We start from the raw sequence: 55527 nt of genomic DNA, 5'->3' as shown, positions 1-55527 counted from the left end.
TGGTCGCCGGCGTGGTCAGCCTGTTCGCCAGCGCGCACCCGGACGGGCTGGAGTTCGTCGGCGCGAAGCTGGGCTTCGACAGCGCCGCGCGGGACTCGGCCGTCGCGAGCAGCCCGCTGGCCGACTACGGCGTCAGCGGGATCGGCAACGCCCAGGTCTCCGGCGCGCTGGCCGGGATCATCGGGGTGCTGGTGACGATCGCGGTCGGCCTGGCGATCGCCAAGCTGTCCTCGTTGCGGTCGGCCCGCTCCACCGCCGACGCCGACAAGGTGGCCTGACCCGCTCGTGGCCGGTTCCGCGGGCGACGGCCTGCTCGTCGCGGTCGACAGCCGGATCCACCGGCTCCCGGCCCAGGTCAAGATCGTCGCGCTCGTCGTCTTCGTCCTGGCCGTGGTCTCCACCCCGGCGGCCGCGTTCTGGGCCTTCGCCGTGTACGCCGCGCTGCTGCTCGGATGCGTGGTTCTGGCGAAGCTCCCGCCGCTGACCGTCCTGCGGCGCCTTGCCGTCGAGACCCCGTTCATCGTCTTCGCGGTGCTGCTGCCGTTCGTGGCCACGGGTCCGCAGGTCGACGTCCTCGGCGTCTCGCTGTCGCAGTCGGGCGTCCTCGGCGCCTGGAACGTGCTGGTCAAAGGCACCCTCGGGGTGGTGGCCGCGATCGTGTTGTCGGCGACGACCGCACCGCGCGACCTGCTGGCCGGGCTCGAGCGGATGCGGCTGCCGTCGACGTTGGTCGCGATCCTGTCGTTCATGATCCGGTACCTCAGCGTGGTGTCCGACGACCTGCACCGGATGCGGATCGCGCGAGAGTCCCGCGGGTACGCCGGTGGCCGGGCCGGGCATCTCAAGGCGGTCGCCGGGGGAGTCGGCGGGTTGTTCGTCCGCAGCTTCGAGCGCGGCGAGCGGGTCCACCTGGCGATGAGGTCGCGCGGGTACGACGGCCGGATGCCGCCGCTGAGTCAGAACGGTGCGGTGCGGGCGCAGTGGCTGGAGGGGCTGACCTTGTCCCTGCTCGCCGTACTCGTCGCGGTCGCGGCTAGGGTGGTCGGCTTGTGAGCGGTCCCGCGATTCAGGTCGAGCGTCTGGTCTTCGCCTATCCCGACGGCCGGCAGGCGTTGTTCGGCGTCGACTTCACCGTCCAACGCGGCGAGCGCGTTGCCCTCCTCGGTCCCAACGGTGCCGGCAAGACGACGCTGGTGCTGCACCTCAACGGCATCCTCGGCGCGGTCGCCGGTGGGGTGGGCAGCGGCCGGATCCAGGTCAGCGGGTCCGCCCTGCACCGCGACCACCTGACCGAGGTCCGGCGCAAGGTCGGGCTGGTGTTCCAGGATCCCGACGACCAGTTGTTCATGCCGACGGTCCGCGACGACGTCGCCTTCGGCCCGGCGAACCTCGGCCTCCGCGGGTCCGAGCTCGACGACCGGGTGCACGAGGCACTCGTCCAGGTCGGCATGCAGGACCACGCCACCATCGCCCCGCACCACCTGTCGTTCGGCCAGCGCCGCCGGGTCGCCGTCGCCACCGTGCTCGCGATGCGGCCCGAGGTCCTGGTCCTGGACGAGCCGTCGAGCAACCTCGACCCGGCCAGCCGGCGCGAGCTGTCCGACATCCTGGCCGGCCTCGACGTGACGCTGCTGATGATCACCCACGACCTGCCGTACGCCCTGCAGCTGTGCGAGCGCAGCCTGCTGATGGACGACGGCCGCATCGTCGCCGACGGCCGGACCCGCGACCTGCTCGCGGATCCCGAGCTGATGGCCGCCCACCGGCTCGAGCTGCCGTACGGTTTCAACCCGCTCTCGGTCCCCGGCCCCGAACGCTGACCCGGCCCTGTCGATAACGGCTGCTCCCGTCCGACGCGTTGGTGGAAGCACACCTCGCCTCGAAGGGAGCCCACCATGACCGCGATCGCCACCACCGCCGGTACCTCCTCCACGCCGGCCGGCCGGGCCACGGCACTGCTCGGCTGCGGGAAGGCAGCAGGACCGATCTATCTCACCGTGGTGGCCGTCCAGGCCCTGGTCCGGGACGGTTTCGACCCTCGCAAGCACGCCGCCAGCATGCTCACCCTCGGCGAGGGCGGTTGGGTTCAGAGCCTCAACTTCGTCCTCACCGGCCTGCTCGTCGTCCTCGGTGCCGCTGGTCTGCGCCGGGCCGGTTCGGTCGGGCGCTGGGCGCCGCGGCTGCTCGCGGTGTTCGGCGTGGGGATGGCTAAAGCGGGCGTCTTCGTTCCGGATCCGGCGCTCGGCTTCCCGGTCGGTACGCCGGACGGCCTGCCGGTGACGATGAGCTGGCACGGCACTCTGCACTTCGCGGTCGGTGGGGTGGGCTTCCTCGCTTTCGTCGTCTGCTGCTTCCTGATCGCTCGCTGTTTCGCTGCGGACGGCGCCCGGGGCCGGGCGGCGTACTCGGCCGTGACCGGGGTGGTGTTCCTCGCCGCGTTCGGCGGGATCGCCTCCGGTTCCGCCGGCGCCGGGGTCACGGTCGCGTTCTGGGTCGCGGTGGTGCTGGCCTTCACCTGGATCACGCTGACGGTGGGAACGGTGGCTACTCGTTCGGTCAAGCTGGGGTGAATTTCTTACCGAGGGGTTGTCAGTCACTCTGCGGTCGGGAAAGGTGACAGTCAGTTGTCCTGCACTTTCCCGCCCCTCCAAGTGCAAAGGCGGTCCGCCCATGAAGATCATCGCCGGCCTCGTTTCCGCCGCATTCGCCGGCGCCGCGGTCCTGACGCCCACCGTCGCCCAGGCCGCGGCCCCTGACTACGTCGCTCTCGGCGACTCGTACGCCTCGGGTGTCGGCACCCGTAGCTACCTTCCCGACAGCGGCGCCTGCCAGCGCTCGACCAAGTCCTATCCGTACCTCGACGCGGCCCGGATCGGCGCGAACCTGACCTCGGTCGCCTGCTCGGGCGCCCGCGTCGCCGACGTCACCGCGAACCAGCTCGGCCCGCTGACCAGCGGCATCGAGTTCGTCACCGTCCAGGTGGGCGGCAACGACGCCGGGTTCTCCTCGGTGATCACCGAGTGCGCGAAGCCCGCCTGGCTGGGCAACTGCGACGCCGCGATCAACACCGCCCAGGCCACCATCAACAACACGATCCCGGGCCGGCTGAACACGCTGTACGCGACGATCAAGAGCCGGGCCAGTAACGCCAAGATCGTCGTGGTCGGCTACCCGCGGCTGTTCAACGGCACCGACTGCAACGCCGGTACCTTCTTCAGCGCAGCCGAGATGACCCGGCTGAACCAGACCGCCGACCTGCTGAACTCGCGGATCGGGACCGCGGCCGGTGCGGCCGGGTTCGCGTTCGTGAACCCGACCTCGGCCTTCATCGGGCACGCCGTCTGCGGCAGCCCGGAGTGGGTGAACGGCCTGTCCAACCCGGTCAGCGAGTCGTACCACCCGAACGTGACCGGTCAGGCGAGCTACGCGAACCTGGTCCAGCCCCAACTCCGCTGATTCCGTCGCCGGACCGGCCGATTTCCTGCGCGGCGCCCCCGTTCGTGATGTGATACGAGGGTGCCGCAAAGGTCTGTCGACTGGTTGCTGATCGCCCGGGCGCAGGCCAACGGTCTCGACCGTCCGGTGTCCGAGGCCGGCCCCGGAGGGGTGGCCGACGTCGCCCGCCGGACGGCTGGACTCCAGGCCCAGAGTTGGCGCGGAGCCGCGTACGCCGTCCGGGCGCGTTCGACCGCGACCACTCTCACCGACGTCTCCCGGGCCCAGGAGGACGACCGATCCGTGGTGCGCGGCTGGTTCATGCGCGGCACGTTGCAACTGGTCGCCACCGAGGACGCCGGCTGGTTGCTCGGGCTCCTCGGTCCCCAGCTGATCCGCGACACCGAACGCCGCTACGGCGAACTCGGACTGACCCCTGATCTCCGCGAACGCGGCGCCGACGTGATCGAGTCGCACCTGCTCGACCACGGTCCGACCGGACGAGCCGCACTCGGTGCGGTCCTGGTCGAGCACGGGATCCTCGCGGAGCCGAAGGGGCAGGCGGTGTACGCCCTGATCCGGCACACGGGATTGCTCGGCCGGCTCTGCTACGGACCCGGCCACGACGCGGGGGAGACCTGGGTCGCGGTCCGGGACTGGCTCGGCGGTCCCTTGAAGTCAGCTGATTCCGCCGCCGACGAACTCGCGCGCCGCTACCTCACGGCCTACGGACCGGCGACGGCCAAGGACTTCGCGACCTGGTCCGGGCTGCCGATCCCGGCCGCTCGTCAGGCCTTGCGGTCGGCGGCGCGGGAAGAGTACGTGATCGAAGGTGAGGCGTACGCCGCGGTCGGTGACGTGCCGGGATTCGAGGGCGTGCGGTTCCTCGGCGAGTTCGACCCGTACCTGCTCGGGTATCGCGACCGCCGGTACGCGCTGGCCGAGGAGCACCGGCATCACGTCTATCCCGGCGGTGGGATGTTGCGTCCCGCGGTCGTCCGGGGTGGCCGGGTGATCGGGTCCTGGCAGCACGTCGGACCATCGGTCTCGCTCTTCGGCACGGAGTCGGCCGACCTCTCCGGCGAACTGGCCGATCTCGCGCGATTCCACGGCTGAGGGACTTGCCTCTTATATTCCTCGAAAGGTATATATAGAGCCATGAGTGAGACGCTGACAACCGAGAACGGCCGGACCGTGCTGCGGATGGAGCGCTCTTTGCGGCATCCGCGGGAGAAGGTCTGGCGCGCGCTGACCGACCCGGCCGAGCTGGTGCACTGGTTCCCGGCCACGATGGAGCTCGATCTGCGCCTCGACGGCCGGATCGCGTTCACCTTCCCCGGTGGCGAGGACGACTTCGTCGAGGATCCCGACAACGCCGGCGTGATCCGCGCGTACGATCCGCCGCGGCTGCTCGAGTTCACCTGGGGCGACGAGATCCAGCGATGGGAGCTGGCGCCGACCGCGGACGGGTGCGTGCTCACCCTGACCGCGACCTACGACGACCACGCCGGCTCGGCCAGCTTCACCAGTGGCTGGACCCTCTGCCTGGACGCCCTGGACAAGTTGCTCGGTGGGAACGAGGTGCACCGCGAGCACTACTCCGTCCTGCACGAGCACTACGTCCAGGTGTACGGCCTGGACCACGGCGAGGTGGTTGCCGACGGCATCCGGTACGAGCGCCAGCTGGTCCAGCCCAGGGAGGCCGTCTGGGCCCGGCTCACCGGAGCGGCCGAGGTCCGGGAAGGAGAGCTGCCGCCGGCCGGATTCGTGGCCAAGGGCATCGACCCCGGACCGGTCGGGCAGGCGATCGAGGCCGAGCTGCTGGTGTACCCGTGGCAGCACGGCCTGGTCACCTGGAAGCTCCGCGACGGCAACGGGGGAGCGCGGCTGGTGCTGACCCAGACCGGTCCCGCGGAGGAGTTCCTGACCGCCTGGCGGGACGTGGTCGAAACGCTGTCCGCCGAGCTGCTCACCCAGTAGGGGTCGCCGACAAGGGTGCCGGCGACCCCCAGAAACCTCAGTCCTCCGCGATCACCGGGTCCGCGACGTACCGGCGCAGGTGTTCCGCGGTGAGCGACGAACTGCTCTCGACCAGATCGGCCGGGATCCCGGTGAACACGATCCGCCCACCGTCGTGACCCGCCCCCGGACCGACGTCGATCAGCCAGTCGGCGTGCGCCATCACGGCCTGGTGGTGCTCGATCACGATCACCGTGTTGCCCTCGTCCACCAACTCGTCGAGCATCGCGAGCAGCTGGTCGACATCGGCGAGGTGCAGCCCGGTGGTCGGCTCGTCGAGCACGTACACCGAGCCCTTGCGGCCGCGGTGGATCGCGAGCTTGAGCCGTTGCCGTTCACCGCCGGACAGCGTGGTGAGCGGCTGACCGAGCCCGAGGTACCCGAGTCCGACCGAGACCAGCCGGTCGAGGATCGCCCGGGAGCGGCCACCGGGGAAGAACTCCCGCGCCTCGGTGACCGTCATCCGCAGGACCTCGCTGATGTTCTTCCCGCGCAGTTGGTACGCCAGCACCTCGGGGGTGAACCGGGCGCCGTCGCACTGCTCGCACACCGACGACACCTCGGCCATCATGCCGAGATCGGTGTAGACCAGCCCGAGTCCCTTGCAGGTCGGGCAGGCACCGACCGAGTTCGCGCTGAACATCCCGGGCTTCACCTTGTTCGCCTTCGCGAACTCGGCCCGGATCGGCTCGAGCAACCCGGTGTACGTCGCCGGGTTGCTGCGCCGGGACCCACGGATCGGCTCCTGCCCGGCCACGATCACCCCGTCCCGGCCACCGAGCGAACCGTGGATCAGCGAGCTCTTCCCCGAGCCGGCCACCCCGGTGACCACGGTCAGCACGCCGAGCGGGATGTCCACGCTCACGTCCCGCAGGTTGTGCAGGTTCGCGTGCTCGATCCGCAGGCTCCCGGTCGGCCGGCGCACCTCGTCGCGGACCGGCACCCGGTGATCGAGGTACCGTCCGGTCAGCGTGCCCGACTTCGTCAGCCCGGCCAGGTCACCCGTGTAACAGATGCGCCCGCCGGCCTGGCCCGCGCCGGGGCCGAGATCCACCACGTGATCGGCGATCCGGATCGTCTCCGGCTTGTGCTCGACGACCAGGACGGTGTTGCCCTTCTCTGTCAGCTGGATCAGCAGATCGTTCATCCGCTGGATGTCGTGCGGGTGCAACCCGACCGTCGGCTCGTCGAACACGTACGTCACGTCGGTCAGCGCGGACCCGAGATGGCGGACCAGCTTCACCCGCTGCGCCTCACCGCCGGACAACGTCGACGACTCCCGGTCCAGGCTGAGATATCCCAGCCCGATCTCGACCATCGACTCCAGCGTCGCCCGCAGTCCTTCGAGCAACGGCCCCACGCCGGGATGCCGGATCCCGCGGACGAACTCGGCCAGGTCGCTGATCTGCATCGCCGAACACTTGGCGATCCCGAGTCCGTCGACCCGGACCGACCGGGCCGCCTCGTTGAGCCGGGCGCCGCCACAGCTCGGGCACTCCACCAGCTTGAGTGCCCGCTCGGCGAAGGCGCGGGCGTGGCTCTGCAGCGTGTCGCGGTCCTTGGCCAGGTACTGGCGCCTGACCTTGACCACGAGGCCCTCGAAGGTCAGGTTGCTCTTGCCGACCTTCACCTTGGTCGGCGGTGAGTACAGGAACTGCTCCCAGGCCTTCGCGGGGTACTCGCGCAGCGGCAGGTCCGGGTCGAACAGCCCGGACTGCGTGAACAGCTGCCAGTACCAGGTGTCGATGCCGTACCCGGGGGCCTTGATCGGGTCCTGGTTGAGCGAGCGGTCGCGGTCGAGCAGTTCGTCGAGGTCGATCTCGGTGCTCCGGCCGAGCCCCTCGCAGTCCGGGCACATCCCCTCGGCCCGGTTGAAGCTGAAGGCGGACGGTGGCCCGACGGTCGGCGTACCGATCCGGCTGAACAGGATCCGCAGCATGGTGTGGGCGTCGGTCGCGGTGCCGACCGTGGAGCGGGCGTTCGCGCCGATCCGTTCCTGGTCGACGATGATGGCGGCGCTCAGGTTGCGCAGCGAGTCCACGTCGGGCCGGGACAGGCTCGGCATGAAGTTCTGGACGAAGGCGGAGTAGGTCTCGTTGACGAGCCGCTGGGATTCGGCGGCGATGGTGTCGAAGACCAGCGACGACTTCCCGGAGCCGGAGACCCCGGTGAAGACGGTGAGCCGGCGCTTCGGGATGTCGACCGAGACGCCGCTGAGATTGTTCTCGCGGGCGCCCCGGACCTGGATCACGGCGTGACTGTCGGCAGTTGTTCGGTCGGCAGGCATGCCTTCAATCGTCTCATTGAACCGACCGTAGAAAGTTTGAGCGATCGACCGAGCGGGAGGCCGTCGGGAAACCTTCTACGACGCACGTAAGGTCGTGGTTCACCTGGCGAGCCGCCGGCCGACGTCGTCGAGGAGGAACTGCAGGCGGTCGCCGAGGAGTTCGCGGTCCTCGGGACCGAGCCCGGCGACCAGCTCGGCCTCTCGGCTCAGTACCTGGTCGACGGTCCGCTCGACCAGCGCGTGGCCGTGCTCGGTGAGCGACACCACGACCGTCCGGCTGCCCTTCTCGGACCTGCGCCCGACCAGGCCCGCGTCCTCGGCCCGGCCGACCCGCTGCGAGATCGCCCCGGCCGTCACCAGGGTGCGCCGGGTCAGCTCGCGGGTGCTCAGCTCGTACGGCGGGCCGCTGCGCCGGAGCACGCTGAGCAGGTCCAGCGTGGCCGGGTCCACGCCGAGCTCCTGGAGCAGGCGGCGCCGGTCGTCGGCGAAGAGCTTGGCCAGCCGCCACAGGGGAGTGACGATGCCGATCGACTCGGTCGGGACACCGGGCCGCTCCCGTTGCCAGGCGCGGGCGATCTCGGTCGCGGGGTAGGCGCTGGGCGCGTCCAGGGGGTACGCGTCGCCGGGCTTGTCGTCCACGGCACCGATGGTACGTTTAGGGCTAAACGTTTAGACCTAAATCGGAGGAGTGGCGTGGCCAGGACGATCGTGGTGACCGGGGCAGCGACGGGGATCGGCCGGGCGGTGGCCGAGCGGTTCCGCGCGGACGGGGACGAGGTGGTGATCACCGGACGACGGCAGGACGTCCTGGAGAAAGCGGCCGCCCAGCTCGGCGCGCGGGCGATCGTCTGCGACGCCGTCGACCCGGATCAGCTAGCCACCTTGGCCGACGCGCTGCCGGACCGCGTCGACGTACTGGTCAACAACGCCGGTGGGAACACGGACTTCACCCAGCCCGAGGACGACGGCGACCTGGCCCAGCTGAAGGGCAACTGGCTGGCCAATCTCGAGGCGAACCTGATCTCGGCCGTACTCACCACCACCGCCCTCATGCCGAAGCTGGCCGACGGCGGCGCGGTCGTCCACCTCGGCTCGATCGCGGGCAGCCGCGGCGCCGGTTCGTACGGGGCGTCGAAGGCCGGCCTCGCACTGTGGAACACCGAGATCGCGGCCGAGCTCGGTCCGCGGGGTATCACCTCGAACGTGGTGGCGCCCGGGTTCACCGCCGACACGGAGTTCTTCCGCGGCCGGCTCAGCGAGGACCGGCGGCAGTCGCTGCTGCACGCCACCCTGACCAAGCGGGAGGGCCAGGTCGACGACATCGCGGCGACGATCCACTTCCTCGCCTCACCCGGAGCCCGGCACCTCACCGCGCAGGTCCTGCACGTCAACGGCGGCGCCCTCAGTACCCGCTGATCCTGGGCTGACAACGTGGGCATCCCCGGGGTACCCGGCGGCGTCGGCGAGAATGGGCGCATGCGTGCCACCGTCAAGGACGTCGCCAAACTGGCCGGAGTGTCCCCGAAGACGGTGTCGAACGTCATCAACGGCGTCGTCTTCGTCCGGCCGGAGACCCGGGCCCGGGTCGAGCAGGCGCTGACCGAGCTCGACTACGTCCCGAACATGAGCGCCCGCGGCCTCCGCAACGGCCGCTCCGGGATGATCGGCCTGGCCCTGCCCGACCTGCTCCGCCCGTACTCCGCGGAGATCACCCACCTGGTCGTCGAACTCGCGCACGAACGCGGCTGGGGCGTCCAGATCGAGCAGACCGCCTCCGAGCCGGAACGCGAGTACGAACTGTTGTCGAAGGCCCGCACCAACCTGGTCGACGGCCTGATCCTCAACCCGGTCAACCTCGACGACAGCGCGGTGATGTCGGCGGGACCGTTGCCGGCCGTGGTGCTGATCGGCGACGTGGACCAGGACGTGGTCAGCCAGGTGCTGATCGACAACGTCGAAGCGGCCAAGGACATGACCCGCCACCTGGTGGAGCAGGGGTACCGCCGGATCGCCGCCGTCGGCACCCCCGAGATCCCGAGCGGCTCCAGCGGGAACGGCCGGATCGGCGGCCGGACCGAGGCGGTCGGCTCGGCGGCGTCCAGGCTGCGCGCCGCCGGGTACCACGAGGTCCTCGCAGAGCACGGGCTGCCCGCGCTCGACATCGCGCTGGACCGGTGGAGTCCGCAGGGCGCTGCGACCGTCCTGTCGCGGTTCCTGCGGGAGAACGAGCCACCGGACGCGCTCTTCTGCTTCACCGACTCGCTCGCGATGGGAGCCGTCTCGGTGCTCTGGTCGGCCGGACTGTCCATCCCGGGCGACTGCGCGGTGGCCGGCTTCGACAACATCGGCGAGAGCCAGTTCACCGTGCCGCCGCTGACCACGGTCGACTTCGACCGGCGCGCGTTCGTCCAGGCGGCCCTGGACCTGCTCGGCGAACGGATGGCCGACCGGACCGCGACGCCACGGCGGATCGTCATCCCGCACCGCATCGTCCGCCGCGCCAGCACGGGGTACTAGAAAGATCGCGGACGCAAGTCCCGCAGGGTGGGAATCCGGTCACGATCCCTTGCAAACGTCGTCACTCTCAGCAAGGCTTCCGTGATCACCACTGTGCGGTGAGGCGCACAGTTGTGTGGCAACTGTTGCCGTGCCGGTCCGCGGAACTGTTGGGCCGCACAGACAGTTGCGTCCGTCAACTGTCCCTCGGGGGACCCGATGAGGAGGGGGATCTGTGTCAGCCATGAAGCGGCTCGCCGAGCAGTGCCGTGATGTGAGGAGTCACGGCAACGCGCAACTCGGCAGGGCCTCGATCCAGCCAGCGGTGTGTACCGGCATCCACGAGGTGAGCTCGTCGAACCGGCCGGGCACTCCGCGACGCGTGGCGTTGCTCAGGCTGAGCAACGGCCTCACCACCACGCTCCGCCTGACCGAAGGCACCCCGGTGCCGGACCCAGGCACCACGGTGTTCGTCCGAGGTGGCCGAGGGCAGGGTGATCAGCCCGCCACAGGTGGGGTCATTCTCGCGCCGGTCCCGGCCGGCTGAACTCCGCGGCCGAGTCGTCAGTGACTTCCAGGTCTCAGGTCAACGCCGAGCTGAGCCCCGGAAGTCGCTCGGACCAGGTCACTCCTCGAGGGGGTCGGTGACGGCCCGCACCTCGATCGGCGAATACGGCGCCTCCGGCAGCCGAGCAGCCAGCTCGGTCGCCCGCTCCAGGTCACACTCGAGCAGGTAGTACCCGGCCAGCACCTCCTTGGCCTCGCTGAACGGCCCGTCCGTCACCGTGGCCTCGCCGTCGACCACCTGCACGATCCGGGCCCCCTTGGTCGTCAGCCCTTCCGACGCGATGTACTCACCGCGCGCCCGGGTCTCGTCCCAGATCACCCGATGAGCGGCCATCACGGCCTCCTCGCCGATCTTCTCCATCGCGTCCCAGGTCTCGGCGTTCCCATAGATCAGCAACATGTACTTCAAAGCAACTCCCTTCCTCACCCAAGACGTCGGAGTCTGCCACCCCACCTCGACATCAAGCCCGAACTAGATCTCGCCGGCTGCTCGGCGGGCTGCTTCGAGGTCGGTGCGGAGGCGGTCGTGGATGGGGACGGACGGGTCTGAGTACTGGCCGGACAGGCAGATCGGACCGGTCCAGTTCTGGTTCTCGAGTTGGCGGAAGATCGCGGACCAGTTGGAGAGGCCTTCGGGGCCGGGGACGAACCAGGGCTTCCAGGCGCCACCTACGTCGTCGGTCGGCTCGGTTGCCGTGTACTTCACGTTCTTCAGGTTGACGATGCCCAGTCGGTCCTTCGCCAGGTCGAGGGTGACGTGCGGCGCGTCTCCGGCGAGGGCGTCGTGGGCCGCGTCCCAGACCAGCTGGAAATGCTCGGGCGGCAAACTGTCCAGCAACTGCAGCACCCCGAGCGTCGACGAGACGTACTTCCCGTGGTGGGGCTGCACACCAACCTGCACGCCGTACTGGGCCGCGTACCCCACAACGGCCTCCAGCGACCCGCGCACGCGCGCCACCGACGCGGCATACCCGTCGGGCCCCAGGTCGGCCATGACGCGGATCATCGGTACTCGCGCCGCCGCGGCCGCCTCGAACGTGCTCTCGGCCAGGTCGCTCGCGATGCTGATCGGCTCGACCCCCTCGGCACGCAGTTGTTCGGCGAACTCGGGCAGCACCTTGACCGCGGTCGACGGTGTGACGAACGCGGTGTCGCGGACCGGGACCTCGGCGCCGGTGAAGCCGAGGCCCGCGACCAGGCGACCGAGTTCGTCACCGGGCAACTCGGCGAACGGTTTGGTGAAGACGGACCAGAGATAGTTCATGAACTAGCGGCCTCCCAGTCCGCTCATGGTGATGCCTCGGACGAACCAGCGTTGGGTCAGGAAGAAGAGCACGATCAACGGGACCGTGGTGATCGTGGCGGCCATCAGCAGCAGGTTCCACTGGGTGCCGTTGGTGTCCTGGAACACCTGCAGCCCGACGGCCGCGGTCCGGGTCGCGTCGCTGTTCGAGATGACCAGCGGCCACAACAGGTTGTTCCACTGGCCGATGAACTTGAACACCGCCAGCGTCGCGATCGCCGGGATCGCCAGCGGCACGATCACCCGCAGGAACGCCTGCCACCGGTTCGCGCCGTCGAGCCGGGCGGCCTCCTCGTAGTCCTTCGGGATGCCGAGGAAGAACTGGCGGAGCAGGAAGACCCCGATCGCGGTGAAGGCGTGCGGCAGGATCATCCCCGGCCAGGTGTCGATCCCTTGCAGCTTCGCGACCAGCACGAACTGCGGGATCAGCGTCACCTGGGACGGGATCATCAGCGTGGCCAGGTAGATCCCGAACAACCAGGACCGGCCCGGGAAGGTCAGCCGGGCGAACGCGTACGCCGCGAGCGCCGCGGTGATTGTCTCCAGCAACGTCGTCCCGGCCGCGAAGATGACCGTGTTCAGCAGGTACCGGCCGAGCGGGACCAGTTCGAACGCGCGTTGGAGGTTCTCCGGATGCCAGCTGCTCGGCCAGAACGAGGGCCGCGCCGCCATCGACTCGGCGTCGGACTGGAACGCGACCAGCACCATCATCACCACCGGGATCAGGGTGAGCGCGGTGACCAGGAAGCACCCGAAGACGAGCAGCTTGCGGACGGCCGTGGAGCCGTCGGTCGTCGTACTCCGCCAGGGCAGGGTGAGCGTCTCAGTTGTCATAGTGGACGAGCCTCCGCTGCAGCAGGAACTGGGCCGCCGTGATCACCACGATGAAGCCGAACAGGACCAGCGACTGGGCCGCGGCGTACCCCTGGTCGTAGTTCTCGAAGCCGGTCCGGTAGATGTACATGACCAGCGTCGTGGTCCGTGATCCCGGCCCGCCGTTGGTCATGATCAGTGCCTGGTCGAACACCTGGAACGACCCGATGATCGAGGTGACCACGACGAAGAACATCGCCGGCGACAGCATCGGCAGGGTGACGTTGCGGAACCGCTGCCACGCCGAACTGCCGTCCACCCGCGCGGCCTCGTAGAGCTGCTGCGGGATCGCCTGCAAGCCGGCCAGGAAGACCACCATGCCGAACCCGAAGCTCTTCCACACGCTCATCGCGATCAGCGCGGGCATCGCCCAGAAGTCGCTGATCAGCCAGGCCGGCCCGTCGATCCCGATCAGCCCGAGCACGGCGTTCACCAGACCGTCGTGCGGGATGTAGAGCCAGATCCAGACGAACGCCACCGCCACCGTGATCGTGGCGTACGGCAACAACAGGAGCGACCGGAAGACCGCGACCCGGCGCAGCCCCTGGTTCAGCAGCAACGCCAGCACGAGACTGACCAGCAGGGTCAGCGGCACACTCAGGAAGGTGAAGTACGCCGTGTTGCCGAGCGCGGACCAGAACGTCGGATCCGGGCCGAGCCGGGCGAAGTTGCGCAGCCCGGCCCAGGTCGGGGGACTGAACAGGTTCCAGTCGAGCAGGGAGATCACGCCGGCCGCGAGCACCGGCCCGGCCGTGAAGACGAGGAAGCCGATCAGGCTCGGCAGGATGAAGAGCCAGGCGGTGAGCGCCTCGCGGCTTCGCGGTTTCCGGGACCCGTGGGCGGAGGCGCTCCGGCCGGTCGCCGGAGGTGCGGTGAGAGTTTCGACAGCCATCCGGCTCACCCTTTCCTGGCCGTGGCTTGGCGGACGTTGTCCTGGTGCTGCTGCATGAGCACGTCGAGCCGCGGGGTCAGCCCGTCGATCGCGTCCCGCACCGGGACCTGACCGAGGAACGTCCGCGGCAGGTCCTGGCCGAGCAGCTGCTTGACCTGGTTCCAGTTGCTGGTCACGTCGAACGGATGCCCGCCGGCCAGCTTGCCGGCCAGGATCTGCTGGACGATGCCGAGGTTGTCGGGCGGCGGCTTGAACGCGCTCCCGGCACTCAACCTGGCGGGGTTGTTCCGGCCCGCTTTCGCGTAGATGTCCAGCGCCCCGGTACTGGTCAGCGTCTTGAGCAACTTCCAGGCCAGCTCCAGGTCCTTGCCGCGGACCCCGGACGGGATCGCGAAGCCGGACCCCGACACCCGAGGCGTACTCCCGACAGCGCCGGCCGGGAACGGTACGACGTCCCAGTCGAACTTGGCCTTGCGCACGTTCACCACCTGCCAGGGCCCGTTCTGCATGAACGCGACGTTGCCCTCGAGGAAGTTCGCCAGCGAGTTCTCGGTGACCAGGTTCGCGATCGGCGGCGTGACCTTGTCCTTGACGAACAGGTCCACCACGAACTGGACCGCCTCCAGCGCCTCCGGCTCGGCCAGGATGCTGCGGGTGGCGTCGTCGTTCATCACGTTGCCACCGGCGCAGTAGATCCAGGAGACCAGGTCGTCGATCGCCGGCGCGCAGGTGAACCCGTACTGGTCCGGTGGCCGGGTCAGCTCCTTGGCCAGCTCCCGGAACGTTGCCCACGGCATCGGCTCGGTCGGGGACGGCTCCGGGATGCCCTGCTTGGCGAGCAGCGTCTTGTTGTAGTAGAGCACGGTCGGCGCGACGTCGAAGCCGATCGCGTACGTCTTGCCGTTGAAGCTGCTGATCTTGCGGATCGGCTGGTAGAAGTCGGTCAGGTCGAAGTCGGGGTCGGCGGCGATCAGGTCGTCCAGCGGCTGGTGCGCACCGCGCGCGGCGTACGTCGGGATCAGGGTGCCGTTGATCGCCGTCACCAGGCCGGCGGTCCCGCTGACCAGTTGCAGGTCGAGCTTGGTCGGGTACCCGCCCGACGGGGTGAGCATGGCGGCCGAGCGGACCCCGAGTTCGCGTTCGACGTAGGCGCCGAAGGCATCCCACACCTTGCGTTCGGCGGGACTGCTGGACCACATCGACCAGGTGGCCGTACCGTCCGGTGGCCCGGACGAACATCCGGCGGCCGCGGCTCCGAGCCCGGCCAGGCCGGTGAGCTTGAGCAAGCTGCGGCGGGACAGCTGTGACTGCATGGACTCTCCTCAGCTGAAGAGCAGGTCGATCGACTCGGCGCGGATCCGCTCCTCGTCGACCTCGACGCCCAGGCCAGGGGCGGTGGGGACCGTCGCGACGGCCTTGGTGATCGTCAGCCCGTCGACGTAGAGGTCGGCGAGCAGTTCCGGGCCGTTGAGTTCGGCCGGCAACGCCAGGTCGAGCTGGCTGAACACGTGCACCGCGGCGGCGAACCCGATCCCGCAGTCGGTCAGCCCGCTGGAGAGCAGTTCGAGTCCACCGGCGACCGCCACCTGGGCGGTCTTCAGGGCGTTCCGCAGACCGCCGGACTTGCAGATCTTCACCACGACGAGATCGGCCGCGTCGAGTTGCAGGGTCCGGGCCAGGTCCTGCGCGGTGAAGCTCCCCTCGTCGATCGCGACCGGCAGGTCGATCAGCGTCCGCAACCGGCGCATCGCGAGCACGTCGGTACTCGGCACCGGTTGCTCGACGCAATGGATCGTGCGGAGGTCCCGGGTCCGGTCGAGCAACTGCCGCAACGCGCTCGGCCGGTACGACTGGTTCGCGTCGAGCCACAGCGGCTTCGCCCCGGCCACCTCGGCGACCGCCTCGATCGCGGCCGCGTCCTGGTCCGGGTCCCCACCGATCTTCACCTTGTACGCCGCATAGTCGGACGACTGTTCGGCGTGCTCACGGACGGCCTCCGGCGGACCGACCCCGATCGCGGAGCAGAGCGGGATCTCGTCCTGCACCTTGCCACCGAGCAACGCGTGCACCGGTACTCCGGCGAGCTTGCCGGCGGCGTCGTGCATCGCCAGGTCCACGGCCGCCCGGGCGAACGGGAAGCCGTTCGACACCGACGGGCTGAGCCGCTTGGCCGCCCGTCGATGGAAGAGCTCGACGTCGAACGGGGTGAGCTCGAGCAGCAACGGTTCCAGGTGCCGCTTGATCACCACGGCCATCGTCTCGGCCGTCTCGTAGCTCCAGCTCGGCAAGGCTCGCTGCTCACCCCAGCCGACCACACCGTCCTCGGTCGTCAGTTTCACGAACACGACCGCCGACGCCTGGTCGGGCCGTTGGTCGGGCGTTCCCACGGCGCCGCTGCCGAGCACGAACCGGCGCGCGAACGGTACGGCGACGGGGAACACCTCGACGGATCTGATCCGCGACATGGTTGTCCTCTCAGGCCGCGATCGACCAGCTGGAGGGGTCGACGTAGCTCGGCCCCTTGGTGCCGTTGCCGAGATACGCGAGCACGTCGGCGACGACGTACCCGGTCAGGGCGAGGTGGCCCTCCTTGGTGTCACCCGCGACGTGCGGGGTCAGCAGCAGGTTCGGAGCGGCGAGCGTCGTCGCGTCGAAGGCCGGCGGCTCCGGGTCGTACACGTCGAGCGCGGCGTAGATCCGGCCGTCGAGCGCGTGGTCGAGCAGCGCCTGCTGGTCGATCGCGGGTCCGCGGGACGAGTTCACGACGACGGCGTTGTCGGGGAGTTGCTCGATCAGCTTGCGGGTCACGAGGCCCTTCGTCTCCGGGACATCGGGGACATGCAGCGAGACGAACGGGCAGGCCATCGTTTCCTCGAGCGATGCGCTACGTACTCCGAGGGCGGCCGCGCGCTGCTGGGTCAGGTACGGGTCGTAGACGACGACGTCGCAACCGAACGGCTTCAGCAGCGTGATCAGCGCGCGAGCCGTCGAGCTGGCGCCGAGCAGGCCCACCTGCTGGCCGGCCAGTTCGCCACCTCGGAAGGCGGTCTGCTTCCAGCCGCCGTCGCGGATCGCCGCGTCGAAGCGGGGGAGCTTGCGGGCCAGGGTGAGCATCGCGGCCAGGCAGTACTCGCCGACCGACCAGGCGATCCGGCCACCCGCGGAGAACACGGCCACGTCCTGTTCGAAGATCACCGGGTCGACCAGCCGCTTCACCGACCCGGCCGCGTGCGCCACCACCTTCGGACCGGTGCCCGAGGCCCAGATCGACGCGTCCAGGTGCGGAGTACCCCAGCTGGTGAGCAGGACGTCGCTGCCCTCGGCGAGCGTGGCGACGGTCGACGGATCGACGTCGGCGGCCCAGCTCACCTCGAATCGCTCCGCCAGCAGCGTGCGGGTCTCGGCGCTGATCACGTCGTCTGCGCGCTCCGGTGTCATCACCACGGCCAGCTTGGTCACGCTTGGCTCCTCCGTCAGGTTTCGTCGTTCCGGTGGCTCGAAGGTAAGGGCTTTCCGTTATGCTCGTCCAAGCCCGTTTCCGCATCGATCGATACCGAGGCCGTATGGATCTGTCACTGCAGCAACTGCGCGGGTTCGTCGCGGTCGCCGAGGAACAGCACTTCGGCCGCGCGGCCCAGCGGCTGAACATGACCCAGCCACCGCTGACCCGGCAGGTCCAGGGCCTGGAACGCACACTCGGCGTCACCCTGTTCGACCGGACCGGCAGGGGAGTACGGCTGAACGCGGCCGGCGAGGTCTTCCTCGAACACTGTCACCGGGTCCTGGCCCTGCTCGAGGTCGCGCCCGAGGCGACCCGGCGAGCAGCCGAGGGCCAGACCGGGACCCTGCGGATCGCGTTCACCGCGATCGGGGCGTACGCCGTGCTCGCCGACTTCCTCGCGATGGTCGGCCGCCGAACACCCGCGGTGAGCGTCGAGCTGACCGAGCTGGTCAGCCCGGACCAGTTCGAGGCACTCGCGAACCTGGAGATCGACGTCGGCCTGGTCCGCCCTCCGATCCCGGACGGCTTCGAGTCGCTGCTCGTGCACTCCGAGGACCTGGTCCTCGCGGTCCCCGGCGATCACCCGCTGGCCGAGGGCGACGGCCCGGTGGCGCTGGCCGACGTGACCGACGACTACATCGGCTACAGCCCGGAGGGATCGCGGTACCTGCACGACATCTGCGCCGCGATGATCGGGATGAACCGGTACGCCGTGAGCCAGCTGGCCTCGCAGGTCCCGACGATGCTGGCCCTGGTCCGCGCCGGTCTCGGGTGCGCGCTGATCCCGCGATCGATCATGGCGATGGGCGTCGAGGGCGTGCGGTACCGGGAACTCGACGCGGCCGACGCGCACTCGGTCACGCTGCACGCCTGCTGGAGCCCCGACAGCCCGAATCCGGCCCTGCTCCGGCTGGCCGAATCCCTGCGCGCGGATCCCCAGCTCGACACTTGACCTAGAGCTGGCTCTAGCTCGTAGTGTCGATGGACATGAGCACCGCACAACACAAGATCGGCTCCGGCTTCGGCCACGACAGCACCGCCGACGACGTCCTGGCCGGCCTCGACCTCACCGGCAAGCTCGCGGTCGTCACCGGTGGGTACTCGGGTCTCGGCCTGGAGACCACCCGCGCCCTGACCCGCGCCGGCGCCCAGGTCGTCGTCCCGGCCCGTCGTCCGGAGGCCGCCGCGGAAGCCCTCGCCGGTGTCGCCGGGGTCGAGATCGACCGGCTGGACCTCGGTGACCTGGACAGCGTCCAGGCGTTCGCCGACCGGTTCCTCGCGAGCGGCCGAACGATCCACCTGCAGATCAACAACGCGGCGATCATGGCCTGCCCGGAGACCCGCGTCGGTCCCGGCTGGGAGGCCCAGTTCGCCACCAACCACCTCGGCCACTTCGCCCTGGTCAACCGACTCTGGCCGGCGATCGTCGACGGCGGCGCCCGGGTCGTCTCGGTCTCCTCGACCGGGCATCGGCGCTCCGACATCCGCTGGGACGACCCGCAGTTCACCCTGGCGTACGAGAAGTGGGCCGCCTACGGCCAGGCGAAGACCGCGAACGTCCTGTTCGCCGTCCAGCTCGATGCCCTCGGCAAGGACGCCGGGGTCCGCGCCTTCGCCCTGCACCCGGGCGGGATCCTCACCCCGCTGCAGCGCCACCTGGAACGCGACGAGATGGTCGGCTACGGCTGGATCGACGCCGACGGCAACCCGGGCTTCAAGACCCCGGCCCAAGGCGCGGCCACCCAGGTCTGGGCGGCCACCTCGCCCCAGCTCGAAGGCCAGGGCGGCGTCTTCTGCGAGGACTGCGAGATCGCCGAAGTCTCCACCGGCGACGCCCCCGGCGTCCGCCCGTACGCGATCGACCCGACCTCCGCCCGCCGCCTCTGGGAGCTGTCCGCCGACCTCACCGGCGTCAACGCCTTCGCCTGACGCGATATCCGTTCGCCTTCTGCTGCCCGGACTTGTAGCTTGCGTGGATCGTGACCATGCGCTCTCCGCGGTACGACGTGATCATCGCCGGGTGCGGTCCGTAAGCTGCTCGGCGTCGGCTTCCCAGCGGGCCGGCCGCAAATGTGTTGCCGTCGGAGCGATGCTCGCGTTGGCTAGGCGGCATGCCTGAACTGCGCACCGAACGACTCACGCTCCGCCGATGGCAGGAGTCCGACCTCGCCCCGTGGGCCGCGATGAACGCCGATCCCGAGGTCCGCGAGCACTTGGGTGCAGCTCTCACCCGCGAACAGAGCGACGCATCCGTTGCCCTGTTCCAGGAGGAGTTCGACCAGCGTGGGTACGGGTGGTGGGCGGTCGAGGTCCGGGAGACGGGGGAGTTCGTCGGCTTCGCGGGCCTTGACCGGGTCGAGGACCACCTGCCGTTCACCGGGATCGAGATCGGCTGGCGGCTTGCCCGCTCGGCCTGGGGCCACGGCTACGCGACCGAGGCCGCGCGGGCAGTGCTGGCCTTCGGGTTCGACACGCTCGGCCTTCCTGAGATCCTGGCCTTGACGACGGCGACCAACCTTCGGTCCCAGGCGGTGATGCGGCGCATCGGCATGACGCGGGATCCGGCCGACGACTTCGACGACCCCAACGAGCCGGAAGGACCTCTCCGGGCGAACGTGGTCTACCGGATCGCGAGAGCCGAACCGACTTCGTGACGAGGAGATCTGTGGTCACCGTTCCACCCGTCGAGATCGTGAACGCCCTGCGATCCGCCGGTTGTGTGTTCGCCGAGGAGGAGGCCGAGCTGATCCTGCAGACGGCCCCCGACGATGCGACGGTCGCGGTGATGGTCGAGCAGCGGGCGGCCGGTCATCCCTTGGAGCAGGTGCTCGGCTGGGCCTCCTTCCACGGCCTCCGGATCGCGGTGGACCCCGGCGTCTTCGTCCCGCGCCGACGCACGGAGTACCTGGTCGACGAAGCCATCGCCCTCGCCCGGAGGCGCCTCGCCGTCGGTACTCCCGCTCTGCGCGTGGTCGACCTCTGCTGCGGCACCGGCGCACTCGGAGCAGCCGTCGCCTCGGCGATCGACGGGGTCGAGCTGTACGCCGCCGACATCGAACCGGCCGCGGTACGCAACGCCCGCCGCAACCTCGAACCCCTCGGCGCCCAAGCCTTCGAGGGCGACCTCTTCGACGCGTTGCCGATCGACCTCCGCGGCCGCATCGACCTGTTGCTGTGCAACGTCCCGTACGTCCCGACCAGCGAACTCCACCTGCTCCCGGCCGAAGCGCGCGAGTACGAACCGAAGGTCACCCTCGACGGCGGCTCCGACGGGCTCGACGTGTTCCGCCGCGTCGTTCCGGTCGCCCTGGATTGGCTCACTGCCGGCGCGCATCTCCTGGTCGAGACCAGCGACCGGCAAGCAGCGATCGCGGTGAGCATCCTCGAATCCCACGGCTACTGGACCACCGTCGCCACCTCCGAGGACCTCGGCGCGACCGTCGTCATCGGTACCACCACCAACTGAAGCGGTTTCGTCGGTACCGGTCGTTAGGCTCCGGAGCATGGACGGACTGAGTCTCCAGGTCACCTCTGTGACGATCATGGCGCCGGATCCCCGGGCGCTGGCCGAGTTCTACGCGCGCCTGCTCGGCCGCGAGGTGACCTCGACCGAGGGACCGCGCCCCGGGCACCCGCCCGAGGACGGCTGGGCCCAGCTCCGCGCGACCGAGGACGGCGTCGGGCCCACGCTGAACTTCGAGTACGAGGAGCGGTGGAAACAGCCCGTCTGGCCCGCCGACGAGGGCACCCAGAACGCGACCCAGCACCTCGACATCTGGGTCAACGACCTCGAAGCAGCCACCAAGCACGCGCTGGCCGGCGGTGCGACGCTCGCCGAGTTCCAGCCGCAGGAGACCGTCCGGGTCCTGCTGGACCCGGCCGGCCACCCGTTCTGTCTCTTCCTCTGACCGACGCCTCACACGCGACGGAGGACGTGCAGCAGATACTCGCGCCGGTTGAGCGGATCCTGGTCGGTCCGGGCGCGACTCGGGATCGCGCCCGTCACCGGCTGGTACCGCTCGAACGACGACTCCAGGACGCCCTCACCACGCGCCAGTCCCGGGAGCTGCTGCTCCAGCTCGTACACCGCGGCCGCCGGGATCTCGCCTTCCAGTACCGAGGTGTCACCGCCGAGCGCCGGGACCTGCGGAATCGCCCGCAACCGGGCCAGCGTCGACAGCACCGGCCGGACCACGTCGGCCGGCACCTCCAGCCGGAACTGGTGCATCGGCTCGTGCACCGTCGTCCCGGCCTGCCGCAACGCCTCCACCAGGACCAGCGGCGTCAGGAATCGGAAGTCCCCGGCCGTGCTCGACATGCTCTTGTCGAACACCGCGTGCGCGTGACTCTGCCGCGCGGAGTACCCGGAGTGCGTCATCACGACCCGGCAGTCCGGAATCTCCCAACCCCGCAGGCCCTGCTTCAGCGTCTCCCGGACCGTCTCCTCGACCGCCCGGATGAACGCGTACGGCATCGACCCGAGCTCCACCTCGAGCTCGAACGTCACGCCCGAGCTCACCGCGGCAGGCTCGACCCGCAGCCCGACCGTGGCGAGGAACGGGTTCGGGTCGACCTTGTTGAACTCGACCGCCGCGCCGATCCCGGCCACCCGCTCGATGCAGATCGTGGTCGTCTCCCGGAACGTGACATCGACCCCGAAGTCGGTCGCCAGCGTCGACTGGATGACCTCCTTCTGCACCTCGCCGTACAAGGACACGTAGGTCTCCTGCCGGACATCGTCCTGCCGCAGGTCGATCAACGGATCCTGCTCCGCCAACTGGCTGAGCGCGGTCTGCAGCGATCCCTTGTCCTCCACCCGGACCGGCTGGATCACCGTCTCCAGCGTCGGGGGAGAGAAGTACCCGCTCTCCGCCCGGGCGCCTTCGACGGGACCGCCGTCCACGGGCGTGACGACGTCGCCGATCTGGATGTCGCCGAGTCCCCACACCTTCGCGATCCGGCCTGCCGGGACCACCGGACGGGTCGAGGCCGCACCGTCGTCGAACACGCTGATCGCGGTGATCTTCGCGTCCTTGCCGTCGCCGAATCGCACCCGCTCGCGGGTCCGGAACTCGCCGGTGCGGACGCGGACGAACGCGACCTTCTCGCCGGCCGGTCCGCGCTCGACCTTGAACACCGATCCCACCGTCGGCGCCTCGGTGTCACCCTCGGCGGCCGGCAGGAGTTCCCTGATCCCGTCGATCAGCTCGTCGCTCCCGGCTCCGGTGATCGCCGAGCCGAAGTAGATCGGGTGCACCATCGCCCGCCCGGTCTGCTCGGCCAGCCGCTGCCGGAGCGCGGCGTACGAGAGTGCGTCCTCGTCCTCCACGTACGTCGCGAGCAGGTTGTCGTCGTGCTCCGCGAGCAGGTCGAGCAGGCTGAAGGTGAACCCCGCGTCGCGCTCGTCGTACGCCGTGAAGCCGGCCTCGCGGGTCCCGAGCCGATCCGCCGACCCCATCGCGATCACCTGCGGCGACAGGCGATCCGCCAGGCTCTTGAGCACCGGCTCGTACTGCGCGCCGGAGCGGTCCAGCTTGTTGACGAAGATCAGCGTCGGGATCCGCAACCGCCGCAGGGTCCGCATCAGGACACGGGTCTGCGCCTGGACGCCTTCGACGGCGGAAACGACCAGGACGGCGCCGTCGAGAACGCTGAGCGCGCGCTCGACCTCGGCGATGAAGTCCGGGTGACCCGGCGTGTCGATCAGGTTGACGGTCACGTCGCCGATCGCGAACGAGACGACCGCGGACTTGATCGTGATCCCGCGCTGCCGTTCGAGCGCGAGCGAATCGGTCTGGGTGTTGCCGTCGTCGACGCTACCGATCTCGTCGATGACCCCGGCGGCGTGCAGCAGCCGCTCGGTCAGGCTGGTCTTACCGGCGTCGACATGCGCCAGAATCCCCAAGTTCAGTACTTTCACGCAGCTTCATGTCCCTCGAACAGGTGTGTGTGCCAGGCAGGTCGGACATGAAGCGAGGTCGCATGGCACTGCTCCTTCGGGGACGCTCGTGAACACCGCGAGTACACCAGACGCCGCTCACCCCGAGCAACGCCTTTTCTGCTGCGTCGAGGGCTACAGCCAGTTGCTGAGCGTCGGTGCGGTGGCGGACCGGCCGGTGAGATAGGCGGTCAGGGCGGGGAGATTCGCCTCGTGGGATCCGAGCGCGTCGGCCGCGAACGCGTGCAGCAGATCGACCGGCAGATCGGCGAACGTGACCGTGGTGGCGAGGTCGACGGCGTGGATCCCCATCTCCCGCGTCCGCAGCCAGGCGATACCTTCCGCCGGAATCGGACGACCCTGCGCAGTACGAACGGTCGCCGCCAGCGCGTCCGGAGTCAGCTCGTCATATGCACGAAGCAGGTCGGCCGCCGATCCGTGCACCAACTGCCGCAACTCGCCGGGGGAGAGGCGGGACCCTTGCTCGATCTCCGCGTTCCGCGCCGCCGCGCTCGGGTACATCGGATGCTCGACCCCGGTCGCCGCCCAACTCGCCAAGCGCTGCAAGGCCAACGCGTTGAAGTGCGCGTGCGCGACCACGTGCGCCCGCGACCACCCGGGCAACCCGGACGGCCCGGCGTACTCGGCATCACTCAGCGCATCGACGGTCGCCAGGAACAGCTCGGTACTGTCGAGCAACCACGCACGCTTCATCAGCTGTCCTCCGAGCTCGTGATCAGCGTTCCGATCTTCTCACCGCGGCAGATCGCGGTCGCCGCACCTCGGGCGTCGATGTCGAACACAAACAACGGCAACCGATGATCCCGAGCCAGGATGAACGCACTCTGATCCATCACCCTCAACCCCCGCGCGATCACCTCGTCGTACCCCAACCGATCGAACCGCCGAGCCCCCGGCACCTGATTCGGATCCGCGTCGTACACCCCGTCGGTCCCGTTCTTCGCGACCAGCAGCGCGTCCGCCTTCAGCTCGACCGCACGCTGAACCGCCGGATAGTCGGTCGTCGTGAACGGCTGCCCGTTCCCGCACCCCAGCAACACGATCGACCCCTTCTCCAGATGCCGCAGCGCCCGCAGGCGGATGTACGGCTCGGCCAGGTTGTCGATCGGCAGTGCGGTCATCAACCGCACGTCCTCAGCCCCCATCGCCGCCAACCGGCCGCGCAAGAGCACCGCGTTGATCACCGTGCCGAGCATGCCGATGTTGTCCGCCTCGACCCGATCGATACCCCAGTCCTCGGCCCGATTCCCCCGAAACACGTTCCCACCACCCACCACGACAGCAACCTGCACCCCGGTCTCCCGAGCCGCGATCACCTCACCGGCCAACTGCGTCAGCCGGTCACTGTCGAACCCGAACCCACCAGAGCCGGCCAGAGCCTGCCCCGACAACTTCACCACCAGCCGCTTGTACAAGTCGCCTCCACCGTTCTCGTCGTCAGCTGCTACCGATCATTGCTGAAGACTTGGTCGAGGGAGCGGTACGTGCGGTTGCTGGCGGTGGCGGCGCGTTGCTCGCGGCCGGTGGTGGCTATGTAGTTCTGGCTGGTGGCGAGGCTGGCGTGGCCGAGGAGGGTCATGATCTCGGTCGCGGTGGCGCCGTCCTCGGCGAGGCGGGTCGCGAAGGTATGGCGAAGGGCGTGCAGGTTGGCACCCGAGGGGACGCGGTCGTGGAGGCCGGCCCAGCGGTAACAGGACTTCACCAAGTACTCCAGGCCGCCGCGGCCGATCGGGTCGCCGGTGCGCGCGAGCAGGAGCTTGGTCGAGCGACCGAAACGTTTGCGGGGAAAGCGACGCTCGCAGGAATCCAGGTACGCCTCGATGATGCGCTCCATGATCGGCTCGACCGGGATCGAGCGATCGCGGCTGCCCTTGCCGTTGATGTGCAGCCGCATCTCACCAGGTCGACCGGCAAGCGAATCGGCGGTGAGCATGCGCATCTCGGTGGATCGCAACCCGGCGACCAGACCGAGCGCGATCACCAGGACGTCCCGCTCGGGCCAAGGATCGCGGGCCTGCCGTCTCCCGGAGGCGGCGGCTTCGAGCAGTCGCTCGGGAGTGTCCTCACCGCGGAGAGGTTTGGGGGAGAGGGGAGGGGTCTTGGGGCGCGCGACTGCTCCCATCGGATTCCCGGCGAGCAGACCGTCGGACACGCAGAACGTGAGGAACTGGTTCCACGTCGACCAGGCACGGAGTACCGAACTCTTCGCATGCGTGTCCGCGAACGCACCGAACGCAGCACGCAAAGCCTGAGCCGTCAGGTCGTCCACGGCGAACCGCTCGGGGTCGTCGGTGAGCAGGGAAGTGATCCCGGCCAGGTCACGCCGATAAGCCGCGGTGGTGTGCGGCGAGTCCTTCCGCGGCCGCCGAGCCGCGAAGAAGGCCGCCTGCGCTTCGAGCACGTTCATACCGGCAGTTCTTACCGGCTCGCACCGACAGTTTCGGTGCGGTACCAACTGTGGTTGCCGCAGGCAATAATATGTGCTGGATAATTGCCATTATCCATGACAAAGAGGACCCAGAAGAGGGGCCCACGGCCGCTGGGGGATGGTCCTTGTCTGACAAAGTCAGACGACTGGGTGGGCTGGTCGCGGTACGTTGCGGACTCGTGCTTGGCGGCAGACAGGATGGTCAGTGAGCAGGACACCGGATCTTGGTCCCGTGCCGGAACGCGTCACGGTGGACGTGGCGCAGGTACGTCGGCTTGTGGACGAGCAGTTTCCTCAGTGGGCCGGTTTGCCGATCGAGCCGGTGGCCAAAGGTGGTTGGGACAACTGGACGTTCCACCTCGGCGGCGACATGCTCGTGCGTCTGCCGAGCGCGGCCGAGTACGCCCAGGCTGTCGAGAAGGAACACCGGTGGCTCCCGACGCTGGCCGGACAGTTGCCGCTGCCGATCCCGGTACCGCTGGGCAAGGGCGTGCCGAGTTCGGAGTACCCACATCCGTGGTCGGTCTATCGGTGGCTGGACGGTTCGACGGCGACGGCCGAGCGCATCGCTGATCCGATCCGGTTCGCCGTGGATCTGGCCGAGTTCCTGGCCGCTCTGCAGAAGGTGGATTCTGTGGGCGGCCCTCAGCCAGGAATCCACAACTGGTACCGCGGCGGGACGCTCCGTACGTACGACAGAAACACGCAGAGCGCACTGGACGAACTGGCCGGCCACATCGACGTCGAGCTGGCCCGGGAGCTTTGGTCCGAGGCGCTGGCAGCACCGTGGGACGGTGTCGACCGCTGGTTCCACGGCGACGTCGCCCAGGGAAATCTCCTGGTGGAAGACGGCCAGCTGGCAGCCGTTATCGACTTCGGCACCTGCGGCGTCGGCGATCCGTCCTGCGACCTGGCCGTCGCCTGGACGTTGCTCACCAAGGACGGCCGGGAAGCATTCCGCGAACGCCTGTCCGTCGACGACCAAACCTGGACCCGAGGCCGCGGCTGGGCGCTCTGGAAAGCAATCGCAACCTGTTGGTACACGTACGAAGATCCAGAGGACGCCGAAGAGTTCGCCCAGGCCAAACACACACTCGAAGAGGTCCTGCACTGAGGTGCTCCGAGCCCCTTCTGAGCCTCTCCACAACCTGTCGAGCAAGAGGTCCCGTTGTTCAACTGGAGAAACGGGAGTTGATGAACCGGGAGTAGCGGGGCGACTAGTTGGACACCGTCACCCTGATCTGAACCTTGTTGTGGTCCGAGGGGAACTGCGCGGGCACCAGGTCTGCGTCGGGCAGCTTGTTGGTCCAGCCTTCTACAGCGACCACGTTGGTCGTTTCATCCTGCGCTCGGGAGACGTAGACCTGATCGATGTGGTTGCCGTTGCAACGGACGGTCGGAACCGAGGTGCAGCTCTGGCGCTGGAATCCGTTGAAGGTGTCGTACGCCGCCCCGGACTTCTCGACGGCCACGGTGAAGGCATTGGTACGCAGCCGCGCGTTCCACAGGTAGTCGTTGAGCGGCCGCATGGTGCCGTCACTGCTCCGGTAGGCGGCCGGGATCGTGACACCGACGGCCGCATCTGCCAGCGATGGGTAACGCGTGCCATTGGTGTTGAAATCACCAGTGAGGAAGTCAGGGGAGTCGTGGCCGGCCCACGCGATGTAGCGGGCGTCGGCGAACAGGTCGTCCAACTCCCTGAAGCGCTGGATCTGCCCCCTCACGGGGTCGCTGTCTTCACCCGGCCTGGTACCGCCACCCTGAACTGGCACATCCTTCGTGCTCGCGCACACGCCGTCACTGTTCACCGTGGCATCAAGGTCGTAAGTGGTGAGACCACACTTCGACGACGTGAGATGGACGTTCGCGACGACGATCTCGCGCCCACTCGCGATGTGCTGGAGGGCGACCCAGCTCGCGGTCTTGCCGGCCGCTGCGCCCCCGACGACAACGGTTCCGGACGCGATTCTCCCGCTGCTGTCCCTGAGGATCTGGAAGGACGCGCTCTTCCAGTAGATCGGTCGGGAGTTCGTCGCATAGTCGGCCGCTGTCGTGTAGCCGTTGGCCTGCATGCCATTCCGGAAGTCGGTGCGCCTCGCCTCGTTGCTACCGGCTTCCTGGACACCGATGACATCGGGAGCGAAGGAGCCGATCTCACGGAGCAGGTTTGTCCTCTGGGACGGCCAGGTTGCGCTGTCCGTCCCATTGGCATGAATGTTGTAGGTCCCGACGCGGAAGGTGGCAGACGGTGCTGCCGCTGCCGCGGGACTCGCCTGACCCGAAGTCGCCACCAGAGCCGTCGACATCAGTCCCGCTGCGACGAGGGCCCTCCGCCACGACGATGCAAGCGGACGTGTCATGAACCTGCGTACTCGAGAGACGTTCACGTTGGGCTCTCAGCGATCGTGGGATGGTGCGCCCACCCTATAGATGATTGATGCGCAGGGATCGATCTTCCGGCGCGGCGGCCCGACCGCTGTTGGTGCAGCAGGTGTCCTGCGTGGTGGAACTTGGAGGTCCTTACTGCCGCCTGACACTCCCGTGCGTAAGCGCCGATAAGCGACATTATGTCAAGTAGGGCAGAGAGCCCGGTGTCTGTACCTTGCTCGCGACCACCAGGTAGTTCTCCGCCTCGAGATCGAACGTGCTCGCTTCCGTCCGGAGTCCGACCCGGTGCAGCTCGACTTCGAGTTCCTCGGACCGGTAGGGCCAGCAGGACAGCAGTTCCGAGCGGACCTGAACCAACCCGGTCGCATCAACCTGCGCGATCGCAATCTCGATGTGGTGCTCCTCCTCCCAAGTCGGCGCAATCTCCCAGCGGTAGACCACGACGGCATCGCGACCGTTCCGGCGGACGAGTCGGTCACTGATGTCCAGCCGGGAACCTCTGGCCCTCACGAGTTCCCACGTGCGGGATGTGAGCACCAAGCGCCCCCCAGGACGCAGGAGCCGTGACATCGACTCCAGAGCAACTCCCCTGCCTGTCGCGCCCGCGGCATGGTGAAGCGAGTTGCCGACGCAGAACACGAGGTCGAACGTGCCGTCCTCGAAATGGTCGGGCAACTCTTCCCAGCTCGCCCGCACGGCCCGGACGGATGCCCCGAACTCCTCAGACAACTCCGCAGTCCGTCGAACCATCGCTTCGCTGGCGTCAGTTGCGACAACCTGTAGGCCCCGACCGGCGAGGCCAACCGCCAACTGTCCGGTTCCGCACGAACAGTCGAGGACCTGAGCGTTCGACGGCAGGAGACTGAGGACATCATCGAACGACGCAGCGAACTCGGCCGGCGGCAACTTCGCGTCCGAGATAAGCCACTCGTACACCTCGGCGAGCACGTCATAATCCGTCACAACCACTACCTCCGTCACGCAGCAGACTGTCGGCGGGACGTCAGTCCATCAGCGGAGCAAGGCGAGCACCAATAGTTTTCGCACGGACAACCCCTCCGCGCATGGCTGGTGGGTTGCTCACGCGACCTTCGTGCCGAGGAGGGCTCGCACCGGGACCTGCTCGATGTACGGCCGATAGGGATGAAGCACTTCCCGGAGCTCCGCTGCGATCTGTGGACGCTCCTCGGCCGACGGAAGCCGGTCGACTGGTAGCGCGCTGTAGACCCCGCCGAGTAGGTGATCGAAGTCGAGCTCGTCGGCATAGTCGAGCTCGACCTTGCTGACCTCGAAGCCATTGGCCGTCAGGCTTTGGCGATAGCGCTGTTGCGTTGTGTTGTCGGTGCCGCAGCTGTTGGTTGGACCCGGGCCCAACCAGTCGGACAGCCATGCGCGTAACGCCCGTGACCAGTCCGAGTCCTGCAGCCACAACGGAATTCCGTTGGCCACGACCATGACACCACCCCCTGGACGCAGGATCGGTCCGATCGCGGCAAACAGCGCCTCATGGTCCATCCAGTGCAGTGCTTGTCCGATCGTCACAGCACCGACCGACTGCTCAGCCAACAGTGATCGCAGCAGCGGAAGGTCGGAGTCGCTGCCGACCATCCACGCCACATTCGTGACGCCCTGGTCCTGGGCGGCCGAGCGAGCGCGGGCCAGCATGTCTGGTTCGGGATCGACCCCTATCACGGCCCGGACATGCGGGGCGATCGGTGTCGCCAGTTGCCCCGTGCCACAACCGAGATCGATCACCGAATCATCGCCCTTCAGCGAGAACGCATCGATGCACGCGTCGATCAATCCTGACGGATAACCGCGGCGGTATCGGTGATACAGATCAGCGACCTCGCCGCCAAACCCCAGCTCCATCGGCTCAGAATGCCTCATCACCTCGATGATTCGGCAGGGCTTCTGCCACCGGCATAACGCCTGTCGGCCGCCCCCCTGCCGGGTCAGCGAGCGCCGTATCAACCCTGGCGCCGGACGAATACGTCGGCTGCCCTGGCAGGGGCCGCAGTTTGAACATCAGGATGCCGAGGTACTTGTTCATCACTGCCTGCTTGTGGGGATAGCGCTCGGCGGCTTCGGCAGACAGCTGCGGCTCGACCACGGCCTCGATCCACAGCCCGGCCGCACTGAAGGTGTTGAGCAGGTCCGACATCGTGTACGGCCGCTTGGTGAGGGTGACCTGCTCGTTCCAGTTGCGGTGACGGTAGGCGAAGGACTCGGTGGCGAAGTACTCCTCCCCCAGCGACGTCCCCTTCTGCTCGGCTCGCTCGATCGCGTACCGGATCGGCTGGGTACGGGTGAGCAAGATGTAGCCGTCCTCGGTCAACATCTCTCGCGCGGTCTGCAAGGCCTTGACCCCGTCCGCGGCGTACCCGAAGGACTGCAGGAACAGGATCCGGTCGAATCGCCGGCTCGCGAGCCCCGGCACCGCCGCCAGATCGGAGAGATCACCCTCGATGAGTTCGACGCCCGGCGGCGGCTTGATGAAGTTCCCACTGATGTCGACGCCCACCGACGCGGCGGCCCCGTCGCCGGCCAACTGCGCGAGCTTGGCACCGTTGCCGCAGCCGGCGTCCAGGACGGCGAGTCCGGTGACGTCACCGAGGAGGGTGCGCTGCGCAGGCCACTCGACGAGTCGATCGAGCGAGTCCTCGCGGGCGCGGGCCTGCTCGAAGCCCGACGCGAGCGTCTGCCATGGACGGCTCGAGTCACCCCCGATCGCGCCGGCAGTATGAGTTACCGAGTTCCCCTCGACCTCTTGGTGGCCGTCCGCCAGTTGATCCAAGCGCTCGCGACTCAGATACCGAACCGGCTTGCCGAGCGACTCCGCGTAGGCAATCTCCCGTCGGGTCGACTCACCTAGATAGCCGCCGGGATCCACGATGTACAGCTCATCGGCCATGCGAATCTTCTGGAAGTGCACGCCGCCGAGCCGCCCCTTCAGGTCCGAGTCATCGGCGGTCCAGTCGTAGCCCGGCAGATCGGGGAGGCTGAACATTCCGAGGCTGATCACGACGTAACCCTCCATCGTGAGCCGCTGGTTGACCTCCGCGAACTCAGCCTCGAACCTGGTCGAGCCGCAGAGCGTGATGACCTTCGCCTCACCCTCGGCCGACTGCGGCGCCACCTGGTCCTCCATGAGGTTGATGATCGGTGAACGACAGAACGGGCTCAACGCCGCCCCCTCGACGTCCGCTCTCGCAGGGTGCCAACCAACGGAGGGCCGCGGCCCGACGACCACTCACCAGACGAGTCCAGCGAGATGGTTCTGGCCGTGCAGCAGACGGGCGATGCGGTCCTGCGCCGCTTTGCGGACGCCAGCCTGTAGGTGGTGTGCGTAGAGCGCGAGCTCCATGTACATGTCGTAGAAGTTCAACCGCTCGCGCAGCTGCTCGCGCTCGAACAGCTCTGGATAGGCGCCGTGCAGCCATCTGGGGACCTCTGTGAGTGTGGTCTCGTCGAGCCCTCGTCCGTCGGGCACGGGCGGGTACTCTCCCGCCCTCGCGCACCAGCGCAGGATGGTATCGAGCTCGGCATCCGCCGGCTGGGCCAACGCCTCCGCGAAGTCGATCAGGCCGGTGACGCGTCCTTGGTCGACGATCACGTTGGAACCATGGAGATCACCGTGGACGAGGACGGGGCCGTCGGCAACGAACAACCCCAGCCGCTCCTGGATCCACTCCGCAACCTCCGCCAGCAGGCGCGAGTCATGACCGGGCAGTCGCCGGGCAGCCTCGACCTGCTGGAGCGCCGCGCTCACCACGGGCGGGTGGAACGCGGGCCATGGCTTGCCGGTCAGCGCGTCGGCGAGCGCATCAGCCAGCCAAGGCGGCAGCAGGTCGGCCGGGACAGGAACGCGGTGAAGTGCGCGCAACGCGGCGCCGAGGCTTTCGATGATTGCCTGGCGCGTGTGCGAGTCAGCCGTCGGCCACGCTTCGTGCAGAGAGCGGCCGGGCAGGCGTTCGGAGATGTACCACGGCCCGTCCGGACCGTCGCCGTGGGCGAGGTGCCGGGCGTGGGGGACCTCGCTGCCGGCAAGCAGGTCAACGACTCCAGCCTCATGACGATATGCGTCGCGGTACTGTCCGCTGCTCAGTCGTACGACGTAGTCGTCGCCGACCCACACGCGGCTGACCCAGCCGGCCTTTGAACGAAAGCTCCCGGTCGCCGGCAGGCCAGCGGCCGTCAGCGTCCTCAGCAGCGCCGGATCGGCAGCAGGCTCATCGACGAACGGTGTTGATCGGGTGATCGCGGTACTCCTCAGAACGGCTGACCGGTCCTCCCCCGCGCTTGCGGCATCCAGGTCTAAGCGGTCTCGACGGGTCGCCGGCCACCTGGTTCGTCAGCTTGCTGGTCGAGCCAGTCGAGGGCGATCTGGGCGACCTCGGCGGCAGGCAGATCTCGGGTGTCCAGGCGAAGATGTCGTTTCCGGGTCAGGAAGCCGTCGGCCGGAGTCGGCGTGGCCCCGCTCGGATCCGTGGTCATTTGATACTGCTCCGCCTGACGAAGGTTGCCATCGGACCATTCCACGTTCCGCTTGGTCGGCTTGGCGGCCAGCCGGGTTTCGCCCCGGTTGCGCAGGAGACGCGTATCGAGGTCAGCTACCAACTCGAGCACCCAAACCTCACCACCGGCCTCCTCGTACGGCGCGACGAGCTCTTCGACGTAGGCAGTGTCAGCCGGGTCCCGCAGGTCCCAGACGAAGGTGAAGATCAGATCCAGCTGGTTGCGTGCGGCTTCTTCGATCACTCGCCGGCGGAACTCGATGTTCAGCACGTTGAACGGCGCGGTGCCATGGCCGAAGACCTCGACCAACGGCTCGATGGTGTGGTGATTGTGGAACAACCTGAACTCACTCCGCGCCGCGATCTCCCGGCCCACCGTCATCTTGCCGACAGCCGGTGGTCCGATGATCAGAAGCAACCTCATGGTCGGCAACAGTCCCAGACCCCCTCTCCCCCGTGCAACCAAATTCGCCTGGCCCTCCGAGAGAATGGCGGCGTGGAACTGTTCGAGAAGGCGCCGGTACGGGCGTCAGGAATGCTGCCGGTTGGTGGCGTGCATCAGATCTACTGGGAGGAGTCCGGCAACCCTGACGGGATCCCCGCTCTGTATCTGCACGGCGGACCCGGTGGTTCGCTGAACAAAGGCAGCTATCGGACCAAGTTCGATCCGGCCAGGTTCCGGATCATCGGTCTCGACCAGCGTGGCTGCGGCCGCTCGACGCCACGGGTGACGGCGCCCGGCTATGACCTCGGTGAGAACACGACCAGCTTACTCATCGACGACCTCGAGAGACTCCGCGAACACCTGGGCGTCGAACGCTGGCTGGTCAACGGCGTCTCCTGGGGATCGACGCTCGCACTCGCCTACGCCCAGGCGCATCCGAACCGCGTCACCGCCGTCGTCTTGATGGCTGTCACGACGACCGATCGCTTCCAGGTCGAGTGGATCACCGAGACCGTCGGGGCGATCTACCCCGAAGCCTGGGATCGCGTCGCCGGTCACGCCGAGCGGGCCGGGGTCGGGTACCGCCGTGGCGAAGGCCGGTTGATCGAGGCCTACGCCCGCCTGATGACTCATCCCGATCCCGCCGTCCGTGACGCCGCGTCGTACGCGTGGACCGCCTGGGAGGACAGCCACGTCTCGATCGGCAATGACGCCCCGCCCGGCGGAGGGCACCGGGACGACACGGACCACCGACACGTTTTCGCGACCCTGGTCACGCACTACTGGGCGCACGACGCGTTCCTGAATCCGCCGATCCTCGATCGGATGGACCGAGTCCGGCACATCCCCGCCACGCTGATCCACGGGCGGCGCGACGTGAGCGGCCCAGCGGTTGTCCCGTGGCGGCTGCACCAGAAGTGGCCAGGCAGCGAGCTGATCGTTGTCGAGAACGAAGGCCACGGCGGACCAACCATGGTGGAAGCCTGGTGCCTCGCGAACACCCGCCACGCCGACCGCCTGGAACGAGAGCCACCGGCAACCCGCCGCTCGAACTGACCGCGAGGCGCGCTGAAATCAATGCCGCACGAGAGGTTGACGCTCTCGACCCACTGAATTACGGTCTGGCCCGTAATCTACGTCGGCGAACGTGGAGAGGATGGCCAGGATGCGGCTGAGGCAGCTGGCGGTGTTGACGGTGACGATGACGATGGCATTAAACGCCGGAGTCGCGCGGGCGGCGACCGATGCTCCACGGCTGCAGCCGGGTGACCTGCTGATTCCCAACCATGGCTTCGAGGAAGGCGTCGTCGGCTGGACGGCCAGCAACGGACTGGGCGATCCGCCGTCGGCGCACTGTCGCGACCTGGTCACGTCGACGACCTGGGCAAGTGAGGGCACCCGGTCGCTGCGGCTGTCCGGCGAGCCGCCCTGTGTGAATGCGGGCGCGGTGAGCACGCCGGTCGCCGTGCAGGCCGGAGAGACCTACACGGCCTTCGCCCAGGTGCGCGCCGAGCACCAGACCTCGGTTGCTCTGCGATGGCTGGATTCCCGTGGCGCGGTGGTCTCGAGGTCCTCGAGCAGCAGAGAACGTGCGACCGGGGTCATCGAGGTGTCCGCCGCGGCGCCGGTCGGCGCGACGCAGGCCGCTGTGGAGGTCGGTGCGCGTGGCCCGGCCGACTTCGACGAGGTTCTCGTCACCTCTCGGTACACGGTGCTGAATCCGCAGATCACGAAGCAGGCCTCGTTCCTGAGCATGGCCGCCGGCGTGGACGAGAACGGCCGCCACGTGACCTACGCGATGGCCACCGGCTCGGAGAACGACCCGGCGGTGCTGACGATCACCGACATCCTGACCGGGACGGTCGTCCGCAACGTCGAGCTCCCCGGTGCAACCGGCGCCTGGGGGGTCCGGCAGAACCCGGTGACGAAGACTGTCTACATCGGCACCTACGGTGCGCCCGCGTTGTGGCTCTACTCCCCCGGCGCCGCTCAGGCCAGGCGGATCGGTGCCCCACCGATCAGGTCGTGGGGGTTCATGTACGACATCGACTTCGACGACCAGGGTGTCGCGTACGGCGGCGGTTGGGGTGAACCGACGAGTGGTTTCGCGGGCGCCGCCCTCTACCGGTACACCGAGGGCGTCGGCTTCCAGGGCACCCTGGGGCCGAACCCGCTGACCACCGACGCCTACTACAGCCGCCCGGTCGCGTACGAGGAGCAAACCAGAACCGTCTTCACCGGCACTGGCACCAAGCCGCATCTTTTCGGGTGTGCCACGGTCGGTGATCCACGCTGCAAGGATCTGATCGGACTCTTCAGCCCCGAACTGCAGAACTCCGTGTGGGTGTACGGCGTCACGGCCGGCAACGGGTACGTGATGGCGTGGGCCGGCGACAGTCAAAGCCTCGGCAGGGATTCGCTCGTCGTCCTGAAGGTGTCCCGTGACTCGGCAGGCGAGCTGCAGGCCGGCAAAGTCGCCGAGATCAAGGGCGTGATCTACAACGGCTCCTCCCCCGTGATCGACGGGAAGATCTACTACTCCAAGGCAGGCGACCCGGGCCAGCCGCTCTACGCGTTCGACGTGGCAGCCGGTACGGAGACCAAACTGCCGAACTCGCAGACGGGCATCTTCTCCCGTCGCTGGGAGGCCGTCGCGCTCGACGATCCCGCCTGGCCCGGCACCACCTTGGTCGGCTGGAACTCCGGCGCCTTCCTGGTGAAGTACAACCTCGAGACCGGCCGCCTCGTCCGCACCAAGGTCGAGGGCATCCCGCAGGTGTCGACACGGATCAACAGCATCACCGCCGGCCCCGACGGTCGGATCTGGAGCGCGGGATACCTGACCGGCGGGCTCGGCCGGGCGGTGTCGATGCGAGACGACCAGCGCACCACCTACCCGGTCGGCGGCCAGGCCGAATCCATGCTCAGTTACCGCGGCCGCGTCTATCAGGGCACCTACCCCTACGCGCGGATCGAGTCGTTCAGCCCCGACGAGGTGGCGTCCGGCAAGGCGCCCAGGGTCGACTGCTCGATCGGCGCCTCCCAGAACAGACCCTACGGGCTGGCCGCGCACGGTGACCGGATCTACTACGGCACCCAGGCCGAGTACGGCCATGACCAGGGCGCCTTCGGGTGGCTGGACCTGACGACGGGACGGTGTACGACTCTCGCCGGGGCGATCGGGCATCAGTCGGTGAACGCCATCGCCGCCAGCGGCACCAAGGTCTTCGGCGGTGGCAACATCTTCTACGGCTACGACGGTCTCCCGATCGACACGCAGGCCAAGCTGCTGATCTTCGACGAGACCACCCAGCAGGCCCGGACGATCACCTGGCCGGTACCGAACACGAGGTCTGTGAACGCCGCAGTCACCGCGCCGGACGGAACCGTGTGGTTCTATGCCGAGGGCTGGCTCCTCGCGATGGATCCGGACACCGAGCAGTGGATCCACCGGGAGCACATCTTCCCGGACCTGAAGCCGGGCGCCCGCATCCCGGGCAACTACGCGACGATGGCGTTGACCGGCGGCAGGATCTACGGCAACGCCGCCGGACGGGTCTTCGGATTCGACCCAGCCCGGGTGCTGGCGAACGGAACCACGGCGGGAGACCTCACGACCCTGTTCCAGGGTGCCGGCGCCGGACTCACCCAGGATGCGCACGGAAACCTGTACGTCCCCTACAACGCCACCAGACTCCTGCGGATCGACCCCCGCTGACTAATCTCTAGAAGCGGTCGAGGCGGCTGCCTGCGAGCGCCGGCTCGGTGGTGCCGTTCACCAGTTCGGCGGCGATCATGCGGCCCACGGCTGGGGCGAGGGTGACTGCTGCGTGCATCACCGCGAGGTACAGGCCGGGGGCCTCGGCTACTGGGCCGATGATGGGTTCGCCGTCGGCCGGCATCGGGCGTGCGCCGATGCGGGCGCTGAGGAGTTCGACGTGTTCGCCGCCGCGGAAGGTGGACTTGATGGCGTCGAGGGTCCGTTCCTGCGAGTCCGCCGCGGCGATGATCCGGTCCGGGGCGACCTGCCGGATGTCGAAGTCCTGAGTGTTGACCACCGTGCGGATCAGGCCGGCCGGGGCACGGAAGCGGAAGAGCGTCGCCGGCGACGGTTCGACCGGGACCTGTACGCCCAGCGGCGCGGCGAGCGCGGCCGTTGCCGCTCCGGCTGCGAGCACCACAGTCGTTGCAGACAAGGGCCCTGAGGCCGTATCGACCTCGACAATCCGCCCGTCACTGTCGCGGCCGACAGCGGTGACTGGGACCTCCGGATGTACTTGTGCGCCGTACTCTCGGGCCCCCGCGATCATCCGCTCGATCACGCCCACCGGGTCGACACCGCCTTCGTCGGGTGCCCAGACGGCCCAGTCCGGCGGCTGTCGCAGCGTGGGTTCGAGCTTGACCGCGGTGGCGGCGTCGACGATCTGCTGGCCGCGCACGGTTTCTGGTGCGCTCTCCCCCGTCCGCCACGACAGCGAGCCGGACCAGGTCACGGGAAGGCCGGGCAATTCGGCTTCGAGCCGGTGGTACTCGTCTGCCGCCGCGGCGCGCAGCTCGGAGGCGGGTCCGCTGGTGATGTTGGCGGCGATCCAGGCGAAGGAGTCCACGCTCACGCCGCTGCCTGGCTTCCCAGCGTCGACCAGAGTCACGGCAGCACCGGCCTTGGCTGCGTGGTAAGCCACCGAAGCGCCGACCATACCGGCGCCGACCACCACGACATCCTTGCTAGCTGATTGGCTCGACATTCGCATGAGGGTACCGGCCGACCTACTCAGCTCCCTGTGCCTCGATCAGGTCGAGGTCGCGGACGCAGAAGCCGTGGTGTTCGAAGGTCTCGTTGAGCACCGTGCCGAGACATTGCCGCACCGAGCGACCCCGGGCGTACGGCGGCCAGACGTCGTCGTCGGGCACCGGCGCTTGCGCCGCGAGCTGCGCGGCGGTGACCCCGTCGAGCCAGGCCTCGAGCTCGGCGGCCTGTGCGTCACGCACGCTGACGATCTCGTCGAGGTCCGGATCGAGCGAGAGATCCAGACCGTGCGCTTCACGGTAGGGCTCGACGGTCGGCCCGATGCCCATCGGCGTGAACTGCTCCGTCGAGCCCAGGCAGCAGCGGCGGAACCACGAGTCGTGGACGAAGACCAGGTGGCGCAGCGTCTGCACCGCCGACCACTCATCGTTCACGCTGCGGCGCTCGATGCCGGGCGTACGGCGGATTCGCTCGATCGTGGCGGCCCAGCCGGCCCGGAGCCGACGCGCTGCCTCGCGGAGATCGGCAGGGTCCTCCGACCGGATCAGCATCCGCACCGGATGACGCCGGTCGAGCTCTGCCTCGACGTACTCGGTGACCTCTACACCGTTCACCACGAGGTTGGTGACGAGCCCGTCGATCACGGCATCCTGCAGGACGACGCCGATCAGGCGTGCCCCGGTCAGATCGCACTCGCGAAATTCCACACCGTGCAGATCTTCGTCCACGTACTTTGTCATGCTCCGCAGCGTAGGTCCGACCACCGACAAACCGACGTCCCCGGCTGGCGCGATCCGTCCTTGTGAATCCACTCACAAGTGGACGTTCCGCACCGACTTGCTGGGAAGATCTGCAGCATGGCCAACGGTGCGCGGCAGCGGGTGTGGCGTGTGGCGGCTCTTCGCGAGTGGCTGGACCGGACCGGGGACTCTTGGACCCCGCCGAGCGAGAACGATCTGGCCGGCTCTTTCCGTTACCTCTTCTGGCTGACTCGTTCGCAGGCTCGACGCGTCGTTGTCGGTGCGTTGTTGGGGACCGTCTGGACGGTCGGTCTGGCGGTGCCGCCGTGGGTGTTGTCCCGCGCGGTTGATGACGGGCTTGTCGGAGGCGACACCTCGGCCCTCATCGGCTGGGCCTTGGTCCTGCTCGCCGTCTTCGTGCTGAACGCGCTGCTGTCCATCGGCCGGCACCGCACCATGACCAAGATCCGGATGGACGCGTCGTTCCGCTCCGTCCGTGCGACGGTCTTGCACACGTCCCGACTCGGTGCTTCCTTGTCGCGGCGCGTGAATGCCGGAGAGGTCGTGACCGTCGGCATCACCGACGTGTACACCGTCGCGCAGGCGCTGACCGTCACCGGTCCCGGCATCGGCGCGGTCATCGCGTACGCCGTCGTCGCGGTCGTGCTGTTCACCATTTCGCCCTTGCTGGCCGCGGTGATTCTCGCCGGAGTTCCGCTGCTCGCTCTCGCGATCGGCCCGTTCTTGCAGCGGATCGAACGCACGGGCGGCGACTACCGCGTGCACCAGGGCCAGCTGACGACCCGCCTGGTCGACGCCCTTGCGGGACTCCGCGTACTCAACGGCCTCGGCGGAAAAGAGTTCGTCGCCGACCGGTACGAGGAGAAGTCACAGGAACTGGTGGAACGCGGCTATCGAGTGGCCGGGCCCGCGAGCTGGGTGGGCGCGTTGTCGACCGGTTTGCCGGCGCTTTTCCTGGCGGCCGTGGTGTGGTTGTCAGCCAGAATGGCGGCCACGAACCAAATCTCGATCGGCGATCTCGTCGCCGTTTACGGCTATGTCGCTGTCCTGGTCATTCCGGTGTCGGCCTTCATCGAAGGCGGTGGCGATCTCGCCCGGGCCAAGGTGGCCGGGCAACGGATCATCGACCTGCTCACTCTGCCACCGGCCCAGCCCGACGACCGCGATCCCGCACCGCTCCCCCACGGCTGCGGCCCGCTGATCGACCCCGGCTCGGACGTGGTCGTCCGTCCCGGCCTCCTGACGGCCGTAGTTTCTGCTCGGCCGACGGAGGCGATCACCGTGATTGAGCGCCTAGGGCAACTGACCACCGACACCAGCGTGACCTGGGACGGAGTACTCCTCGACGATGCGGCCCGCGAGGAACTCAGACGCCGGTTGGTGGTCGCCGACAACGATGCCGAGGTGTTCGCGGGCACGGTCCGTGACATCGTCGCCGGCCGCCTGGATCCTGACGACGACCGGATTCGGGAAGCTCTTCACGTAGCCGTCGCTGAGGACGTGGTGGAGGCACTACCCGACGGGCTGGACGCGTCGATCGCCGCCGGCGGGAACGACCTCTCCGGCGGCCAACGGCAGCGGATCCGACTCGCCCGCGCCGTCTACGCCAGACCGGACATCCTGCTGGCGGTCGATCCCACCTCGGCGGTCGACGCGAATACCGAGGCGGCCATGGTCGACCGGATTCGCGCGGCCAGACGGGACACGACCACGGTGATCACGACGACGTCCCCGCTTGTGCTGGACCGCGCCGACGAGGTCATCGTCCTGGTCGACGGCCAGGCCTCGTCGGTCGGGACGCACGCGGATCTTCTCCACAAAGACCCCTACTATCGCGACCTCGTCTCCCGCGTCCAGGACGGCCGATGAGTACCCAGTTGCCGGTGGCCGGGCCCGCCGAAGTCCGCGCCGCGGCGATCCGGGACTTGAAGGCGGACCCGCGTGCCGTGGCCGGAATCGTCCTGGTCAGCGGGCTCGCCGCGGCGGCCGGCCTGATCGGTCCGTGGTTGCTCGGCCGGATCATCGACACGATCCAGGCCGGCTCCGGGAACGTCCTCAGCACGGTCGACCGGCTCGCGTTCGGTGCGCTGATCTTCACCGTCGTGCAGACGGTCCTGGGGTGGTGGGCGCTCAAGATCGGCTTCCGGTTCGGCGAACGGACCGCGGCCCGGGTACGGGAACGGTTCCTGCGGCGGACCCTGGCGCTGCCTCCGCGAGTGGCGGACCATCTGCCGGCCGGTGACCTGATCGCGCGCGGGAGTACCGACGCCTCGCTGGTGGCGCTCACCTTGCGATCCGCGGTGCCCGAGATCCTCGTGGCGGTCGTCCACGCGCTGTTCCTCATCGTCGCTGTGCTCGTCCTGGATCTGCGACTCGGACTCTGCGGGCTGGTCTGCCTCCTCGGTGTCGGAGCAGCAGTCCGCTGGTACGTGCGCCGCGCGCGGACCGTGTACCTGGCGGTCGCGGCATCCGGTGCCGACCTGGCCGACGTCGTCGCGAGCACGGCCAAGGGCGCCCGTACGGTCGAGCTGCTCGCGTTGGAACACCGGCGGTCGCAGATCACCGATTCCGCGATTACGCGGGCCCGCTTCGCTCGACTCCGGGCACTGTGGTTGCGGACGGTGCTGTTCCCCTGGTCCGAGGTCGCGCTGGCGCTCCCGGTGGTGGCCGTCCTGCTTGTCGGCGGCGCCCTGTACGCCAACGACCTGGTCAGCCTCGGCGTCGTGGTGACGGCGACGGTGTACCTCCGCCAACTCGTCGGTCCTCTCGACACCCTGATGCTCTGGATCGAGCTCCTCCAAGGCGCCGGAGCGTCGTACGCCCGGGTCGAAGGAGTCGCCGACATCCCCAAGACGGAGGCCGGCCTCACCCCGCCGGCCAAGGAAGGCGGCGACCGGATCCGAGTGGACAACGCCCACTTCAGCTACACGGGTGCGAAGGACGTCCTGCACGGCATCGACCTCGTCGTTCAACCCGGCGAACGCCTCGCCGTCGTCGGTACCTCCGGTGCCGGGAAGTCCACCCTCGCCCGTCTCCTCGCCGGCCTCGACCGCCCGCACATCGGGTCGGTGACCATCGGTGGTACGCCGGTCGCCGAGCTGCCGCCCGATCAGCTGCGCGAGCACGTCGTCCTGATCACCCAGGACCATCACGTCTTCCACGACACCGTGCGCGACAACCTGCTCATCGCCAAGCCGGACGCCACCGACGACGAGCTGACCGCCGCCCTGGACGCAGTCGGGGCCGGATGGTGGGCCGATCTCCCCCACGGCCTGGACACCGAGATCGGCAACGAGACGAAGCTCGACGATGCCAGCGCGCAGCAACTCTCGTTGGCGCGGGTCGTGCTCGCCGATCCGCACACGCTGATCCTGGACGAGGCGACCGCGCTGCTCGATCCCAAGACGGCCCGTCAGACCGAGCAGTCGCTGGCCGCCGTACTCCGGGGCCGCACGGTGATCGCGATCGCTCACCGCCTGCAGACCGCGCACGACGCCGACCGGATCGCGGTCATGGAAGCCGGCGAACTCGTCGAGCTCGGCACCCACGACGAACTGGTCAGCGCCGGACACGTCTACGGCCGGCTCTGGCGGACCTGGCACGCGGAACCGGAGGACGACGAGCGGTAGCGCTACGATCGCGAGGACCTTGGGAGGGGAAGGCGACCTGATGAAACTTCTGCTCACGTCCTCGGGGATCAGGAACCAGAGCATCGCGGACGCGCTCGTCGAGCTGCTGGGCAAGCCGATTGCCGAGTCCAGCGCGCTCTTCGTTCCGACGGGGATCTACCCCTTCCCCGGTGGTGCCGGCATGGCATGGGAGGCGATGGCCGGCGAGTCTCGCAGCCGGTTGTGCGGACTGGGCTGGAAGTCCCTGGGCGTCCTCGAACTCACCGCGCTGCCGAGTATCCAGGAGAAGAGCTGGGTCCCGATGGTCCGGGAGACGGACGCGCTCCTCGTGTGGGGCGGCGACGTGCTCTACCTGTACCACTGGATGCGCAAGTCGGGGCTCGCCGATCTCCTGCCGTCATTGACCGACACGGTCTACGTCGGGGTGAGCGCCGGGAGCATCGTCCTGACCCCGCACAACTGCGACGCGGAGTTCGACCTCGGCTTCGTCCCCGAAGGTAGCGAGATGGCGCAGGAAGCCGACCAGGGGCTGGGGCTGGTGGACTTCACGCTGTACCCGCATCTCGATCACCCGGACATGCCGGACACGTCCCTGGCGAACATCGAGAACTGGGCGGCCGGCATCCCGGCCCCGACGTACGCCATCGACGACGACACGGCGATCAAGGTCGCCGACGGCACCGTCGAGGTCGTCTCCGAAGGAAACTGGCGACTCTTCAACGCCTGACGCAGCCGCCGGACCCGAACAGTTGCCCATAGCCCTCAACGGGGAGCTCGGTCCCGGTCGCGGCCAGGATCGACCAGACCAACACCTGGTTGGCCTCGAGCACCAGCTGCCCGGTGCGATGTTCGAGCTCCTCGATCGCGGGTGCCGCACGGAAGCCGGTCCCGGCGATGAACACCGCCTCGGTCGAGGCGTCCACCTGGTCGCTGACGAAGTCGATCACCTGCTCGGGCCGTACCTGGTCCGGCTGCTTGGGGAGCGACGTCGCGGTCAAGGTGACGGCGTCGATCGCCGCCTCACGGAGTGCAGCGACGGCGGGTCGCAGAGCCGAGGGCGTTGCCAGCGCGCGAAGGTCCTTGGCCGCCGTGGTGTCGGCCCGCTGCGACACCCGCGCGACGGCCACGTCGACGGGTGCGATGGCGGGAAGCTCGACCTCGGGACCCGCCGCGGCATGCGGCGTCAGGACACCAACCCTCATGGTTGAGGTCGGTAGACCTGCACGACGACGCCGCTGGGGAACGGCGTGGTCTCGACGAGACTGACGTGCCGAGACTCCGGAAGCTGATCGAACAGCGACTCACCCTGGCCCAGGATCAGCGGCTGGACCAGGAGGCGGTACTCGTCGATCAGGTCCGCGGCGGCCAGCGCACCGGCCAATCGACGACCGCCCCAGACGATCACGTCCGGGCCCGGCTCGGCCTTGATCGCGGCGATCTCGGTTGCGAGGTCGCCCCGTGCGACCCGGGTGTCAGGCCAACTGGCGTCGGCGTCGCTGAGCGATTTCGAGAACACGATCTTCGGGATGTCGTTCATCGGTCGCGCGTACGGGTCGTCAGACGTCGGCCAGAACGACGCCATCTCCTGGTACGTGACGCGACCCATCAGGTGGGCTCCGGCCTTGCCGATCCGGTCCAGCTTCCACTGCCGCAGCTCAGGGCCTTCGGGGATGGCCATGCCCGGGTGCTCGCGGTCGCTGCCGACGAATCCGTCCAGCGACATCGACATGTACAGAACAACGTCTCGCATGACTGTCTCTCCTTGGTCGTCCCGCTCTTCCTGCCTCGACGGTCGCAGGCGGCCCAGCAGGCATCAAGGTCGGTTTCGGGCCCGCATCGTGTAGCGTCACTTCGCGATGGCCGAGATCGAGCTGCGCGAACTCCGCCTGTTCCTCGTGCTGGCCGAGGAGTTGCACTTCGACCGCACCAGCCGCGTGGTCACCCTGACCGCGGCCGGGCGCGCCCTCCACGACGAGCTCGCACCTCTCGTCACCGGCTTGGACAACACGTTCACCCGGGCGCGGGCACGAGCGGCCGGCCTCGGGGTGGTCCGCCTGGGCGTCCTCAACGCCGCATCAGGGACCCTCGTACTGAACGACGCGATCACGCGCTTCGAAGCGGCCCACGAAGGTGCCGCCGTACGCCTGGTCGCGACTCCCCTGAACGACCGGCTCGGACCGCTCCGCCGACGCGAGGTGGACCTGTCCGTGACACGGCTGCCGCTGGACCAACCCGACCTCGTGCTCGGCCCGCTGCTCTCCCAGGACGACGCTCGCGTGGTCATGGTGGCCGTCGACCATCCACTCGCGGGCCGGCCCAACGTCTCGGTCGAGGACTTCGCGGACTACCCGGTGCGGAAGCCGGCCGACGTCCCCGAGCTCGCCGAGGCCAGCTGTCCGAGCCATACGCCAAGCGGCCGCACGATCGTGCCCTCCGACCTGGAGGTCAACGACATCTCCGAGCTGCTGCTGCTCATCGCCCAGGGCCGGCTGGTCCACCCGACCGTGGCTCCGTTCGCCGAGCACTTCCGGCATCCGGGGATCGCGATCGTGCCGGTGCGGGATCTCCCACCCTCGTCGACCGCGCTCGCCTGGCTGAAGGGGTACGAACACCCCGCGCGCGATGCCTTCGTGGCGACCGTCGAAGAGGTCCTCGCTCGCTGACCGGGCGGGCTACTCGAGGATCGCGGCCGCCAGCTTGCGGGCGACTTTGGCGGGGTGCTGGGCGTTCTGGGTCGCGCCCATGACGAGGGTGCCTTCGATCAGGAGGTGGAGCTGTTCGGCCGCGGCCTCGGGGTCGGGGTGGTCGAGCGCTTCGACCTCTCGGACCAGGAGCTCGCGCAGGCGTCGCCGGAAGGCTTCTGTTTCCGCGTGTGCCGGGTGGTCTGGGTCTGCGAAGGCGAGATCGGTCGCGAAGTAGCGGCAGCCTCGGAACTGTTCGTTCGAGGTGAGCTCGTCGAGCTGGTCGAACAGTCCGAGCAATCTGTCCCGCGGCTCGTCGGTTGCGGCCAGGGCTGACTCGTACCACGCGAGGTCCTCTTCCGCCGCGCGCTGGAGCACGGCCGCCACCAGGCCGTCCTTGCCGCCGAAGTGCTCGTACAGCGACCGGCGGGCGACGTTCGCCTCCTTCAGCAGCGCGTCCACGCCGACCGCGGCGCCGCGCGAGTAGAAGAGGTCCTGGCCGGCCGTGAGCAGGCGCTCCCGGGGGCCCGGGGTGGGCTTCGTGGTCATCCGCGTCCTCCGGTTGACGAGTAGATCGACCATTCTATATCGTCCCGAAGTAGACCGATTGTTCTACTTCTGAGAAAGGGTGTACCTCGTGACCACACAGCTCAGTACCGACACCGCCCGGACCATCGCCCGCTTCAACGAGGCGTTCCGGCTCCGCGACACCGCCGCGCTGGCCGAGGTTGTCCACGACGACTGCCTGATGGTGTCCGCTCAGCCGGCGCCCGACGGCACGCCGTACGTGGGGAAGGAAGCGTGCGTGGAGTTCTGGGCCGAGCTGATGAATGACACCTCCACCACGTTCGAGGTCGAGCACGTGTTCTCCGACGGCGACTGGGCAACGGTGCGCTGGCGGTACCGCTTCGGCCCGACCGACGCGGACTCGGTCCTCGGCGTGAACGTCACCCGGGTCAGCGACGGCCGGGTGATCGAGCAACTCGGCTACACCAAGACGCCCGGCGAAGCCCTCCCCCTGCCGGAATGACCAGAGGAGCAACCATGATCGTCATCGCCGGATACCACCTCGTGGACGCGGACGCGAGGGACCAGTACGTCACCGCCTTCAGCAAGATGGTCGCGCGGGCCCGCGAGTCCGACGGCTGCGTCCACTTCGCCATCACCGCGGACTCGGTCGATCCCGGACAGGTCAACTCGCTCGAGATCTGGCAGGACGCCGAGACCTTGGCCCAGTGGCGCAAGCGAGCCAGGGCTGGCCGGACGGCAAGACCCCGGCACTCAGTCGTGCGCCACTACACCACGACCGACGGCGGGCAGCTCTTGTAACGAGGAGAATTCTCGACGGAGGTGTCGGATCGGCGGGACCGTCTTCGTGGAAGAGATGAACGGCCGGCCGGCCGGGGCGCCGCGAGAGCTCAGGAGTGACCAGATGCAGTACATGTTCTCCGTCATCGACGACAAGACCAACGCCAACGGCCCGGACGTGATGGCCGAGATCACCGCGTTCAACGACCGGCTCGCGGAGCTCGGCCATCTCGTCTTCGCCGGCGGCCTCGACGCTCCCGGTTCGGCGACCGTGATCGACAACCGGCACGGGGAGCCGATGCTCACCGACGGGCCGTTCGTCGAGTCCAAGGAGTACCTGGCCGGGTTCTGGATCATCGAGGCACCGGATCTCGATGTCGCGCTCAAGCTGGCCGCCGAGGGCTCGAAGGTGTGCCGGGCGAAGCTCGAGGTACGGCCGTTCCTCGTGGGGTAGCGCTGTGGGTAACCGCTGGTGAGGTGGGTGCGTCGACGGACCGGCTACTGTCGGCTGCGTGACCGACATCGACGACGCGATCACGGCCGCGCATCGTGACGAATGGGCGCGCGTGGTCGCCGCCCTGGCCCGGCGGTTCGGCGATCTCGACATCGCCGAGGAGTCCGCGGCCGAGGCGTTCGCGGTCGCCGTGACGCGATGGCCGCAGGACGGCGTCCCGCCGAACCCGGGCGCCTGGCTGACGACGACCGCGAACCGTAAGGCGATCGACCGGATCCGGCGGGAGAGCAAGCGCGACGACAAGCACAAGGAGGCTCAGCTGTTGTCCGACGACGACCCGCCCGAGCCTCTCGGTGTCATCGACGACGAGCGACTCCGGCTCATCTTCACCTGCTGCCACCCGGCCCTGTCGATGGAGACCCGGGTCGCGCTGACGCTGCGCATGGTCGGGGGGCTGACCGTGCCCGAGATCGCCCGCGCCTTCCTCGCGCAGGAGTCCGCCGTGGGCCAGCGGATCACCCGCGCGAAGGCCAAGATCAAGGCCGCGCGGATCCCGTACCGGGTGCCGTCCGCGGAGGACTTGCCGACCCGCGTCGCCGGCGTCCTCGGTGTGCTCTTCCTGGTCTTCAACGAGGGGTACCTGGCGACCGGGTCCGACACCGATCCGGTCCGGCAGGACCTGACCAACGAGGCGATCCGGCTCACTCGCCTGATTCGTGGACTGCTGCCCGAGGACGGCGAGGTCGCCGGGCTGCTCGCGTTGATGCTCATCACCGACGCCCGGCGTACCGCGCGGATCTCGGCGAGCGGCGAGCTGGTCTCCCTCGACGAGCAGGATCGCGGCTCGTGGGACACGGGGTTGATCGCCGAAGGGCACCAGCTGGTCCGCGAACGCCTGGCGACCGGGATGCCGCCCGGTCGGTACCAGATCCTCGCCGCGATCGGCGCCGTCCACACCTCCGCGCGCGACGTGCGGGACACCGACTGGACCCAGATCGTGGCCCTGTACAACCAGCTCGCGCGGCTCGACCCGTCCCCGATCGTGATCCTCAACCGGGCCATCGCGGTCGCCGAGCTCGACGGACCGGAGGTCGCCCTCGCCGCGGTCGACGCGATCGGCGACAAGCTGGCCGGGTACCACGCGTACCACGCGACCCGGGCCGACCTCTTGCGCCGGCTGGGTCGCAGCAAGGAATCGCGGGACGCGTACGACCAGGCGATCGAGCTGGCCGGCAATACCGCCGAAACCGCGTACCTGACCCGCCGTCGTGACCAGCTGAGCGTTTAGCCCGTCATGGCGTCACTTCGAGCCTGGCCTAAACCCTTTGCGGGGAAAGGTTTCCGGTGTTTAGCGTGCGGGAATCGGCCCATCGGTGATCGGAGTGGCATGAGTTCCAACCTGTTCGCAGTGTGTTTCGGAGCCAACGACCCGCGGGTGGTGGCGCGGTTCTGGGGCGGCGTCTTCGGCACGGAACCGGTCGAGGACGCCGAGGGGATCCTCGTCCCGGCGAAGGACGACAGCGGGTTCCGGCTGCGGATCGTGCCGACCGAAGAGCGGAAGAGCACGCCGAACCAGATGCACTTCGACCTCACCAGCACGTCGCTGGAGGACCAGCAGGCGACGGTGGCGCGGGCGCTCGACTTCGGTGGCCGGCACATCGACATCGGCCAGCTTCCCGAGGAAGGCCACGTGGTACTCGCCGATCCCGAGGGCAACGAGCTGTGCGTGATTCCGCCGGGGAACAACTTCCTCGCCGACTGCGGATTCCTCGGCGCGATCGCGTCGGACGGAACGCAGGCGGTCGGGTACTTCTGGAGCAAGGCGCTGGACTGGCCGCTGGTCTGGGACCAGGACGAGGAGACCGCGATCCAGGCAAGGCCCGGTACCCCGAAGATCACCTGGGGCGGTCCGCCGGTGGCCCCGAAGTACGGCCAGAACCGCCTCCACCTCGATCTCGCACCCCCGGCCGGCAGCGACCAGCAGGCCGAGGCCGAACGCCTCGTCGGCCTGGGCGCGACCCGCCTCGGCCTCGACACCGGCGACGCCGCGATCTGGATGGCAGACCCGGACGGCAACGAGTTCACCGTCCTCTCACCCCGCTAGGGACCTGGGATCACGTCTCGCGGCCCTCAGTTACCAGGCTGAGCACTCTTGGAGATTGCTCATAGGTCAGACTGTTGGCCCTCCGGCCGACACCTGATCCGTAAGGGGAGCGAGGAACTCCCCACCCGGAGCCGAGCCGGTAGCGCGGGCACTCACGACTCCCAGAGTCGCTCTCCCGAGCGAACCACCATTCGGCCAGGGGTTAGGATCCCACGCTTCGGTAAGACCTCCCAGCGTCCGGAGAACACTGCCGCCAGAAAATCGTGTAGCTCAACTGTTGGCACGAAGTCGAAGACATGCTCGTCCACCATGACGCGTGCGACATCAAGGTCGTCTCGAACCGAAACAACGATCGTGACCGGCCCATCGGTCGTCAGCACGAAATCCGATACTTCCGGCGCGTACTCGATGATTCTCTCACTCCAGAGCAGGCTCGGATGCGTACTTGCGAGACGGTTCAGTTCCTCGATGAACCGTGCTCGTGTCAGCGCCATGGACCGTGCCGAAAGTCGAACTTCCGGTCGCCAAACCTGACCCTGAACACCGTCCTAGCTTCCTTCTTACCGTTGACCTTCACCGATCTCCCGCTCCAGCCAATCGACCATCCCGAGTTCCTTCCAGGGCGGTCGAGTATCCCCGATCTGGGGCTGACCTAGCTCGCGGCGCCCCAGACGAAGCAGAACTCGTTGCCCTCGGGGTCCCGCATGACCTGCCACAGCTCACCGTCGTAGATGTCGTCGGCCCGGGTGGCACCAAGTCGCAGCGCCTTCTCGATCGCCTCCTCCTTGGTCTCCGGCGGCACGTAGAGGTCGAGGTGCACCCGGTTCTTCCGGACGTCCTTCCCCTCCGGAACGCCGGCAAAGTCCAACCGAACCCGCCCACCCCGCAACTCCAGCACCCCGTGCTGCGCCCGCACCTCACCCCCGAGCAACCCCTGCCAGAACCCCACCACCCGCTCCGGATCCAAACAGTCGAAAGCCACCGAGTCGACCACCGGCACCGCCACATCTCCACCACTCATCCAGCCACCCTATTTGAACGCCGGGCGTCTCCAGGGCTGTGGAGCGGGAGTATCGTGAGCGCCGCGACTGGCGTGGCCGGAGCTGACCGGCGTGGAGCGAACGAGTGGCATCGACCGCCTGGGTGCCCCTTCGAGAACAGCCGGAGGGACACGTCACATGCGCTACGGGATGAATCCGCACCAGTCCGCCTCGATCGTCGCCGGCCAAGGGCCTCGCGTACTGAACGGCGAGCCGTCGATGATCAACTACCTCGACGCGCTGAACGCCTTCGAACTGGTCCGTGAGGCCGACCTCGCGACAGGAAAGCCTGCGGCGGCCTCCTTCAAGCATGTGTCGCCCGCGGGTGCAGCCGTCGCCGGTACCGTCGACCCGGCCGCCGCGAACCTCTGGCGGGTGACCGGCGTCGAGCCGGACAGCCTCTTGTCGGCGTATGTCCGGGCCCGCGACGCAGATCCCAAGTCGTCGTTCGGCGACGTCGTCGCACTGTCGCGTCCGGTCGATCCGACCACTGCGGAGTTCCTTCGCACGGTGATCTGCGACGCCGTGATCGCGCCCGGATTCGAGCCAGGTACTGCCGCTGCACTCGCCTCCAAGCGTGGCGGGCGGTTCCTGGTACTCGAGGCTGATACGACGTGCATCCCACCGGCCGTCGAACGCCGAGACGTCCTGGGGCTCACGATCGAACAGGAACGTGACGCCGTGCCCATCGCCTCCGTACTCCCCGACGGCGGCGCGCTCCGCGCATCCACCCGGGCCGATGCGCTGCTCGGTCTGGTGACCTTGCGCTACACCCAGTCCAACTCCGTGGCTTTCGTCCGCGACGGAGCGGCGATCGGCATCGGTGCCGGTCAGCAGAACCGGGTCGACTGCGTACGGCTGGCCGCCGCGAAGGCGCGCACCTGGTGGCTCCGGCGGCATCCCTTCGTCGACCATCTGACTGAGGTCGACGAGATGGGGCGTCAGGATCGCCTCAACTGGCAGCTCCGTTTCGCGGGCCAGGAGATGACGACAGTCCAGCTCTCGGAGTTCGCCACGCTGTTCGGCGACGAGGCGCGGAGGCAGTACGACGAAGTGGGCTGGCGGGACCAGTGGATCGCGTCTTTCGCCGGCGTCACCATGACGTCCGACGGCTACCTGCCGTTCTCTGACAATGTCGAGTACGCCGCGGCCGCGGGGGTCTCCACGATCGTGGAACCCGGCGGATCGCTGCGGACCAACGAAATCGTCGCGTGCGCCGCGACCCACGGGATCGAGCACGTACAGACCGGCCTCCGCCTGTTTCACCACTGACCACCGGTAAGGTTCGGCGGATGCGCATCTTGGTTTCTTTTATCGGGGGGCTGGGGCATTTTCGGCCCTTGGTGCCGGTGGCTCGGGCTTTGGAGGCGGCTGGGCATACGGTGGCTGTCGCTGGGTCGGGGAAGGTGACGCCGGGGATTGCGGCGGAGGGGTTTGTTGTCTTTCCGACCAGTGGGCCGCGGCCTGCTGATGCGCCCGCTCCTGTGCCGGAGCCGTTGGAGGCTGTTGATACGGCTGCCGAGGAGCGGCATTTCAGCGAGGCTTTCGGGCGGCGGGGCGCTCGGCGGCATGCGGGAGCGTTGCTCGGGATCGCGGGTGAGTGGAAGCCGGACTTGATCGTGCGGGACGAGGCCGACTTCGGGGCCGCCATCGCCGCGGAACGGCTAGGGATCCCGTGTGTGAACGTCCTCGTCCTCGCGGCCGGGTCGCTTCTCCGCAAGGAACTTCTGGTCGAGCCGCTGCACGAGATCCGCGCCGAGCACGAGTTGCCGCCGGACCCCGAACTCATCATGCTCGACCGGGACCTGGTGCTGTCCCCGTTCCCGCCGAGCTTCCGTGATCCGGCGTTCCCGCTCCCCGCGACGGCGGTGTCCTTCCGGCCGACGGCCCCGAAACGGTCAGCGGAGGGATCCACCAAGACCGTCTACTTCACCCTGGGGACGCTCTTCCAGCCGGACACCGACGACCTGTTCTCCCGGGTCCTCGCCGGCCTGCGCGAGGTACCGGCGAACGTGGTCGTGACCGTTGGCGAGCGCAACGATCCCGCCCTACTCGGTCCGCAGCCCGACCACGTGCGCGTCGAGCGGTACATCCCGCAGGACGAGCTCCTCCCGCACTGCGATCTCGTGGTCTCGCACGGCGGCTCCGGCAGTCTCACCGGAGCCATCGCGCACGGTCTCCCGTCGGTCCTGCTTCCCCTCGGCGCGGACCAGCCTCACAACGCCCGGCGAGTACTCGACCTCGGGCTCGGCCGAGTCCTCGACGCCGTCACCGTCACCCCGGCCGAGGTCACCGCCGCAGTCACAGCCGTCCTCGCGGACCGCACCTACCGGGAGGCGGCCAGGCAGCTCCAGGCCGAGTACGACGAGCTGCCTGACGTCGACCAGATCCTCCCCCTGATCGAAGGGGTGATCAGTTGAAGTTGTCGATCTTGGTGTCGTCCGGGTCAGGGGCGCCCTCGCCGGTCTCGACCAGGGACTTCAGGCTGATCAGATACGTCGCCCATTTGGTACTGCAGTGGTGCATGAACTCGACCGGCTCGCGCCAGCCCTCGTGCTTGAACAGGGTCGTCGTGTAGTCGTCGTCCTGCCGGAGGTCCCAGTTCACGGTCGTGCCGATCCATTCCTCAGGCCCGCCGATCACCTCCCAGCGGACGCGCTTGTCCGGCACGCTCTCCAGGACCTTCATGTCGAAGCCGCCCTTGTCGCCGAACCGGAACCGCAGTACGCCTCCCGCGTCGCCGTCGCCCTCGGTGTCCCTGGTCCACCAGCCCGCGAGTCCGTCGGGCGTCGTGAGCGCCTGATAGACCGCGTCCGGGGACGACTTGATACCGACTCTGTGCAGGATGTCCACCATGATGTTCTCGCTTTCCTAAAGGTCTTCCGACTGTTCCTTGCTCTGTTCCTTGCTGCGCTGGATCGCCTCGGCGATGCGCTTGATGCGGCGGAGCCTGGCGTCCCAGGTCGCGCCGACCGTGGTCAGTTGCGCGACCGCGCGGGCGAGTTGTGCCTCGTCCACCTGGTACCGCTTCTCCCGGCCGGCCGGAGTGGCGTGGACCAGGCCGACGCGGTCCAGCACGCCCAGGTGTTTGGCGACGGCCTGCCTGGTCACCGGCAGGTTCTCGCTGAGGGTGGTGGCCGTGCCCGCGCCGCCGGTGAGCAGCAGGTCGAGCATCCGGCGCCGGGTGGGATCGCCGATCGCGGACCACAGGTCGTCGTCGACGGTGACGCTCATCGGTTCGCCGCCAGCCGCTTGACGTACTCACCGAGCCGCGGAACGAAGGTGTCCCAGCCGGTGACGTGATCGCGGTACGCCTCCTCGAGGACCGCGGCTTCCCAGCCCCGCTCACGGAATCCGGTCTCGGTCAGCCGCACCGTCGTCCCGCCACTGGTGGGCACCAGCTCGAACGTGATCAGCAGCGAGTTGCCCGGTCCCGGCGCCGCGCCCTCGGGATAGAGCCAGCGGATCGAGAACAGCCGGGGCGGATCCGCGTCCACGACGGTGAACTGCTCGGCCAGCGCGTCGGGCGAGCCCGGCTCGCCGAACACCAGCTGCCCCACCCCGCCCGGCGTCGCCCGGTCCAGCTCGGCTTCGTCGGGCCACCACTCCTTGAGATGGACGGGACTGCTGATGACCTCGAAGACCACCTCGGGGGACGCGTCGACGTGGATCTCGCGCTCGATGCTGCCGTACTCCATGGCCTACCCTTTCGCAACGTTTGGTTGCACATCACGGTAGACCACGAGACCGGCTTCACGCAACCATCGGTTGCTCTAATCGCTCGGGTGCCCGCGCCGGCGCCACGGGCTGCCCCAGCGCCCGCCGCCCTCGCCGCGCAGGTCCATCGACAACCCCATCACGGCCGCTCGGGCGCTGCTGCTGGCGAAGTAGCTCGCGCTGTACGGCTCGATCAGCGCGCCCGCCTCCCACGTAGGTACCGTCCGGACGTACTGCACCGGACGAACCACGGGATCCTCCCCCGCCCGCAGCCGTGCCGCGTCCTGCGCACAAGCGGCGACCCTCCTCGTACCGCCGGTCGGTGGGGTCCACACGACGTCCACGGCGGACGGCCCGTGCTGCGGATTGAAGAAGCACGGCACCCGGCGCTCGGGCAGTGGCTCCCCCGCGACCCGCGCTCGCACACACGCCAGGGCGAACCGTCCATCGGTCAGCGTGTCCGCCACGCTCGCGATCGCGTCGGCCGACTCCAGCCGGGTGACGGCGCGACGAGCTGATTCGTACGAGTCGAGCGCGGCCTGGTAGTCGGCGTGCGCCTCGGTGTCGAGCGGGCGGCCGGAGAGCGCGGCGTCCAGGCGGCCGAGCTCCTCGCCGAGGTGAGTCACGTCGTCGTCGGCGAGCAGACGGGTCTGTTCCAGTTCGCGGGCCGCCCGGCGCCGGGCCGCGCGCAAGTCCCAGAGGTAGCGCCCGGCGAGCGCGGTACCACCCCCGGTGAGTGCGAAGACCAGCCACTCCATTGATCGAGGATAACGGCAGATCCGCGGTTGTCTCCCCCTGTTTTCCCGGGGAAGTTTTAGTTGCCCTGAGCATCAACCAGGGAGTCGCCCGCGGTACTGCGGTAGTACAGCACGGTCCGTCCGGCGCGGCGGCGCCGGATCAGCTGAGCGTCGAGCAGGATCTTCAGGTGCCGGCCGATCGAGCCGAGCGGCTGACCGGTCAGTGCGACCAGCTGGGTGGTCGTCTTAGGGCTGCCGAGCAGGACCAGCACGGTCGCCCGGCCGGCCCCGAGCAACCTGCTCAGCGCGTCCGGAACCACCCGCACGGACTCGGCGAGCACGCCCGAACACGGGTACACGATGGCGTACCGGTCGGTGCGGGACCACGTCACCCAGGCAGCGCCCGGGGTGACCGGGACGAAGAAGAGTTGCGCGCCCTCGAGCGACCGCGGCGGGTAGTCGTTCGCGTTGATCTGCAGCGCGCTGTCGCCGAGCCAGCGCATCCTCGGGCGGAGGTCGTTCAGCACCGACACCCACCCGCCCTGACTGAGTTGACGGGTCCGCGCGACGATGTCGGCCTCGAGGATCCGGCGGCGCCGCGGCCAGGTCGGCAGCACGGTCTCGGACCAGACCCACGCCAGCAAGTCGGCCGCCCGCTCCGGCAGGTCCGCGCGATCGAGAATCGACGGCAACGCCGCACCACCGAGCGATACCCGCAGATCAGCACGAGCCGCGTCGGGCTCTGCGGTCCGGACCGCGACCAACTCGTCGGCGAACGGCGCCTCCCCCATCGGTGTCGGGGTGAGGAAGTCCGCGTTCCAGCTGCCGCCGAGTCCGACGTCGACGAGAGCCGCCGCGACGGGATCATCGGCCAGCCGGGCCCGGTACGCGGGGAGGTGGGCGTCGAGCCAGGCCCGGTCGGCCGGATGCGCCGCGGTGGCCCGGTGCAGGGTCTTCAGCGACGAGGTGGTCTCCGCGAGCGCGGACACCACGAAACGGCTGCCCGCCAACGTGTCGGTACTGACCACCCACCAGCCCATCTTTCGCCTCCCCGCGAAACATTAACCTCTGACGGGCCGCGGTACCGACACTCCGACGCATGCGTACCTACCGGGAGCTGTTCCGGACTCCGGAGTTCAAGCCCTTCTTCGCCAGTACCGCGCTGAACGTCGCCGCGCAGACCGTGAGCGGCCTCGCCCTCGGCACCCTGATCTACGACGCCACCGGGTCTCCCCTGC

General features: G+C 68.6%; 61 protein-coding genes and 1 riboswitch (2 of these 62 cut by a window edge). Of the genes, 30 read left to right on the top strand and 31 right to left on the bottom strand.

The window, feature by feature from the left end; all coding sequences use genetic code 11:
* The 7 genes from FB561_RS26840 to FB561_RS26810 all read left to right on the top strand — a co-directional run.
* A protein-coding gene (locus FB561_RS26840; RefSeq protein WP_145811362.1) for an energy-coupling factor ABC transporter permease crosses the window boundary here: on the top strand, positions 1 to 278 show its final stretch. Its footprint begins 763 nt before the window's first position; the window shows 278 of its 1041 coding nt (coding positions 764-1041); the start codon falls outside the window, past its left edge; its stop codon occupies positions 276 to 278.
* A gap of 7 nt (positions 279 to 285) precedes the next feature.
* Positions 286 to 1053, top strand: coding sequence for a cobalt ECF transporter T component CbiQ (cbiQ, locus tag FB561_RS26835; protein ID WP_145811360.1), 768 nt, complete (start codon positions 286 to 288; stop codon positions 1051 to 1053).
* Complete coding sequence (locus tag FB561_RS26830) at positions 1050 to 1820, top strand: energy-coupling factor ABC transporter ATP-binding protein (RefSeq protein WP_145811358.1); 771 nt, start codon at positions 1050 to 1052, stop codon at positions 1818 to 1820. The genes cbiQ and FB561_RS26830 overlap by 4 nt, the downstream gene beginning before the upstream one ends.
* Positions 1821 to 1895: 75 nt before the next feature.
* Complete coding sequence (locus tag FB561_RS26825) at positions 1896 to 2570, top strand: DUF998 domain-containing protein (protein ID WP_145811356.1); 675 nt, start codon at positions 1896 to 1898, stop codon at positions 2568 to 2570.
* Between the two features lie 100 nt (positions 2571 to 2670).
* Positions 2671 to 3456 carry an SGNH/GDSL hydrolase family protein gene (locus FB561_RS26820; protein WP_145811354.1) on the top strand — a complete coding sequence of 262 codons (786 nt, stop codon included), beginning with the start codon at positions 2671 to 2673 and terminating at the stop codon, positions 3454 to 3456.
* Between the two features lie 60 nt (positions 3457 to 3516).
* Complete coding sequence (locus FB561_RS26815) at positions 3517 to 4551, top strand: winged helix DNA-binding domain-containing protein (protein WP_145811352.1); 1035 nt, start codon at positions 3517 to 3519, stop codon at positions 4549 to 4551.
* 42 nt (positions 4552 to 4593) lie between these two features.
* Complete coding sequence (locus tag FB561_RS26810) at positions 4594 to 5415, top strand: SRPBCC family protein (protein ID WP_145811350.1); 822 nt, start codon at positions 4594 to 4596, stop codon at positions 5413 to 5415.
* A gap of 37 nt (positions 5416 to 5452) precedes the next feature.
* Here the strand turns inward: FB561_RS26810 and FB561_RS26805 are convergent, their stop codons facing one another.
* The gene (locus tag FB561_RS26805) at positions 5453 to 7741 is read right to left on the bottom strand and encodes an excinuclease ABC subunit UvrA (protein WP_145811348.1); all 2289 of its coding nucleotides are present in this window, start codon (positions 7739 to 7741) and stop codon (positions 5453 to 5455) included.
* A 99-nt stretch (positions 7742 to 7840) separates the two neighbouring features.
* The gene (locus FB561_RS26800; protein WP_202880747.1) at positions 7841 to 8380 is read right to left on the bottom strand and encodes a MarR family winged helix-turn-helix transcriptional regulator; all 540 of its coding nucleotides are present in this window, start codon (positions 8378 to 8380) and stop codon (positions 7841 to 7843) included.
* Between the two features lie 54 nt (positions 8381 to 8434).
* Here FB561_RS26800 and FB561_RS26795 point away from each other — a divergent pair, with 54 nt between their 5' ends.
* From FB561_RS26795 to FB561_RS26785, 3 genes are all read left to right on the top strand, one after another.
* Positions 8435 to 9157, top strand: coding sequence for an SDR family NAD(P)-dependent oxidoreductase (locus tag FB561_RS26795; protein ID WP_145811344.1), 723 nt, complete (start codon positions 8435 to 8437; stop codon positions 9155 to 9157).
* A gap of 60 nt (positions 9158 to 9217) precedes the next feature.
* On the top strand, positions 9218 to 10258 hold the full coding sequence (locus tag FB561_RS26790) for a LacI family DNA-binding transcriptional regulator (RefSeq protein ID WP_145811342.1): 1041 nt from the start codon (positions 9218 to 9220) through the stop codon (positions 10256 to 10258).
* Between the two features lie 214 nt (positions 10259 to 10472).
* Positions 10473 to 10784, top strand: coding sequence for a hypothetical protein (locus FB561_RS26785; RefSeq protein ID WP_145811340.1), 312 nt, complete (start codon positions 10473 to 10475; stop codon positions 10782 to 10784).
* Between the two features lie 78 nt (positions 10785 to 10862).
* Here the strand turns inward: FB561_RS26785 and FB561_RS26780 are convergent, their stop codons facing one another.
* The 7 genes from FB561_RS26780 to FB561_RS26750 form a co-directional block, all read right to left on the bottom strand.
* Positions 10863 to 11204, bottom strand: a complete 342-nt coding sequence (locus tag FB561_RS26780) for a YciI family protein (protein ID WP_238335078.1) — start codon at positions 11202 to 11204, stop codon at positions 10863 to 10865.
* Positions 11205 to 11276: 72 nt separating this feature from the next.
* A complete protein-coding gene (locus tag FB561_RS26775; protein ID WP_145811336.1) occupies positions 11277 to 12068 on the bottom strand; it encodes a sugar phosphate isomerase/epimerase family protein in 792 nt (263 codons plus the stop codon).
* Between the two features lie 3 nt (positions 12069 to 12071).
* Positions 12072 to 12941: a carbohydrate ABC transporter permease gene (locus FB561_RS26770; protein ID WP_238335077.1), complete on the bottom strand. Its 870-nt coding sequence runs from the start codon at positions 12939 to 12941 to the stop codon at positions 12072 to 12074.
* Complete coding sequence (locus FB561_RS26765; protein WP_145811334.1) at positions 12931 to 13872, bottom strand: carbohydrate ABC transporter permease; 942 nt, start codon at positions 13870 to 13872, stop codon at positions 12931 to 12933. The genes FB561_RS26770 and FB561_RS26765 overlap by 11 nt, the downstream gene beginning before the upstream one ends.
* Before the next feature lie 5 nt (positions 13873 to 13877).
* Positions 13878 to 15185, bottom strand: coding sequence for an ABC transporter substrate-binding protein (locus FB561_RS26760; RefSeq protein WP_145811332.1), 1308 nt, complete (start codon positions 15183 to 15185; stop codon positions 13878 to 13880).
* Positions 15186 to 15194: 9 nt separating this feature from the next.
* A complete protein-coding gene (locus tag FB561_RS26755; RefSeq protein WP_145811330.1) occupies positions 15195 to 16337 on the bottom strand; it encodes a mandelate racemase/muconate lactonizing enzyme family protein in 1143 nt (380 codons plus the stop codon).
* Between the two features lie 10 nt (positions 16338 to 16347).
* On the bottom strand, positions 16348 to 17331 hold the full coding sequence (locus FB561_RS26750) for a hydroxyacid dehydrogenase (protein WP_145811328.1): 984 nt from the start codon (positions 17329 to 17331) through the stop codon (positions 16348 to 16350).
* 104 nt (positions 17332 to 17435) lie between these two features.
* On the opposite strand from FB561_RS26750, the gene FB561_RS26745 reads away from it, so the two are divergent.
* The 5 genes from FB561_RS26745 (at position 17436) to FB561_RS26725 (ending at position 21282) form a co-directional block, all read left to right on the top strand.
* Positions 17436 to 18326, top strand: coding sequence for a LysR family transcriptional regulator (locus tag FB561_RS26745; protein ID WP_145811326.1), 891 nt, complete (start codon positions 17436 to 17438; stop codon positions 18324 to 18326).
* 35 nt (positions 18327 to 18361) lie between these two features.
* A complete protein-coding gene (locus tag FB561_RS26740; protein WP_145811324.1) occupies positions 18362 to 19303 on the top strand; it encodes an SDR family NAD(P)-dependent oxidoreductase in 942 nt (313 codons plus the stop codon).
* A gap of 182 nt (positions 19304 to 19485) precedes the next feature.
* Positions 19486 to 20028 carry a GNAT family N-acetyltransferase gene (locus FB561_RS26735; RefSeq protein ID WP_145811322.1) on the top strand — a complete coding sequence of 181 codons (543 nt, stop codon included), beginning with the start codon at positions 19486 to 19488 and terminating at the stop codon, positions 20026 to 20028.
* A gap of 11 nt (positions 20029 to 20039) precedes the next feature.
* Positions 20040 to 20840: a putative protein N(5)-glutamine methyltransferase gene (locus FB561_RS26730; protein WP_145811320.1), complete on the top strand. Its 801-nt coding sequence runs from the start codon at positions 20040 to 20042 to the stop codon at positions 20838 to 20840.
* 37 nt (positions 20841 to 20877) lie between these two features.
* Positions 20878 to 21282, top strand: coding sequence for a VOC family protein (locus tag FB561_RS26725; RefSeq protein WP_145811318.1), 405 nt, complete (start codon positions 20878 to 20880; stop codon positions 21280 to 21282).
* A gap of 8 nt (positions 21283 to 21290) precedes the next feature.
* Here the strand turns inward: FB561_RS26725 and FB561_RS26720 are convergent, their stop codons facing one another.
* The 4 genes from FB561_RS26720 to FB561_RS26705 all read right to left on the bottom strand — a co-directional run bounded on the left by FB561_RS26720 (position 21291) and on the right by FB561_RS26705 (position 25740).
* Positions 21291 to 23279 carry an elongation factor G gene (locus FB561_RS26720; protein ID WP_272952569.1) on the bottom strand — a complete coding sequence of 663 codons (1989 nt, stop codon included), beginning with the start codon at positions 23277 to 23279 and terminating at the stop codon, positions 21291 to 21293.
* Positions 23280 to 23447: 168 nt separating this feature from the next.
* Positions 23448 to 24026 carry a maleylpyruvate isomerase N-terminal domain-containing protein gene (locus FB561_RS26715; RefSeq protein WP_145811313.1) on the bottom strand — a complete coding sequence of 193 codons (579 nt, stop codon included), beginning with the start codon at positions 24024 to 24026 and terminating at the stop codon, positions 23448 to 23450.
* Entirely contained in the window at positions 24026 to 24748 is a 723-nt protein-coding gene (gene pyrH / locus FB561_RS26710; protein ID WP_145811311.1) for a UMP kinase, read from the bottom strand. Before pyrH ends, FB561_RS26715 begins: the two co-directional genes overlap by 1 nt.
* A 29-nt stretch (positions 24749 to 24777) precedes the next feature.
* Complete coding sequence (locus FB561_RS26705) at positions 24778 to 25740, bottom strand: tyrosine-type recombinase/integrase (protein WP_145811308.1); 963 nt, start codon at positions 25738 to 25740, stop codon at positions 24778 to 24780.
* A gap of 253 nt (positions 25741 to 25993) precedes the next feature.
* Here FB561_RS26705 and FB561_RS26700 point away from each other — a divergent pair, with 253 nt between their 5' ends.
* Positions 25994 to 26875: an aminoglycoside phosphotransferase family protein gene (locus FB561_RS26700; protein WP_202880746.1), complete on the top strand. Its 882-nt coding sequence runs from the start codon at positions 25994 to 25996 to the stop codon at positions 26873 to 26875.
* A 103-nt stretch (positions 26876 to 26978) separates the two neighbouring features.
* On the opposite strand, the gene FB561_RS26695 is transcribed toward FB561_RS26700, so the two are convergent.
* The 6 genes from FB561_RS26695 to FB561_RS26665 form a co-directional block, all read right to left on the bottom strand.
* On the bottom strand, positions 26979 to 28067 hold the full coding sequence (locus FB561_RS26695; protein WP_170284771.1) for an endonuclease/exonuclease/phosphatase family protein: 1089 nt from the start codon (positions 28065 to 28067) through the stop codon (positions 26979 to 26981).
* 259 nt (positions 28068 to 28326) lie between these two features.
* Entirely contained in the window at positions 28327 to 29130 is an 804-nt protein-coding gene (locus tag FB561_RS26690; protein WP_238335076.1) for a class I SAM-dependent methyltransferase, read from the bottom strand.
* A 99-nt stretch (positions 29131 to 29229) separates the two neighbouring features.
* Entirely contained in the window at positions 29230 to 30021 is a 792-nt protein-coding gene (locus FB561_RS26685; RefSeq protein WP_145811302.1) for a class I SAM-dependent methyltransferase, read from the bottom strand.
* A 4-nt stretch (positions 30022 to 30025) separates the two neighbouring features.
* Complete coding sequence (locus tag FB561_RS26680; protein WP_238335075.1) at positions 30026 to 31402, bottom strand: class I SAM-dependent methyltransferase; 1377 nt, start codon at positions 31400 to 31402, stop codon at positions 30026 to 30028.
* The gene (locus FB561_RS26670) at positions 31403 to 32287 is read right to left on the bottom strand and encodes a phosphotransferase family protein (RefSeq protein ID WP_202880745.1); all 885 of its coding nucleotides are present in this window, start codon (positions 32285 to 32287) and stop codon (positions 31403 to 31405) included.
* A gap of 179 nt (positions 32288 to 32466) precedes the next feature.
* On the bottom strand, positions 32467 to 32976 hold the full coding sequence (locus FB561_RS26665; protein ID WP_420371347.1) for a hypothetical protein: 510 nt from the start codon (positions 32974 to 32976) through the stop codon (positions 32467 to 32469).
* On the opposite strand from FB561_RS26665, the gene pip reads away from it, so the two are divergent.
* Positions 32956 to 34167 carry a prolyl aminopeptidase gene (gene pip, locus FB561_RS26660; protein ID WP_238335073.1) on the top strand — a complete coding sequence of 404 codons (1212 nt, stop codon included), beginning with the start codon at positions 32956 to 32958 and terminating at the stop codon, positions 34165 to 34167. The genes FB561_RS26665 and pip overlap by 21 nt on opposite strands.
* A 109-nt stretch (positions 34168 to 34276) precedes the next feature.
* Positions 34277 to 36829 carry a carbohydrate binding domain-containing protein gene (locus tag FB561_RS26655; RefSeq protein WP_145811296.1) on the top strand — a complete coding sequence of 851 codons (2553 nt, stop codon included), beginning with the start codon at positions 34277 to 34279 and terminating at the stop codon, positions 36827 to 36829.
* Between the two features lie 7 nt (positions 36830 to 36836).
* Here the strand turns inward: FB561_RS26655 and FB561_RS26650 are convergent, their stop codons facing one another.
* Both FB561_RS26650 and FB561_RS26645 read right to left on the bottom strand, forming a co-directional pair.
* Positions 36837 to 37856, bottom strand: coding sequence for an NAD(P)/FAD-dependent oxidoreductase (locus tag FB561_RS26650; RefSeq protein WP_170284770.1), 1020 nt, complete (start codon positions 37854 to 37856; stop codon positions 36837 to 36839).
* Positions 37857 to 37878: 22 nt separating this feature from the next.
* A complete protein-coding gene (locus FB561_RS26645) occupies positions 37879 to 38622 on the bottom strand; it encodes a DinB family protein (protein ID WP_238335203.1) in 744 nt (247 codons plus the stop codon).
* 93 nt (positions 38623 to 38715) lie between these two features.
* Here FB561_RS26645 and FB561_RS26640 point away from each other — a divergent pair, with 93 nt between their 5' ends.
* From FB561_RS26640 to FB561_RS26630, 3 genes are read left to right on the top strand one after another with little or no spacing between them, the layout of a single operon-like run.
* Positions 38716 to 40488, top strand: coding sequence for an ABC transporter ATP-binding protein (locus tag FB561_RS26640; protein ID WP_145811292.1), 1773 nt, complete (start codon positions 38716 to 38718; stop codon positions 40486 to 40488).
* Positions 40485 to 42248: an ABC transporter ATP-binding protein gene (locus FB561_RS26635; RefSeq protein WP_145811290.1), complete on the top strand. Its 1764-nt coding sequence runs from the start codon at positions 40485 to 40487 to the stop codon at positions 42246 to 42248. Before FB561_RS26640 ends, FB561_RS26635 begins: the two co-directional genes overlap by 4 nt.
* A 40-nt stretch (positions 42249 to 42288) precedes the next feature.
* Positions 42289 to 42975 (top strand): Type 1 glutamine amidotransferase-like domain-containing protein, encoded by a 687-nt coding sequence (locus FB561_RS26630; protein ID WP_145811288.1) that lies wholly within the window; start codon positions 42289 to 42291, stop codon positions 42973 to 42975.
* Here the strand turns inward: FB561_RS26630 and FB561_RS26625 are convergent.
* The gene (locus tag FB561_RS26625; RefSeq protein ID WP_145811286.1) at positions 42965 to 43450 is read right to left on the bottom strand and encodes a hypothetical protein; all 486 of its coding nucleotides are present in this window, start codon (positions 43448 to 43450) and stop codon (positions 42965 to 42967) included. The two genes, FB561_RS26630 and FB561_RS26625, sit on opposite strands and share 11 nt — an antisense overlap.
* Positions 43447 to 43998: a dihydrofolate reductase family protein gene (locus FB561_RS26620; RefSeq protein WP_145811284.1), complete on the bottom strand. Its 552-nt coding sequence runs from the start codon at positions 43996 to 43998 to the stop codon at positions 43447 to 43449. The genes FB561_RS26625 and FB561_RS26620 overlap by 4 nt, the downstream gene beginning before the upstream one ends.
* 106 nt (positions 43999 to 44104) lie before the next feature.
* Between FB561_RS26620 and FB561_RS26615 the strand changes: the two genes are divergently transcribed.
* Complete coding sequence (locus FB561_RS26615; RefSeq protein WP_145811282.1) at positions 44105 to 44911, top strand: LysR family transcriptional regulator; 807 nt, start codon at positions 44105 to 44107, stop codon at positions 44909 to 44911.
* Positions 44912 to 44920: 9 nt separating this feature from the next.
* Here FB561_RS26615 and FB561_RS26610 read toward each other — a convergent pair whose 3' ends face one another.
* On the bottom strand, positions 44921 to 45478 hold the full coding sequence (locus FB561_RS26610) for a TetR/AcrR family transcriptional regulator (RefSeq protein WP_145811280.1): 558 nt from the start codon (positions 45476 to 45478) through the stop codon (positions 44921 to 44923).
* Between the two features lie 88 nt (positions 45479 to 45566).
* Between FB561_RS26610 and FB561_RS26605 the strand changes: the two genes are divergently transcribed.
* From FB561_RS26605 to FB561_RS26585, 5 genes are all read left to right on the top strand, one after another.
* Complete coding sequence (locus FB561_RS26605) at positions 45567 to 45959, top strand: nuclear transport factor 2 family protein (protein ID WP_202880743.1); 393 nt, start codon at positions 45567 to 45569, stop codon at positions 45957 to 45959.
* A gap of 14 nt (positions 45960 to 45973) precedes the next feature.
* Positions 45974 to 46258, top strand: a complete 285-nt coding sequence (locus tag FB561_RS26600) for a putative quinol monooxygenase (RefSeq protein WP_145811277.1) — start codon at positions 45974 to 45976, stop codon at positions 46256 to 46258.
* 103 nt (positions 46259 to 46361) lie between these two features.
* Positions 46362 to 46691, top strand: a complete 330-nt coding sequence (locus FB561_RS26595) for a YciI family protein (protein WP_145811275.1) — start codon at positions 46362 to 46364, stop codon at positions 46689 to 46691.
* A 58-nt stretch (positions 46692 to 46749) separates the two neighbouring features.
* On the top strand, positions 46750 to 47979 hold the full coding sequence (locus FB561_RS26590) for an RNA polymerase sigma factor (protein ID WP_145811273.1): 1230 nt from the start codon (positions 46750 to 46752) through the stop codon (positions 47977 to 47979).
* A gap of 99 nt (positions 47980 to 48078) precedes the next feature.
* Positions 48079 to 48795 carry a VOC family protein gene (locus tag FB561_RS26585; RefSeq protein ID WP_145811271.1) on the top strand — a complete coding sequence of 239 codons (717 nt, stop codon included), beginning with the start codon at positions 48079 to 48081 and terminating at the stop codon, positions 48793 to 48795.
* A 152-nt stretch (positions 48796 to 48947) separates the two neighbouring features.
* Here the strand turns inward: FB561_RS26585 and FB561_RS26580 are convergent, their stop codons facing one another.
* A complete protein-coding gene (locus FB561_RS26580) occupies positions 48948 to 49289 on the bottom strand; it encodes a hypothetical protein (protein WP_145811269.1) in 342 nt (113 codons plus the stop codon).
* Positions 49290 to 49447: 158 nt separating this feature from the next.
* Entirely contained in the window at positions 49448 to 49816 is a 369-nt protein-coding gene (locus FB561_RS26575) for a VOC family protein (RefSeq protein WP_145811267.1), read from the bottom strand.
* Between the two features lie 59 nt (positions 49817 to 49875).
* A riboswitch (ZMP/ZTP riboswitch) is annotated at positions 49876 to 49947 on the top strand.
* A gap of 26 nt (positions 49948 to 49973) precedes the next feature.
* Here FB561_RS26575 and FB561_RS26570 point away from each other — a divergent pair.
* Entirely contained in the window at positions 49974 to 51107 is a 1134-nt protein-coding gene (locus FB561_RS26570; protein WP_145811264.1) for a 5-aminoimidazole-4-carboxamide ribonucleotide transformylase, read from the top strand.
* Positions 51108 to 51127: 20 nt separating this feature from the next.
* Positions 51128 to 52255: a glycosyltransferase gene (locus tag FB561_RS26565; protein ID WP_145811262.1), complete on the top strand. Its 1128-nt coding sequence runs from the start codon at positions 51128 to 51130 to the stop codon at positions 52253 to 52255.
* Here the strand turns inward: FB561_RS26565 and FB561_RS26560 are convergent.
* The 5 genes from FB561_RS26560 to FB561_RS26540 form a co-directional block, all read right to left on the bottom strand.
* Entirely contained in the window at positions 52248 to 52691 is a 444-nt protein-coding gene (locus FB561_RS26560) for an SRPBCC family protein (RefSeq protein WP_145811260.1), read from the bottom strand. The genes FB561_RS26565 and FB561_RS26560 overlap by 8 nt on opposite strands.
* 15 nt (positions 52692 to 52706) lie before the next feature.
* Positions 52707 to 53069, bottom strand: a complete 363-nt coding sequence (locus tag FB561_RS26555; RefSeq protein ID WP_145811258.1) for an ArsR/SmtB family transcription factor — start codon at positions 53067 to 53069, stop codon at positions 52707 to 52709.
* On the bottom strand, positions 53066 to 53533 hold the full coding sequence (locus FB561_RS26550) for an SRPBCC domain-containing protein (RefSeq protein ID WP_145811256.1): 468 nt from the start codon (positions 53531 to 53533) through the stop codon (positions 53066 to 53068). Before FB561_RS26550 ends, FB561_RS26555 begins: the two co-directional genes overlap by 4 nt.
* A 75-nt stretch (positions 53534 to 53608) precedes the next feature.
* Complete coding sequence (locus FB561_RS26545; RefSeq protein ID WP_145811254.1) at positions 53609 to 54310, bottom strand: hypothetical protein; 702 nt, start codon at positions 54308 to 54310, stop codon at positions 53609 to 53611.
* Between the two features lie 56 nt (positions 54311 to 54366).
* On the bottom strand, positions 54367 to 55329 hold the full coding sequence (locus FB561_RS26540; protein WP_145811252.1) for a helix-turn-helix domain-containing protein: 963 nt from the start codon (positions 55327 to 55329) through the stop codon (positions 54367 to 54369).
* A 59-nt stretch (positions 55330 to 55388) separates the two neighbouring features.
* On the opposite strand from FB561_RS26540, the gene FB561_RS26535 reads away from it, so the two are divergent.
* Positions 55389 to 55527, top strand: partial view of an MFS transporter gene (locus tag FB561_RS26535; RefSeq protein WP_145811250.1) — the start only. 1034 nt of this gene lie beyond the right edge of the window; only the first 139 of its 1173 coding nucleotides appear in the window; its start codon is at positions 55389 to 55391; the stop codon falls past the right edge of the window.

Origin of the sequence: Kribbella amoyensis (genome assembly GCF_007828865.1) — a bacterium.
Taxonomy (GTDB): Bacteria; Actinomycetota; Actinomycetes; order Propionibacteriales; family Kribbellaceae; genus Kribbella; species Kribbella amoyensis.
The sequence above is the reverse complement of the archived record's forward strand: the minus strand, read 5'-3'. Positions and strand labels throughout refer to the sequence as shown.

What these genes read in the sequence shown, in the direction of transcription:
- FB561_RS26825 (WP_145811356.1), top strand. Translation starts at nt 1,896, where the DNA reads ATGACCGCGATCGCCACCACCGCCGGTACCTCCTCCACGCCGGCCGGC.
- FB561_RS26820 (WP_145811354.1), top strand. Translation starts at nt 2,671, where the DNA reads ATGAAGATCATCGCCGGCCTCGTTTCCGCCGCATTCGCCGGCGCCGCG.
- FB561_RS26810 (WP_145811350.1), top strand. Translation starts at nt 4,594, where the DNA reads ATGAGTGAGACGCTGACAACCGAGAACGGCCGGACCGTGCTGCGGATG.
- FB561_RS26805 (WP_145811348.1), bottom strand. Translation starts at nt 7,741, where the DNA reads ATGCCTGCCGACCGAACAACTGCCGACAGTCACGCCGTGATCCAGGTC.
- FB561_RS26790 (WP_145811342.1), top strand. Translation starts at nt 9,218, where the DNA reads ATGCGTGCCACCGTCAAGGACGTCGCCAAACTGGCCGGAGTGTCCCCG.
- FB561_RS26780 (WP_238335078.1), bottom strand. Translation starts at nt 11,204, where the DNA reads ATGTTGCTGATCTATGGGAACGCCGAGACCTGGGACGCGATGGAGAAG.
- FB561_RS26775 (WP_145811336.1), bottom strand. Translation starts at nt 12,068, where the DNA reads ATGAACTATCTCTGGTCCGTCTTCACCAAACCGTTCGCCGAGTTGCCC.
- FB561_RS26770 (WP_238335077.1), bottom strand. Translation starts at nt 12,941, where the DNA reads ATGACAACTGAGACGCTCACCCTGCCCTGGCGGAGTACGACGACCGAC.
- FB561_RS26765 (WP_145811334.1), bottom strand. Translation starts at nt 13,872, where the DNA reads ATGGCTGTCGAAACTCTCACCGCACCTCCGGCGACCGGCCGGAGCGCC.
- FB561_RS26760 (WP_145811332.1), bottom strand. Translation starts at nt 15,185, where the DNA reads ATGCAGTCACAGCTGTCCCGCCGCAGCTTGCTCAAGCTCACCGGCCTG.
- FB561_RS26755 (WP_145811330.1), bottom strand. Translation starts at nt 16,337, where the DNA reads ATGTCGCGGATCAGATCCGTCGAGGTGTTCCCCGTCGCCGTACCGTTC.
- FB561_RS26745 (WP_145811326.1), top strand. Translation starts at nt 17,436, where the DNA reads ATGGATCTGTCACTGCAGCAACTGCGCGGGTTCGTCGCGGTCGCCGAG.
- FB561_RS26740 (WP_145811324.1), top strand. Translation starts at nt 18,362, where the DNA reads ATGAGCACCGCACAACACAAGATCGGCTCCGGCTTCGGCCACGACAGC.
- FB561_RS26735 (WP_145811322.1), top strand. Translation starts at nt 19,486, where the DNA reads ATGCCTGAACTGCGCACCGAACGACTCACGCTCCGCCGATGGCAGGAG.
- FB561_RS26725 (WP_145811318.1), top strand. Translation starts at nt 20,878, where the DNA reads ATGGACGGACTGAGTCTCCAGGTCACCTCTGTGACGATCATGGCGCCG.
- FB561_RS26715 (WP_145811313.1), bottom strand. Translation starts at nt 24,026, where the DNA reads ATGAAGCGTGCGTGGTTGCTCGACAGTACCGAGCTGTTCCTGGCGACC.
- FB561_RS26705 (WP_145811308.1), bottom strand. Translation starts at nt 25,740, where the DNA reads ATGAACGTGCTCGAAGCGCAGGCGGCCTTCTTCGCGGCTCGGCGGCCG.
- FB561_RS26695 (WP_170284771.1), bottom strand. Translation starts at nt 28,067, where the DNA reads ATGTCGACGGCTCTGGTGGCGACTTCGGGTCAGGCGAGTCCCGCGGCA.
- FB561_RS26685 (WP_145811302.1), bottom strand. Translation starts at nt 30,021, where the DNA reads ATGGAGCTGGGGTTTGGCGGCGAGGTCGCTGATCTGTATCACCGATAC.
- pip (WP_238335073.1), top strand. Translation starts at nt 32,956, where the DNA reads ATGGCCGAAGACCTCGACCAACGGCTCGATGGTGTGGTGATTGTGGAA.
- FB561_RS26655 (WP_145811296.1), top strand. Translation starts at nt 34,277, where the DNA reads ATGCGGCTGAGGCAGCTGGCGGTGTTGACGGTGACGATGACGATGGCA.
- FB561_RS26650 (WP_170284770.1), bottom strand. Translation starts at nt 37,856, where the DNA reads ATGTCGAGCCAATCAGCTAGCAAGGATGTCGTGGTGGTCGGCGCCGGT.
- FB561_RS26640 (WP_145811292.1), top strand. Translation starts at nt 38,716, where the DNA reads ATGGCCAACGGTGCGCGGCAGCGGGTGTGGCGTGTGGCGGCTCTTCGC.
- FB561_RS26635 (WP_145811290.1), top strand. Translation starts at nt 40,485, where the DNA reads ATGAGTACCCAGTTGCCGGTGGCCGGGCCCGCCGAAGTCCGCGCCGCG.
- FB561_RS26630 (WP_145811288.1), top strand. Translation starts at nt 42,289, where the DNA reads ATGAAACTTCTGCTCACGTCCTCGGGGATCAGGAACCAGAGCATCGCG.
- FB561_RS26625 (WP_145811286.1), bottom strand. Translation starts at nt 43,450, where the DNA reads ATGAGGGTTGGTGTCCTGACGCCGCATGCCGCGGCGGGTCCCGAGGTC.
- FB561_RS26620 (WP_145811284.1), bottom strand. Translation starts at nt 43,998, where the DNA reads ATGCGAGACGTTGTTCTGTACATGTCGATGTCGCTGGACGGATTCGTC.
- FB561_RS26615 (WP_145811282.1), top strand. Translation starts at nt 44,105, where the DNA reads ATGGCCGAGATCGAGCTGCGCGAACTCCGCCTGTTCCTCGTGCTGGCC.
- FB561_RS26610 (WP_145811280.1), bottom strand. Translation starts at nt 45,478, where the DNA reads ATGACCACGAAGCCCACCCCGGGCCCCCGGGAGCGCCTGCTCACGGCC.
- FB561_RS26600 (WP_145811277.1), top strand. Translation starts at nt 45,974, where the DNA reads ATGATCGTCATCGCCGGATACCACCTCGTGGACGCGGACGCGAGGGAC.
- FB561_RS26595 (WP_145811275.1), top strand. Translation starts at nt 46,362, where the DNA reads ATGCAGTACATGTTCTCCGTCATCGACGACAAGACCAACGCCAACGGC.
- FB561_RS26585 (WP_145811271.1), top strand. Translation starts at nt 48,079, where the DNA reads ATGAGTTCCAACCTGTTCGCAGTGTGTTTCGGAGCCAACGACCCGCGG.
- FB561_RS26580 (WP_145811269.1), bottom strand. Translation starts at nt 49,289, where the DNA reads ATGGCGCTGACACGAGCACGGTTCATCGAGGAACTGAACCGTCTCGCA.
- FB561_RS26575 (WP_145811267.1), bottom strand. Translation starts at nt 49,816, where the DNA reads ATGAGTGGTGGAGATGTGGCGGTGCCGGTGGTCGACTCGGTGGCTTTC.
- FB561_RS26570 (WP_145811264.1), top strand. Translation starts at nt 49,974, where the DNA reads ATGCGCTACGGGATGAATCCGCACCAGTCCGCCTCGATCGTCGCCGGC.
- FB561_RS26565 (WP_145811262.1), top strand. Translation starts at nt 51,128, where the DNA reads ATGCGCATCTTGGTTTCTTTTATCGGGGGGCTGGGGCATTTTCGGCCC.
- FB561_RS26560 (WP_145811260.1), bottom strand. Translation starts at nt 52,691, where the DNA reads ATGGTGGACATCCTGCACAGAGTCGGTATCAAGTCGTCCCCGGACGCG.
- FB561_RS26555 (WP_145811258.1), bottom strand. Translation starts at nt 53,069, where the DNA reads ATGAGCGTCACCGTCGACGACGACCTGTGGTCCGCGATCGGCGATCCC.
- FB561_RS26550 (WP_145811256.1), bottom strand. Translation starts at nt 53,533, where the DNA reads ATGGAGTACGGCAGCATCGAGCGCGAGATCCACGTCGACGCGTCCCCC.
- FB561_RS26545 (WP_145811254.1), bottom strand. Translation starts at nt 54,310, where the DNA reads ATGGAGTGGCTGGTCTTCGCACTCACCGGGGGTGGTACCGCGCTCGCC.
- FB561_RS26540 (WP_145811252.1), bottom strand. Translation starts at nt 55,329, where the DNA reads ATGGGCTGGTGGGTGGTCAGTACCGACACGTTGGCGGGCAGCCGTTTC.